Source organism: Blautia sp. HCP3S3_H10_2 (assembly GCF_052122375.1).
Taxonomy (GTDB): Bacteria; Bacillota; Clostridia; order Lachnospirales; family Lachnospiraceae; genus Blautia_A.
In genome coordinates this window covers 57672-115342 of sequence record NZ_JBQKCL010000004.1, presented here as the reverse complement: position 1 = coordinate 115342, position 57671 = coordinate 57672, and the positions used below count along the sequence as shown (strand labels likewise).

Sequence of the window (57671 nt, the reverse complement as noted above, 5' to 3'; positions counted from 1 at the left end):
GGAAATGATGCAGCAGCTGCAATTGCAGAGCATATCGGTGGCTCGACAGAAGGCTTCGTAGAGATGATGAACAGCTTTGCCAGGGAGCTTGGCTGTACAGGAACACATTTTACCAATCCACATGGTTTGCAGGATGAGAATCATTATACTACGCCTTACGACATATATCTGATGTTAAAGGAAGCTTTAAATTATCCGGAGTTTACCCAGATTACCCAGTTAGGTTCCTATATTGTGGAATATACACATGCAGATGGAAGCAGCGCAAGTATTACTTTAACTGCAACAGACCATTATCTGACTGGCGAAGCCACACCGCCAAAGAATGTAACGATTCTGGGAGGTAAGACAGGTACCACCGATAATGCGGGAAACTGTCTGGCACTGTTAAGTCAGAATGCATACGGAAAGCCTTATATTTCTATTGTAATGGGTGCTTCTACAAAGGATGAACTATACGAACAGATGTCTTCCCTTTTACAGAATATTAATTAAGAAGAACATTGCATCCAAGTTTATAGAAAATACAAAACAACTTGTAAAAAATGGTCAGTAACTTCGTGAATCGTATTAAAATTGAGAAAAATAGACAGAAATATTAAAAAAACTATTGTATTTTTAGAAGAATTATACTATAATATGAAACATATTAAACAAGCTTTTTGGTAAAAATTTAATATCATATTGTCTAAGGAGGAAAACATCATGGTTGAACTGATCGTAGGAAAGAAAGGCAAAGGCAAAACAAAAGTGCTCTTAGACAGAGTAAACAATGCAGTGAAAGAAGCTAACGGAAGCATTGTTTATCTTGACAAGAGTACCAAGCACATGTATGAGCTTAACAATAAGGTACGTCTTATTGACGTTTCCTCTTATCCATTGAAAAATGCTGACGAGTTTGTTGGTTTTATCTGCGGTATTATTTCCCAGGATCACGATCTTGAGCAGATTTATCTGGACAGCTTCCTTAAGGTTTCCAAGCTGGAAGATGCAGACGTTACAGATACTCTGGAGCAGCTTGACAAGATCAGCGAAAAATATGGCATTTCTGTAGTTGTAAGTATTTCTCTTGATAAAGAAGAGTTGCCAGAAGTATTACAGGATAAGATTGCAGTAGCATTATAATCTAAGATGATATGATATTGCAGCTATAAAATTCAGTAAAACCAAAACAAAAGTACATCAAAAAGATACATAAGGACATGACTTGATAGCAGGTCATGTCCTTTTTAAACCAGAGCCTTTTTCAAACACGCTTTAGTCTTCACGAAGCTTTACGGCAGTGGCTGCCTGACGCCGTCTGGAGTCATCTAAGGCAGCGTAATGCTTCTTGGTAGTATTGACGTCTTTATGTCCTAAAACGTCCGCTACAAGGTAAATATCGCCTGTTTCCTGGTAAAGGGCAGTTCCATATGTACTACGCAGCTTATGTGGAGTGATCTTTTTGGTGGTGGTAACTTGTCTGGCATACTTTTTGACCAGATTTTCCACTGCCTGTACCCCGATTCGTTTGCGCTGGGTAGAATAGAAGAGAGCGTGTTCATGACCTTCCACAGGAGTAATATTTTTGCGAACTTCCAGATAGTTTTTTAAAGCTTTTTCCACTTCAGGGCCAAAATAGACGACCATTTCATTTCCGCCTTTTCGGGTTACCTTGATCCCATTGTTTTTAAAATCCACATCTTCAATGTCAAGGCCTACACATTCAGAAACACGAACGCCCGTTCCGAGCAGGAGAGTAACGAGAGCGAGATCGCGGTCTTTAGTCTTTTCATAATATACTTTTTTCTGACCGGTAAGATCGTCGCCGCCATGCTCGATATAATCCAGAAGCATAGCAACTTCATCGGCCTCCAGACGAATAATGCTTTTCTGGTGGATTTTTGGAACATCTACAAGAACGGTTGGATTTGTATGGATCATTTCCCGCTTGAAATAATAAGCATAAAAGCTTCGAAGGGATGACATTTTCCGTTTCAGGCCACGTTCGCCGTTTGTTTCCGTTTTATCCCCAGCCTGATATACCTTCAGATATTCTTCGTATTCTTCAAGATCAAGAGCGGTGATCTGATCCAGGATGTCAACGGTAAATGCATCCATAGACCAGTCCTTGAAAGCAGGATTTTGCTCAAGGAGAAATTGAAAGAAAATCCGGATGTCATAAGCATAAGAAATTCTTGTCTTTGTTGTTGTACGTGGTTCAATGGCACGAAAGAAATCCTTACAAAATGGAGGTAAGGTTTTCAGCACATCACGGAGACGCAAAGTATTTTCAATGTCTGTCTGTTCATGATAGGTAACTTTTTTATCCATAAAAATCTCCTTATAAATTGCGGTATCATAATAATATTTTAGATAAAATCTGGTATAGCTGAAAAACATAAAAAACAAGGATGATCCTGGAAAATAGCTCTAAATAAAGATAATCCAGGGAAGTGGCTTCGTCTCGGATCTATCTATATGAAAAACTCGGGTTTGTCGTATAGATTTAGATGAGGGATATAACGCCGGATCAGCCACTTCTTCTGGCTTTTTCCGGCGATTTTCCTAATGAAACTTTCCAACTGTTCGTTCACTTATATTTGCTTTGTTCATTTACAGCTCACTTACATTAGAAGTTTATTACATAATGGATTCATCCAGCATCACGGTAAATGGGCCATCGTTTTCCAGGGAAACCTTCATATCAGCACCAAACACGCCGTGCTGGACAACCGGAACAACCTTTGCGGCTTCCTTAAGCATATATTCATAAAGCTCATTTGCCTGATCTGGTGCGCCTGCCTCTATAAAGCTTGGCCGGTTACCTTTCTTGCAATTTGCATACAAGGTAAATTGTGAAACCATCAAAAGCTCACCTTGTACATCGGCCAGGGAAAGGTTTGTTTTGCCATTTTCATCTTCAAAAATACGAAGTCCAAGCATCTTTTTCAGATATTTGTCGGCAATTTCACGGGTATCATTCTGGCCGACACCAACCAGCACAAGAAATCCTTTTCCAATGCTTCCGATGGTTTCGCCATCTACCTTTACGCTGGCATGGTTTACGCGCTGTATTAAAAGTCTCATGTTAATTTCCGTCCTTTTTGCTATTTCGTTTTTGCTGATACTCTTCCACTAATTGTCTGACTTTTTGATAAATTATCATTGAATATTTCTTTATGAATGTCCAGATCGTAATCAGGATTTTCTGGATGGTCTTTAACAAAGTAAGGGTAAATTCCAGCATTGCAGTCCGTCGTGGTATTTCTCTTTTCTTTGGTTCCTCTTCTGGGAAAAGAAGAGGTTCGTGTGTCTCTGGGTCGAGACAGTCAATGTTGGTATACTTCTGCTCTTCGTCCGGCACCTTTTTGTAAATCAGACTGATATGCACCAGTTTATCCAAAGCTGCATAAAGAACTGCAAATACAGGTACGCCGATGATCATACCAGGAATTCCGAAAATGCCGCCACCGATGAGGATAGCTACAATGACCAGAAAACTGGAAAGTCCTGTAGATTCTCCCAGAATCTTCGGGCCAAGGATATTGCCGTCAAACTGCTGGAGGATCAGGATAAATATCGCAAAATAGATTGCCTGTAAAGGATCTACTAATAAAATCAGGAAAATACTTGGAATGGCTCCAAGGTAAGGTCCAAAAAAAGGAATTACATTTGTCACGCCGATGATGACACTGATCAAAAGTGTATACGGCATATTCAAAATACTCATGCCAATATAGCACAAAACCCCAATAATGGCGGAATCCAGGATCTTTCCAGTGAAAAAGCCAATAAATGTTTTATTGGTAAAGCGCATGGAATGAATAATAAAATTAGCATGCTGAGTATTAAAAACAGCATATGTGAGCATTTTCGCCTTGGCGGTAAAGCCCTCTTTATCTGCCATCAGATAAAGGGACACAATGGCTCCGATCAGGAAGTTCTTAAGGAAATTGATCAGCTCAAAAACTCCGGCGGAAATATTTTTTAGCATTTCCTGCATCTGTGGAAGAATATTTTTGGTTAAGTAATCCTGGGCTGTGACAATGGACTGATTTAAGGTATCCAGGGCATCACTGTTCAGATTCCATCTTTCAATAAAAGATTCCAGCCATTTCTGTATGACCTTCACATAAGATGGGAAACTGTAGATCAGGTTCATAACACTTCGGATCAGTTCTGGCAGTACCATCATGATGAGGGCATAAATAAGTGCCAGAAAAAGAAACATGCACAGGATCACGCAGGCCCAGCGGATTGCTTTACGCCCTTTGGAGCCTACTGATATCTGCTTCTTTGCAAGAAGTGGATAAATAATCTTTTTTTCAAAAAAATTTAATATAGGTGTTAGCAAAAACGCAATCACTACACCATAAATGATCGGTGTCAGAATCCCCAGAAATGTTTTAATACCTGTGATCAGGGTCCGCATATGGAAAACACCATAGTAAAAAAGCATACTGGCTGCGATCACAAGAAAGGCTGTGATTCCCCATCGAACATGTTGATTGTCCCAGCGTAATTTCATATTGTAATATTGACCTCCTGAAACATTAGAAGTTATTTGTGATTACCATTTCTTCAATGATTGTATAATAGGATATCGTAACAGGATTTTTGCTCCTGATGTCATATTATTATAACACAGTTTTCCAATACTGTCTTATTAAAAAAATATAAATTGTTATCTTTTATATAAAAAGAGTCCTCTTTATGCTCTACCGAAAATTATATTTCCGAAGTAAAAAGAGGACTCTGTTCATGTTATATACGATTTCTCCTGTCAGACAGAGGGAAATCTGTCTGGTTTCTATGGTTTATTTCTTCAGTTCATCAAAAATATGTACGGTATTGATGATCGCCTGTGCAGCACCTTCGATTCCAAGCACACCACTGTCTACACTGAGACTGTAGCCTGCTGCTGCGCCCCATTTCTTATTGGTGTAGTAATTATAATAGCTTGCACGGCTCTTATCTGTCTTAGTGATCATATCCTTGGCTTCCTTAGGAGTCTTATTGTATTTGCCTGCGATACGTCTGATTCTCCAGTCAAGATCTGCATGGATAAAAACGCTAAAGCAATCTTTATTATCTGCAAGGGCATAATCCGCACAACGGCCCACCATAACGCAAGGTCCCTCTCCTGCCAGCTTCTTGATTGCTTCAAACTGGGCAAGGAAAACCTTATGGTTCATAGGCATGTCTGTAAATCCCGCAGAAGAATAGCCAAAAGAATACGTATCCATTACAAGAGAATACAGGAAGCTGTTTGTGGGCTTCTCATCGTGATTCTCAAATAACTCTTTGCAAATACCGCTGTCATTTGCTGCATGCTCCAGAAGCTCCTTGTCGTAGCATTTGATTCCGAAATATTTCGCTACTTCCTGACCGATCTGTCTGCCGGCACTTCCGTATTCACGTCCGATGGTAATAATTGAACTTGTTGTATTGTTCATATCTGCCACTCCCTTCTGTAATTCCTTAACTGTGAATGGCATTTCACAGAATATTTTGTAACACTATTATACACTACATCAAGGTAAAATGACAACTATTTTCTTAATTTTTCTAACAAATCAAGAAAATATTCTGGCAAAGGAGCGGAAAATTCCATATACTCTCCTGTTCGGGGATGGACAAAGCCAAGTACCATGGCATGGAGAGTCTGTCCTTGCAGATGATAAGGATTCCTGCCAGAACCATAGATTTCATCTCCCAGAAGGGGATGACCAAGGCTTGTCATATGAACACGGATCTGGTGGGTACGGCCAGTCTCCAGACGGCATTCAATATAAGTGGCATTGCCGAAGCGCTCAAGTACTTTATAATGGGTGATAGCATCTTTTCCGTTTTTGTAATTGATCGCCATTTTTTTTCGGTCGATGGGATGGCGTCCAATAGGTCCTTCAACTGTACCCTCATCTTCCTTAAGATTACCGGCTACAATAGCCCGGTAGCGGCGTTTGATTGTATGCTCCTTCAGCTGCTGCGCCAGATCACGGTGGGCTGTGTCATTTTTACACACCAGAAGGGCGCCTGTAGTATCTTTATCGATCCGGTGGACAATTCCAGGACGCATGACACCATTAATTCCAGACAGATTTCCCTGGCAGTGGTACATAATAGCATTTACCAGGGTTCCACTGGTGTGTCCATTGGCAGGATGAACTACCATACCCTTGGGCTTGTTGACGACCAGTACATCCTCATCTTCGTATAAGATATCCAGGGGAATATTTTCTGGCAGAATGTCCGGCTCAGACAGATCCGGAAGGGAAATCTGTACCAGATCCTTTTCCTGTATTTTATAATTTGCTTTTATTGTTTTTCCATTGACAGTAATGCCCTGTTCCTTTAATAATTTCTGAAGGTAGGAACGGGAAAGATTCTCATATTTATCAGAAAGGCAGCGGTCTATACGAACCCCTGCCTCATCAGCGGCTGCTGTAAATTCCAACAGTTCCATATTATGGTATAGCTCCTCTCTATTAGGACACTTTCTTCCCTGGCTTAAGGAAATCAAAATCCTCATCTTTGTAATAGAAAAACAAAAGAAAAACCAGAGCGACAATGCCACATGTTACATAAACATCTGCTACGTTAAAAGTAGGGAAATCAATCAGGGAAAAATAAATAAAATCTACTACATATCCCCGGAAAACACGGTCAATAAAATTGCCCATGGCACCGGAAAATACTACCGCCGCTGTAAAAAGCAGCGGCCGGTAATAAACCGTGGCAGGCGTTTTAAAAAAAAGATACAGGATTGCAGCGAAAAATAGCAGGCAGATCAGTACCAGAAAAAAAACTTTATTCTGGAGAAGCCCGAATGCCATGCCGCGGTTTTCCAGATAGCGGAACACCAGAACCTGGTCGATAAGGGAAACGCCAGAATTACCTTTCAGATATCGGATCGCAAGCCATTTCGTACACTGGTCAAGAAGCACCAGGAAAAATATAAGTGAAATACCCTTTATAGCAGGTGCTTTCAACTGTTTATAAGGGCGATTGGCTGATGTAGTGTTTGGCATAAAAGGTTACCTGCAGATCGCATGAATTCCGGTAAGAAGCTCCTGATCTGTGACGGTTTTGTCAATGAAGCTCTTTCCGAGACCATCCATAAGAATAAATTTAATCTGTCCCTGTTCCATTTTTTTGTCTTTTTTTGTAGCTGCCAGAATATCCTCTGGGGAAAGGCCCTCAACAGATAAAGGCAGATGATAAGCCTCCAGTCCCTGACAGATCTGCTGATATTCGGTATCTGTGAGCAGGCCTCTTTCTCTGGAAATCGCGGCAGCTGCTACAAGACCGATTCCTACACATTGTCCATGAAGAAGTTTAAAATCCATTAATTTCTCTACCGCATGTCCTATGGTGTGTCCAAGGTTAAGAAGGGCACGCTCGCCTTGTTCTTTGGGATCCCGTTCCACAACGCCTGCCTTGATGGCACAGCATCTGCGGATCATAACTGCAAGCATGCCAGGATCCATAGTGCGTATAACCTCGTGATTGGCGCATACAAAGTCGAAAAACTCTTTATCGCAGATCAGACCAGTCTTTAGGATTTCGCCCATTCCACAGCCAAATTCACGCTCTGGAAGGGTCTGCAGCGTACTCATGTTCATATAAACCAGACGGGGCTGATGAAAAGCACCTACCATATTTTTGTACTGTCGGAAATCAACCCCTGTTTTACCGCCTACACTGCTGTCAACCTGAGCCAGAAGTGTAGTGGGGATCTGGATAAAATCAATTCCACGAAGATAAGCAGCGGCACCAAATCCAGACAGATCACCGGTTACTCCGCCGCCAAGGGCAACAACCAGGCTCTTTCTATCCAGGGCATTTTCAATAAGACACTGGAAGAGATCCTGTACCGTGTCCAGATTTTTGTGTGCTTCCCCTGCGGGAAACGTGAACTGACATACACGATCTGTTACTTTTAAAAGCTCTGCCTCGACCTGTTTCGCATAAAGAGGTGCTACTGTGGAATCTGAAACAATACACATGCTTTTTCCTGCAAGTCCTTCGTCTTTAAGAGCCTGTGCAAGGAATGAAAAGTCATTTTCAAAATAAATAGGATAACAGAAATCCCCATCCCGTTTTACAAGTAATTTTTCTTCTGCCATAGTTAAAATTTCTCCCGATATATGATTGATTATACATATTTCCTAAGGTGAACACCCAGGCGTCCTTTCTTCGTCTGCCTGGAAACACCATCATAGATAAAACGTCCTTTTCCCCGGACAGATATAATATCTCCTTCTTTAGGCTCGTATCCATTGGAAGTGATCAGTTTACCATTTACAAATACAAGGCCGTTTTCAATAAAAGATACCATACTGCTCCGTGAAGTCTGGAAAGCAAGTCCGATCAGTGCATCCAGCCGGACAGATGCGCAGGTGCCATTTATGGTTTCAAATTCTGGTTCTGGAATCTCTTCAGCCTGCTCTACCCTGGAAACCAGTACGGTAGTATGCTTCACCCGTACAAGATTTTCTATAAAGAAATCGGACATTTTGTGGAGACAGAAAAACCAGGCTTCTTTATCTTTGATCAGGATATCCCCAACCACACTGCGGTCAACTCCAAGGTTTAAGATTGCCCCAAGATAATCTCTGTGTCCAAGCTCTTCAGAAAAGCGAAGCGCTTTAGGCTCTATTTTGAGACAGTCAATCGGATATTCCCAGGAAAAGCCAAGATCATCTGGATAAAAAGCTGCCATCTGCCGTTCAGCGTGCTCATACCCTCCATACAATTTCACAATAACGCCCAGCTGACGAAGCTTCAGGGTACTAAGCATATTTTGTTCGTTTAAGTTAAGAAAATCCGTAAAGGTGACAATCTCTCTCTGGTAAGAGAGATTTGCCAGCTCCCGGATTCTCTTAAGTAAAAATTCATCCTTATCCATAAAAATTAATATCCAGCCCTTACAGATGGTGTGGCTCCACCAAGAATATTCTGGAGATCACCTGTAATATCAACAGAAGACGGACCAAGTACGAAGATATAACTGGAAATCTTCTGAAGGGAACCATTCAGGGAATAACATGCGCCAGAGGCAAAATCAATAATACGCTGGGCAAGTTCTACATCAATTCCCTCCAGATTCAGGATTACAGTGGCATTATCAAGAAGTGTATCTGCAATTTCACGGGTATCTTCCATGGATGCTGGTTTGATCACACAAACTTCCATTGAAGAAGCCTGATTGGCACGACGACTGCTTCGCATAGGAGTAATCTTGGAAGATGCTGCAGGACGCTGCTTCTCTGCCGGCTGTTTCACTGGTGCCTTGGCAGTGGCCTTCGGTGCTGCTGTATGTACAGGCTCCTCTTCAAAGTCATCATCTTCTGCGGCAGTCTCTTCTTTCTTACGGCCAAATTTCTCGAAGAATTTCTTCTTAGGCTTATCGTCCATCAGGTCATCATCAAGAAAATCACCATCTTCGTCATCATCCATCAGATCTTCATCTAAATAGCTATCTTCGTCATAATCATCATCATTCAGTTTAATAGAGTCCAATAATTTATCAAAAACGCTCATTTTTAATCTCCAATCTTCGTCTTCTTAACATGTGGCGTAATTTCGTTCACCAAAAATTCCGGTGCCCACACGTACCATGGTCGAGCCTTCCTGGACAGCAACCTGATAATCTCCAGTCATGCCCATACTCAAAACACTCATATTAACATTATTAATGTTTTTGGCGCCAATGTCAACACTTAATTTCTTTAATGTGCGAAAAACTTCACGATTTTCTTCTGGATTCTCCACAAATGGGGCAATTGTCATAAGTCCCATTACTTTTATATGGGAAAATGTGCTGATTTCCTGCAAAAGAGGAAGAACTTCATTTATTTTTAATCCGAATTTACTTTCCTCTTCCGCTACATTTACCTCCAGGAGAACCGGCATAATCAGATCCTTTTTTGCGGCTTCCTGTTCAATGGTCTGGGCGAGCCGCAGGGAATCTACAGAGTGGATCATAGCAACTTTATCAATGATGTATTTCACTTTATTTCGCTGCAGATGACCGATCATATGCCACTGGATGTCGGATGGCAGCTGGTCATATTTATCCATGATCTCCTGCACCTTGTTTTCTCCAAAAACACGTGCGCCGGCATCATATGCTTCCTGAAGCATGGATACAGGCTTGGTCTTGCTTACAGCGACCAGGGTAACTTCCCCTGGATCACGTGAAACTGCGGCACAGGCTTTTTCAATATTTGTGTTTACCTGCTGTAAATTTTCAGCTAACATTTATAAGCCTCCTTAAAATTATAAATCTATATTTTTAATAGAGAATATCCTGTTCTTTAACCTGGGAAGAATCTCTTGCAATGCGGTCATACCTGGAAAGTCCGTAGGAGGTACTGCTGGAGATGATCGCATATTCTTCATTCTGATCCAGTATATCAACCTGGCGGAATACGGCATATCCCTGATTGATACAGTAAACACCCTCAAGGGAGTCTGTCTCGCCTACAATAAAACGCTGATTGGAATCATCTTTTATGATAGCGTCTCCCTCTTTAAAAGCACTTTTATCTACATAATAATTGTAGGCTTCATTTTCAGAATCATCAGACTCTGCTTTTACCTGGCCGTAAATCCTGGCATTGATAAAAGTCCTCACATTATTGCCGTCAGAATCCCTGGAAACTTTATTGAAACCTACATTTCCACTCTCTGGATCTGTGGTAGCGTATTCTGCCGGAATCACATAAAAATCTTTGAACTCGATTGCAGACAGTGGAATCTTCAGACCGGTTACAGTGTTTGTAACCAGCTCAATGTCAAGAAAACGGTCAGAGGCATAACGGATCAGGCCGCGGCTGAAATCAATTTTGCCATATTTGGCCCCGTCGATTTTTATAATGGAAAAATCACCACTCTGCGTCATATCATCCTTAAGAAATTTCACACGGATAGTAGATCGTCCCTCCAGCTTGGCTGCCTGTTTATCACTTAAGGGAATGACCAGGCTCCAAAGCTCACTGGTGATATTGGTGTAAATATTATCTCCAGTCTGCACTTTTTCGGCTGTTTTCAGATCTGTTTCGTGATAAGATGTCTGGTCAAAATCCTCTGCTGTAAGATTGTCAATAGTTTTATTTTCATATCCATCCATAGAATACAGAATAATGCCATCATCCTGTGCCTTGCAGATATTCTGGCCGCTGATGGTGACTACCTGGGAATCGGCATTGCCATCAGTGGAAATCCCCTCATACTGGAGAATACTTCCTTCCAGCTGGTTCTTAAAGCTATAAGTATTATTAAACTTACTGGCAGAAAAGCTTTTGGAAAAACTCTGCATGGAATTACGGATCCTGGAAAGCTCTTCCGGGGTCAGAGCGGTAACTGTCTCGGCAATCTTGCCGGAGCTTAATCCATAAACAGCACCACCGGCATTGATCTTGCTTCCCTCTCTTGCATAATAATTCACATAACCGGAGGATTCTGCCTTAAAAACACTTTCCTCCCGCAAGGAGATACCAGTGTATGTCTCGTTTCTGGACAAAGGCCCGGTGGTTACCTGGTAAGATTCAATATGTGTGGATGTAACAAGCAGGACTGCAGTAAAAATCATATATAATAACAATACACCAAAAGCAACGGTGGCAATATTCAGTCCGAATATCTTTTTCAGCTGGACAAAAAGCCCTGCCATTTTGCCAGGTCTGTTTGGTTTCTTCTCGGACAAGCAGCTTCCCCCTTTGTTTTTGAGTCAGGCTCTAAATTTTTCATACCAAACAATTGTACCATTTTTTGGCCTTGAGCACAAGGAAAACAAGAAGAAAAGTCTGTGAACTGTAATTACAGGATACGAACATATTTTCAGAATATTTGTTTGCTTAATTAAGAAAAATATGGTATGATAGAAAAAAGTTGAACGAATTTCGGAGGAGAACTCTTATGACATATGGCAAGATCAGTAAAAAACAGCAGGAAATCTTAGAATACATAAAAAGTGAAATTCTGAACCGTGGTTTTCCACCTGCAGTGAGGGAAATCTGTGAAGCTGTAAATTTAAAGTCCACATCATCTGTACATGCCCATCTGGAAGCTCTGGAGAAGAACGGCTATATCCGTCGTGATGCTACCAAGCCAAGAGCCATTGAGATCATTGACGATAATTTTAATCTGGTGCGCCGGGAGGTGGTTAATGTTCCTCTTGTAGGTACAGTTGCTGCTGGTCAGCCTATCCTGGCGGTAGAGAATGTGGAGGGATATTTTCCTATTCCTTCAGAATTTATGCCGAACGAGCAGAGCTTTATGCTGAAGGTGAAAGGAGACAGCATGATCAATGCCGGAATCTTTGACGGGGATCAGGTTCTTGTGAAGCAGCAGCCTACTGCTTCCAATGGCGACATTGTAGTTGCCCTGGTAGAGGATTCCGCCACGGTTAAGACCTTTTACAAAGAGAAAGGCTATTACCGCCTTCAGCCGGAGAATGACACTATGGATCCAATCATCATTACAGGTGAGATCCAGATCCTTGGCAAGGTATTTGGCGTAATGCGTTTTTATCAGTAATTTTGAATACGAAAAAGCCGTGCAAGCATTGTCTGACCTCTTTGGGGAATTTTGCTTACACGGCTTTTAATCTGCAACAGAGCAAATGCTTCTGTTTGGCAGGTGGAACGCTATCTTTTTTGAACTTTTATTTCTCTAAAAACTCATCCATTTCCAACACTTTTCCATCTCTCCAGATTCTTTCCAGATCATAGAAAAGTCTGTTTTCTTCATCAAATACATGTACGATCACATCGCCGTAGTCCATAAGAATCCAGCTGGAATTACGGTTTCCCTCAATCTGCTTCGCTTCAAAACCTGCGCGTCCAAGCTGTTCTTCGACATTGTCTACGATTGCCTGAACCTGATTGGAATTTGTGCCGCTTGCGATTACGAAATAATCTGCGATCACGGAAACATTATGGATATCGATTACCTTGATATCCTGTCCTTTTTTATCATCAATTGCTTTGCAGGCAATCTGTGCCATCTTTTTTTCTGTGGTTACTGTACTCATTTTCATTTGCTCCTTTCTTTATGGATCAGCACCGGTAAATTATAATTCACCGGTGGACTTCGGAGTATTATTCTGTCAACAGGAACATGAACAGCTGCTAGTTATCCGCAGATACAGGACTACGTTTATTATGCAGCTCTTTATAATAAATATAAGCCTCTTTGGATGTAGGTTCAATATCTTCTGCTGAATCCTCTTCCAGATATTCAAGGGTATCTTTCAGAATTTCATACATACATTCATCCAGGTCTTCAAAAGCAATTTTGCGGATCTGGGGCAGACGGCTTGCTTTGTAGCGCATGGGCTCAATATAATCCGCAATATATATGATCTTTTCAAGAAGGCTCATTTCTTTTCTGCCAGTTGTATGGTAATTGATAGCAGAAAGGATTTCCTGATCCTCAATCCCATATTTTTCATGGGCAATATAGGCTCCTAATCTTGCATGAAGCAGGAATGGATGCTCTCTTTCAAAGTCAGAAACCGGAATATCATGCTCACTGCACATTTTTAATTTCTTTTTATTGGGAATGCACTTTGCACAGTCATGAAGAAGACCCGCTGCCTGTGCATCCTTTACATCATAACCATGAACCATAGCAAGACATGCACTGGTATACATAACTCCCATGGTATGCTGGAAACGATCTTCATCCAGATATTTGGAAAGTTTTTTCTCTATTTTAGCAAAATCATATTCTGCCATGGTCAGATTTCCTTCTTTCTGTAAATTCCATTCTCTTTCATATAAGAGATAACATTATCCGGAATATAGTATTTCAGACTTTTCTCTTCTGTTACCCATTGGCGGATCTGATGACTGGATACGTCAATATTCATTGTGTCCAAAAGAATAAAATGGCCGTGATACTTTACAGAGAGACGCTGTATTTCCCTGTTTAGTTCATCAAAGGAAGCGTGATCGCGCACTGCAACAACAAGCGTACATGCAGCGCAGATACGGGCAGGTTCCCGCCATTCTTCAAAGGTAAACAGCGAATCGGCCCCAATGATAAAATAATAGTCTGTATCCGGATTTTGTTTTCTAAGCTCTTCCAGAGTGCGATAGGTATAGGTATACCCGGTTTCATGCATTTCTGCAAGAGATAGCTCAAAATGGGGATTATCTTCGATCGCCAGCCGTACCATATCTACCCGCTGGTCATCAGAAGCTCTTCCGGTCCGGTTACGCTTATGAGGCGGATTACCGGAAGGCATAAATAATACCTTGTCAAGGTGAAGCTGCTCATAGCTTTGTTCACCCAGGATCAGATGCCCCATATGGATGGGATCAAAGGTTCCCCCCATGATCCCGATTTTTTTATGATTATTTTGGAAGCTCAATTTTTTTCTTCTCTTTTTTGCCTTCACGGTATAATACGATCTTTTTACCGATTACCTGTACTACCTGTGAATGGGTACGCTCTGCAAGAACCTGTGCCATCTCTTTCGGATCTTCCAGACAGTTCTGAAGTACACTGATCTTGATCAGCTCTCTTGCTGCAAGTGCCTCGTCAACAGCTTTGGTGTTCTCTGGTGTAAGACCACCTTTACCAAGCTGGATGATTGCATCCATTTTCATTGCAAGGCTTTTTAAATATGCTCTTTGCTTACTTGTCATAATTTATCTCCTGATTTGCATATAGTGATGTTAAGGGCAAAAGATCTTTTGTCCCTGACTCGATGCCACGGATTGCTTTGCAGCTACGCTGTTTTCACAATCCCTCAAACATGTTATTTGTAATAGTCAAATTCAAATCCATACATGCGGACGGTATCACCTTCCTGGATGCCAGCTGCTTCCAGTTCTTCCAGGATACCACCTTCCTTTAAGAAACGTTGGAAGAAGGCAAATCCCTTCTCAGAATCAAGATTCGTATAGCCCAGCATTTTCTCAATACGTGGTCCTTCTACAACAAATACGGATGGGTCTTCTTCGTCAATTTCCACGGTGAATGGAAGGCTTTCATTTATCAGCATATCCTCTGGGAAAAATTCCTGTTCAAATACGATTGCCTTCTTCGGACAGCTGTCAAGAAGCTCTTTAATATGGAAAAGAAGCTCCCGCACGCCCTGTCCGGTAACGGCTGAAATGGGATATACTTTAATTCCTTTTGGCTCAAATTCTTTCCGAAGTTTATCTACAGGATTCTCCTCACCATCATCAAAAATACAGTCTACTTTATTGGCTGCAATTACCTGTGGACGGCTGGCAATCTCAGGATTGTATTCTTCCAGCTCTTTATTGATCTTGTATATATCATCAATGGGATCTCGACCCTCGGTAGAAGCCGCATCTACAATATGAACCAGAACTCTGGTACGCTCAATATGGCGCAGGAATTCATGACCAAGTCCCACACCCTCAGAAGCTCCCTCAATCAGTCCAGGGATATCTGCAATGATAAAACCGCCATTTTCAGTATCCACAACACCAAGATTGGGGCTTAAGGTTGTGAAATGGTAGTTGGCAATCTTAGGTTTTGCATTTGTGACACGGGAAAGAAAGGTGGATTTACCTACATTAGGAAAACCTACCAGACCTACGTCTGCGATCACCTTCAGCTCCAGGAGAACTTCCAGCTCCTGAAATGGCTGTCCTGGCTGTGCGTACTTTGGAACCTGCATGGTAGGTGTAGCGTAATGCTGATTTCCCTTACCACCGCGTCCTCCGCGCAAAACCACCTGACGGCGGTTATCACCAGACATATCTGCGATTACCTTACGGGACTGTGCGTCCATGATTACGGTACCTTCCGGTACTTTTAATATGATATCGTCGCCGTCGGCTCCGTGGCAGCGTTTTTTGCCGCCCTCCTGGCCATCCTGCGCTTTATATTTTCTTTTGTGGCGGTAGTCTCCGAGGGTATTCTGTCCCTCATCTACCTCAAAAATAACGTCTCCGCCCTTGCCGCCGTCGCCGCCATCCGGACCACCGTCAGGTACATATTTTTCCCTGCGGAAGCTTACATGGCCGTCGCCGCCCTTGCCAGAACGGATTATAATGGTAGCTCTGTCTGCGAACATAAATCTCCTTTACTTTATAAGAAAAGGCTCCAAACCTTTATAGATTTGAAGCCTCTTGCTCAACTAATTACTCTGCCTCTACTGGTACGATAGAAACCTGTTTCTTATCGCGGCCTTTTCTGGTGAATCTTACAACACCATCGGTCAGTGCAAATAATGTATAGTCTTTTCCGCATCCTACGTTCTCGCCTGCATGGATCTTAGTTCCGCGCTGTCTGTAAAGGATGTTGCCGGCTTTAACAAACTGTCCGTCTGCTCTCTTCGCACCTAATCTCTTGGACTCGGAATCACGACCGTTCTTTGTGGAACCAACTCCTTTTTTATGTGCGAATAATTGAAGGTTCATCTTCATCATTGTTGTTACACCTCCTTGACTCTTACTGTCAAATATCGATTGTTATAACTATGCTCAATTTCTGTTAATCCGAGAATCAGGGAATCCATAAGGAGCTTCCCGCGCTCAGTGTTAGGATTTGTTTTAAAGTGGATGGATACATATCCGTCATCTTCGCCGACTTCGATCTGCTCATCTGTAAATTCATCAAGTGAATTCACTGTGGTGATGATCAAAGCGGATACAGCGGCACATACGATATCCTGCCCTTCTTCGGCATAGCCTGCATGTCCTTTGGACAGAAAATCCAGATAAGAGCCATTTCTCTTCTTAACTGTAATATTGATCATAACAGCACCTGATTAAGCGTTGATCTTTTCGATTTTAACTTTGGTGTACTGCTGTCTGTGACCGTTTTTCTTGTGATATCCAGTTTTTCTCTTGTACTTGTAAACGATGACTTTTTTAGCCTTTCCGTTCTCAACTACAGAAGCGGTAACACTGGCATCCTTAACATCTTCTCCAACTTTTAATCCGTCATTGCTAACTGCAATTACGTTATCAAAAGTAACGGTTTCACCAGCTTCAACTCCGAGCTTCTCAACTCTGATTACGTCGCCTTCAGCAACTTTGTACTGTTTACCACCTGTTGCAATAATTGCGTACATTCGTGGCACCTCCTATAGACTTTACTCGCCAAATATGGTGGCCTTCCGGCTCTTAAACCTCTTTGTGCGGCATACTTGATTATAATAACAGGGAGATCTGGTTTCGTCAAGAGGTTTTGGAAAATATTTTGTAAAAAAATCACCAAAAATAAACTGTTTTAACGAACCTTTTTAGGACTTCATTGTTCGGAAAGTGCATTTCCTGATTTTATTTGCTTGATCTCTTCAATGACTGGTCTTCTGACTTTCTTTCGTGTCATCTCCAGAATATGCAGAGGGGTAATATCTATCGCTTTACATTTCACAGGATCTTTTCGCAGGTACTTCTGTAATACATGAAAAAGTTCGTCGTTGTGGTCTGGATTTGACATGTTGATAAAATCAATAAGAATGATTCCAGACAGGTTTCGGAGCCGAAGCTGTCTGGTAATTTCCTTTGTTGCTTCCAGATTGATTTTTCGGTAAGTTTCTTCGGCCTTCTTTTTACCGGTAAACTTGCCGCTGTTTACATCAATAGAAACAAAGGCTTCCGTCTGTTGGATGACGATAAATCCACCACTGTTCAGCCAGATTTTTTCTTTCTGGACTTCTTCCAGTGCACTTTCCAGACGGGTAAGCTTATATAATGGAAGTAATTTATCCTGGTAAAAACGTATTTTTGATTCTTCCCCAGGACTTGTCTCCTTCAGATAATCTGTGATCTGCTGATAAACAGTGGCATCATCTGTGACAATATCTGTAAGGGTCTCGCTGTAAATATCCCTGAGGGCAGTGAGGTAAACTGGTTCTGTTTCATAGAGAAGGCTGAAACAAGTGCGGCTTCTTCCATTAACTGCTACTTTTTCGTATAGGGATTTCAGATAGGAAAGCTCCTGGAGAATTTCTGCTTTTTCTGCCTGTGCGGCATTGGTGCGTACGATAAGTCCATACTCTTTATCTGGGCGGGAAGTCTCTTCTTCAAGCCAGGAAGATAAGGTATGGCGTTCTGTACCGGAAAGCTTGCCGGAAAGTCCGAACTTCTTCTCTCCTGTGGTAAGGACAAGGTATTTGCCGGTAAAATTTAAGTTGGCAGTAAGCGCAGGCAGTTTTCCCTTCATAGCATCACGGTTTACCTGAACCAGGATCTGGTCTCCAGGACGAAGGGGACTGCCTGGTGCTTTGCCGGAAACATATATTACATGTGCTGCTTCCTGGAGGGGAAAATAGCCACGTACGCCAGGCGCAATGAGAACGAAAGCAGCCTGGATGTTGGAGGCAATATTCTCCACCTGTCCAACATAAATATTTCCAAGGATGGATTGCCGGGAAGCTGTTTCCAGACGAAGTTCCATGATCTGCCCTTCCTCTTCTGTTGCACAGACATAGCACTTGTTTCCCGCAAGTTCCATGGTAGTTATGACTAATTTGCTCAAATTAATTCACCTGTTTGTTGAATTTTATTTTTTGCAGCTGTAGGCGCATTTATGCGCAGGACAGCTGTTTTGTTTTATGATACTGGTGCCTGCTATAACAAACATACTAGCGCCTGTTTGAAAAATTATCTTCGCGCTCTGCACGTCCTATTTTGCGGTATATTTTGCGGAAAGCCTTTTTCAAACACGCTCCAGTACAGTCACTGATCAGATGGAGTTAGAAGTAAAGATCATATTGTGCAAGCACGAACCGCTTTGGGATTATTAGAAAACTTCTTCGCCAAGTGATTCCAGAGGTACAAATTTATGTCTTTTCTCATCGCCCAGGTCAGCATACACTTCCAGACGGTGGATCATGCAGGCAAATTCCGGAAGCTCCTGCCCAAGCCATTTGGCAAAGGCATCCATAACAGCATCTGGTTTGGTGTAATTGGCACTGGCAGAGGCAAGGCTTAAAAAAATCTGGTCATCTTCACGTAATTCCATTTTATAAATAAATGGACGGATGTCTACCTGTTTTTCTCCTTTTTTCGTCTCTTTTGTAACAAGAATCTCTGGTTGTTGTAGAAATTCCGGAATCCTGGACTGCCAGCCATCTAAAGGAGCTTTTCCCTGGCGGAACGCTACCAGATAATCGGCAGCTGCAACTAAAGACATTGCTTTGCTTGCTTTCCCATCTTCTACCTGGCGGGCGCTAAGAACACGTACACCTTCTACCATCTGGGAATTAAGGCGCTGGCAGATTTCGTCAGTAGGAAGGGTAACCGTGAGCTCCATATCAAAATATTCTCCAGTGCTGGTGACACCAACACCTAATGGCGCTGCAAAAGACATGATCATATGGGGACTGTAGCCACCGGAAAAAGCGATGGGGAGTTCTGCTCTGCGGATGGCTTTCTGGAAGTAGCGCATGGTATCCAGATGTCCTACGAATTTCATAGGACCTTCTTTTGTAAATTTAATTCTTACCTTCATAACATACGCCTCCTTCATAACGTCTTGCTCCACAGCCTGCGCATTTCTGGCGGCAGTTTGGTGTAACTACTTCACCCTTCGCCTGCTTCCATTCACGGATCAGGAATTCTTTGGTCACGCCTGCATCAATGAAATCCCATGGAAGAATTTCATCGGTGCTTCTTTCACGAAGTGTATAAAATTCAATGTCAATACCAGTTTCTGCAAAAGCTTCTTTCCAGATATCATACTGGAAGCTTTCAGACCAGGCGTCATAAAGAGCGCCCTTTTCATAAGCTTTCAGGATAACCTCGGAAGCACGACGGTCGCCTCTTGCAAGGAAGCCTTCCAGGGTGGTTACATCCGGCTCATGCCAGTTATACTTGATACTCTTCTGGTTCAGCTGAGCGCGGATTTCTTCTTTTACCACTTTTGCCTTGTCAATGAAATCCTGTTCGGTGTACATTGGTGCCCACTGAAATGGGGTAAATGGTTTCGGCACAAAGAAAGATGTGCTGACTACGATCTGGACTTTTCCATGACGCTTTTCCTTCGGAACAGTGTCGTAATATTCCTCAGCGATACGTTCTGCCAGGTGGGCAATTCCTTTCATATCTTCTGTGGTTTCAGTCGGGAGACCAAGCATAAAGTAAAGCTTTACACGGTTCCAGCCACCGATGAAGGCTTCTTTTGCGCCATGGAGAATTACCTCTTCTGTCAGTCCTTTATTAATTACATCACGAAGTCTCTGGGAACCGGCTTCCGGGGCAAAGGTAAGGCTGCTTTTCTTAATATCCTGTACTTTGCTCATAACGTCCAGAGCAAAGGCATCAATACGAAGAGATGGCAGGGAGATATTTACTCCTGCGGATTTAAACTCATCGATCAGGAAATTTACCAGTTCCTCCAGGTGGGTATAATCGCTGGAGCTTAGGGAACTGAGGGAAATTTCCTCATGACCGGAGTTCTTCAGCATAGCTCTTGCAGATTCCTTCAGTTCTTCTATATTACGCTCACGAAGAGGTCTGTAGATCATGCCTGCCTGACAGAAACGACAGCCACGGATACAGCCGCGCTGGATTTCCAGTGTGACACGGTCCTGGGTAGCTTTGATAAATGGAACGACAGGTTTCTCAATCGGGCAATAGCCTTTATCCATGTCTACGATCAGCTGCTTCTGGACTTTCGCCGGGACACCTGGACGATTCGGGGCAAAGGATGCGATTGTGCCATCTTCTTTATAGGTGACATCATAAAATGCAGGAACATAAATTCCCGGAATCTGTGCCGCCTTCAAAAGGAAGTCCTCTCTGCTGCCGCCTGCTGCCTTATTAGCCTTATAAGCGTCGAAAAGGGCATCATAGACAGTTTCACCCTCACCGATATAAAACAGGTCAAAAAAGGCGGCCAGAGGCTCCGGATTGTATGCACAGGCGCCGCCGCCGATCACGATTGGACAGTCGCCGTTGCGGTCTGCTGCCTTTAATGGAATCTGGGAAAGCTCCAGAGTCTGCAGTACATTGGTGTAACACATTTCATAACCAAGGGTAATGCAGAGAAAATCAAAATCTTTCACAGGATCCTGGGACTCCAGGGCAAACAGGGGGATGTGCTGCTCGCGCATAATCTTGTCCAGGTCAAGCCATGGGGAATAGACACGCTCACACCAGACATCGGGACGTTTGTTGAACATATTATATAGAAGCATCATGCCAAGGTTGGACATGCCGATCTCGTAGACATCCGGAAAACAAAACGCCACACGGACATCTATCCCCTCTAAATTTTTCATCACAGAGTTGACCTCCCCGCCGATATAGCGGGCTGCTTTGTCAACACTGAGTAATATTTCGTCACTAAGTGCTAATTTTCTCATTATATTCCTTTCGCAAATTGTCAATATTTGCCAAAACAACTTCTTGCTGTTGGCATCAGACAAATTTCTTTTTTTCTGAATAAACGTAAAAAATGATGCGCATTTTTCGCGTTGTTTTGACTCAAAAAGTGAAGCATGTTCACTTTTGTTTCTATAGTGGTGTATGCCGTTAATTATCCTATTATAATACAGGTTATTTCATAAATTCAAGAGAAATCGTAGTTTTCTGGAAGCTTTTCTAAAAGCGTTTCAAAAGAATCAATTGCAAAATTGCATTCTATTTTCTAATACAGATTTTTCTTTCAAGAATTGGATGCGTAAGATCTTGTATTTTTGAAAAATTAATAAAAAATAGAATCCTGGTAAAAAATCAGACATATGAGATATGTAAGAGTTATGAAGGAGAGATTTCTCGATAGTTCTAATAGCTTTTGTTAGTTCCCAAGGAATCCAGACTACTCATAACAGATAAAAAACAGCTTGTGATACTGTTTTTAGTTGCAAATGGTGATAGAGCATATTGTGTTTCGTATATTAGAAGCTGAAACAGTGATTTATTGGTATAAAAACTGGACTCTAAAGAAAATATGAGAGCTATCGGGAATATCGCGATAGCTCTCATATTGGATTCATAGATTTTAAACAACTACACTCTTAACCTTTTACACTTCCAGCCGTCAAGCCCTCAATGAAAAACCTTTGACAAGAAATAAAAACGATAAGTATTGGAATTAAACTTAATACGGAAAGTGCAAAAACATATCCCCATTGGGTGAACTGATGCTGGCCAAAAAATCCAGAAATTGCAATCGGTAATGTTCTTTTCAAATCATCATTAATAACTGTATTGGCCCATGGAAACTCTTCCCATGCAGTAAGGAAGTTAAAAATAGAAACAGATGCAATTCCTGGTTTTGCCAGAGGTAAAATAATGCGGAAGAAAACAGTAAATACGCTTCCGCCGTCAATATATGTTGCTTCATCCAATTCTTTTGGAATATTTTCTACAAATCCCTTTATCATAAAGGTGGAATAGGGAATGACCCACGCAACATAGAAGGGAATTAATCCGCTTAATTTATTAATAACTTTTAATTTAACAGCTAACTCATACTGTGGTACGATCAAAGTAGTTCCAGGTATAATCATTGTCAACATAATAAATGTGAATAAAAACCTTCGCCCTGGAAACTTAAATCTGGCAATACAAAATGCCATTGCAGCAGCTACAATCGCAGCTATAGCAACTGTTACAGTAGATACGAAAATACTGTTAATGAAATTATTTATAAATTTTTTTTGATGTAGGATATACTGAAAATTCTCCAGAGTAATTTCTTTAATTTTTGGAAAAAACTTAGGTGGATATTCGTATAAAGCACCATTGGGTTTTAGTGCAGTGCTTAACATGTAAATCATTGGAAGAATTACCACAATAAGACCCAGAGTGAGGATTATGTATATAATTCCTTTGTGAATTATTTTTTTTGATACTTTCAATTCCCAAACCTCCTCTAATCAAGTTTACTATGATCCATCATCCTAAACTGCACTACTGCCAATATACCCAATACTACTGCAATAATAAAGGAAAGAGCTGCAGAATAACCAAATTCACCAGTACTAAATGCTTTATAATACATCCAAGTCAGTACACTTTCTGTTTTATGACCGGGATTTCCATCGGTAATCATCTTTATTGATGTAAATACATTGAATCCGCCAATTGTAAGCATTACCAATGCAAACAAAATCGTTCCCCTTATCGATGGAATTGTTACATAGAAAAATTTCGCAATCGTTCCAGCTCCATCTAATGATGCAGATTCATATAAATCTTTTGGAACCGTTTGTAATGCAGCTAAAAAAACGACCATATTCCATCCGATTCCCTTCCAGGTTCCCAACATCATTGCAACACTCATGCCGCCCCAACGACTGTCTAACCAATGAACATTTGTACTTGTTAAATGTATTACATTAGTAAGAAAATAGTTTAAAAGCCCTTCTGTATTAAAAACATATTTGAATACTAATGAAGCAATTACCCACGAGGTAATAACGGGAAGATAATATGCCACTCTATAACCAATAGAAAATTTATTAATATTGTTTATAAGCATAGCAATCAGTAATCCAAGTATCATCTGAGCAGGTACTGTTATTAATGTATACACAATGGAGTTGGTAAATGCCAAGTGAAAATATGGGTCAGCTAATACTTCTTTATAATTGCCAAATCCTATAAATTTCTGATCGAACATAGAACCAAAATCCCATTGAAAAAAGCTTGTAATAAACAATTTTACGATTGGGTAAATGGTAAAAAAACCAAAAATTAAGATACCTGGAAGGAGAAGAAGTCCAATTTGGATATTTTGGCTTTTCTTTGTTTTCATAATATTCCTCCCGTAAATTTTTTTTTAACTTCTTGTTTTTTATTATCCAGCCAGGGTCAAAGAGTTCTTTGGCCCTGACTAAAGGTAACAACTATACAGAAGCCTGTTTTTGATATTATTCTGCTAACAAAGCATCTACTTTTTCTGCAAGTTCATCCATTGCGTCCTTTGCAGTTTTTTCATCATTCATAACAGCACTTACAGCAGTTGCAAGTTCACTGTCTATCTCAGACCAACAAGCCACTGTAGGTCTGGATTCTGCTGATTTAATAGCTTCGATAAATGGTGCAAAATCTGCATTCTTTACAGTATCGCTTTCCAGAGTTGCTTTATTAACTGGAATCTGGCTGCATTTTGCCATTTCTTCCTGAGCAAATTCACCTGTCATAAACTTCATAAATTTCCATGCAGCATCTTTATTGGCTGTATTAAACATAGAAATATCTTCACCGCCAAGAACAGAGTGAGAACCGCCTTCACCTTCTGGCATTGGAGCAGTTGCATATTCAAAGTCTGGATATGAGCCTTCCATTTCAGAAATTTTCCAAGGACCATCCATAATCATCGCATATCTTCCGGTTCCAAAACCATCTGTCATTGGAATATCTCCGCTGTTCCAGCCAGTGATTGCCCCTTCTTTATACAAATCAGCAAGAGTCTGTATTGCATTCACCGTTGCTTCACTATTTAAGTATCCGGTTGCCTGCGTCTGATCTTCATTCGTTATGGAACCACCCATGCTCCAGATAAACGGGCACAAATTCCAACCGGCTAACGCGGGTTCGTCATATCCCCAGATCTGCTGTCCATTTTCATTTTCACCAGACATTTTTTTGCAATCTTCTATAAATTCATCCATTGTAGTTGGTGCAGAAATTCCCGCATCTTCAAATGCCTTTACATTATAGAAAAGAATTTTCGTGTTTGTATTTAATGCAAGACCATAAGTATCCTGACCAATCTGTGCAGTGCTCATTGCACTTTCCAATAAACTGTCTGCGACTTCCTGATAATCATCCATTTCCTGATTTAAAGGTACTAAAATTCCCATTTTTTCAAATTCAGGAACCCAGGCACTATCTAAACGTGCTACATCAGGAAGAGTCTCAGATTTTGCGCTGATCAAAATTTTATCATGAAGATCTGCCCATTCGTGAGAAACTGCATTTACTTTAATATCTGGATTTTCCTTTTCAAACTCGGGTATTAATACGTTATTTAATGTTTCATTTTCGGCAGATTGTTCGCTATAGTGGTGCCAGAAATTAATAGTAACTTCTTCTGCATAGCAAGGGATTGCACACAATGCGGTTGCGCATGCTGCTGTTGATAAAATTGCTAATAACTTATTGCTTTTTCTCATTTTCTGTTCCTCCTATTTTTAAAACTATAGCATCAAAAGTTGTCAAGGATATTCTCATTTTGCCCTGGCAAAAAATCATATCTTGGTTTAGATAGGCTTCGTTTGCCAGAGGTTCTGCCTGATAAATTTTTCCAGTCAAAAGATCCTCATATTTAGCAATCTTTAAAACTGGTAACATGACTTCCCGCTCTTCTTCTGCTCCATTAAGCAGAACATAAATCTGTTGATTTTTAAACTGACAAACATATCCATATACCATTTTTTCGCAAATCAGTGGAATAACGTTTCCTTTTCTCAGACAGGAATTCATTTTCCTGATACAAATTACCTTTTTATAAAAATTTAGTAATTCGGTATCTTGTTTTATAGGATCCCACTCCATACATTTTCTGCAATCTGGATCATTGTCCCCATTTAACCCAATCTCGTCTCCATAGTAAATACTCGGTGAACCAGGAAAACACAACTGGAATAATACGGCCAATTTTAATTTTTTAATATCACCTTTGCAATTCCATAAAAATCTTTCCGTATCGTGGGTATCTAGTGGCTGAAAGAGTACTTCCCTTATTTCTTCTGGATAATGAGAACGCATTTGGCAAATTCTATGGTTAAACATTTTTGCATCAATGCATCCCTTGGCAAGAAAATCTCTTACACTATCCCTAAAAGTATAGTTCATAATACTGTCTACAGATTTTTCATCCAATAATGAAAAACCGTCTCCCCATGTTTCTCCTAGAAGAAGGCAATTTGGATACATAGATTTAATCTTGTATCTAGTTGCTGCCCATAAGGAAGGATCAATTTCATCCGCTACATCTAAACGCCATCCATCTATATGATATTCTTTTAACCAAAACATCATTACGTTAAGAATATAAGACTGTACATCTGGGTTTGCGGTGTTTAACTTGGGCATAAACCCGTAGTTTCCTACACATTCGTATACAGCATTTGTTTCGGAAATCACTACAGGAAATTTTTTTATATAAAACCAATTGCAATATTGCGATAATTCCTGCTTTTCAAGCACATCTTGAAATGCTGAAAAATGGACACCACAGTGATTAAACACTCCATCCAGAATGATTTTTATTCCATATTTATGGCATTTTATAACCAATTCGTTAAATTTTTCTTTGGTTCCAAAAGAAGGATCAATCTCAAAATAATTGGTTGTTGCGTACTTATGATTGAAATCTCCTTTGAATATAGGGTTCAGGTAAAGACACTCAACTCCAAGCTCTTTTAAGTATTCAAGATTTTTAATAATTCCTTCTAAATCACCGCCCATGTAATTTTCCCGGTTAGGAACAGTTCCCCATTTCTGACATTCTGTTGGATTGATAGTGGAATCTCCATTTGCAAAACGCTCTGGAAAGATTTGGTAATAAATAATTCCCTTTGCCCATTCCGGAACACTTAGAATATTTGTATCGTTTGCGTAGAGAAACTCGAAAAAACCATCGCCAGGTTCTGATTTACTGATTTCCCATGCGTTCAGAAAACACACTTTTCCGTTTTTGTCAGTCAGTTTAAAATAGTATTTTAAATATTTTAAAGTATCTTTTGTAACAACTCTGGTTGTAAAATGATCTCTTACACCATCTCTTATGACACGTTCCATAAGGTAATGATTGATTTTCTCAGGCGTTGTTCTTGAAAAAATCAATAATTCGCAAGTTTTGATATCGCCTGCAGCGGTGTGTATCGTTACTACCAATTCTTTTCTGCTGGCAAGATACACATCTGGATAGCCTGCATGATGTTGTACTGCCGGTATGTTCATATTCGCTCCAATCTTACATTGGTTTTGATATCTGCAAGACTTTTATTCTTTCTGCGTTGAAATCCTTGCAATTAACTCAATAGGAATCAGATTTTCTTTCTGCAAAAAATTCTGATCTCTTATTTTGTTTATCAAAACCTCCGCAGCCATTTCCCCTAGCTTATAGGTATCAATATCCACTACCGTAAGTGGCGGATCCATATACTCAGCAAAAGGATAATTATCAAAAGTTACAATTCCAATTTCTGTCGGTACGCACTTTCCGATTCTTTTTAATGCTCGCAGAACATGAAAAGCAATTACATTATTAGAGCATAAGAATGCATCTATGTTGTCATGCTCTACAGATTGTATAATTTTCTTTTCCAGTTCTTTGTCATTTTCTTTCTTAAGGATAATGTGGGTATCTTTTTGTCCCAGAGCATTTTCATAGCCCTGGATTCTTCTTTTGGTAAACATTGCTTCGAGATTATCTGCTACATAAGCTATTTTTTTGTATCCAGATTTTTTTAAATGTTCTACCGCCTTTATGCTTCCCATTAAATTGTCCATATCTACCCAATTCATTGATTCCTTTTTCTCTGATGTTTCTCCCATCACCACCCATGGGATTTTTTCATTTTTTAGTGCGGTCAAAATGTTTTGATTTAAGTTTGAAGCAGTAAGAATTAATCCATCAACCTTATGACCAAAAATAAGATCGCAGGCAGGAGAACTTTTTTCTTCTACATCATTTGTAATCAAAAGGCTATATCCATTTCTCTGTGCTACTTTTTCCATTGCGTAGACACTTCGTGTAAAAAAGGTATTGGCAAATGCATTTTCATTATCGGCATCTACGATCAATCCTATTGTAAGCGATTTTCCCTTAGCAAGGTTTCTTGCAAGGCTGTTTGGATGATAATTCAGCTCTTTCATTGCCTGATAGACTTTATTCTTCATTTCGTCTGAAATCGGTGCTGTTCCGTTAATTACTCTTGATACTGTAGATTGAGAAACTCCCACTTTTTTGGCTATATCGTTTAATGTTGCTCCCATCTGCTTCCTCCTGTAAGACTATTTTAATGATTTTTAATGGTTATACGGCATTACCAAGTATCATTATTATACCCTTATAAGCGGTTTTATGCAAGCGGTTGCATTATGTGGCAAAAAAATTTTTCTATATTTTCCTCCTTTCATTTTCATTAATGCAAGCGCTTGCATTAACTATGCTTTATTAATACCACCTATTGTGACAAATGTCAATTCAATTTTTAAAATTATTGATAATTTGTGCATTATCAATAAAATAGAGCCAGTTACTTTGTTACTTCTTTTTATTGAACTGCTCATAGATCCGTATTAATCTTCTGTTTAAAAGTATTATTACTTTAATATTTTCCGAATCTGTCTTTCTGTTGCAATAGGATAAATCTCGCGCATATGCTGTACGATCTGTTTCCAGGAATCCTGTGGATCATCCTGATAGCGGGACGCAATGTGATCGTATCCGTAAATGTGCTCTGGGGAAGAATATACGGCCACATCCCAGCCATATTCTTTCCCATTTTTATTTACACGTTTTCGAAAATCACAGTTGCAGAGGTAAGTCTGCATCATAAGACTGGTAACTGCTCCGTCAAATCCCTTTTCACCATCTTTGCCAAAACCGGCTTGTACTTTTAACAGATTGGAGAAAATCTCTGAATCCTGATTTTCTTCCATGAAAAAATCCATGATCTTTTTATGTTTGTACGGGGCTTTTTCATCCTCGAACAAAGCATCAAAATCATATCCGTCCCTGCGATAGTTTGCAAATACAGGAAACCATTTTCTGGAGATAAATCCAGCCTTTTTCGCAAAAAATTTACCATAAATGATGTCATGTTTTCTTGCAATAATTGCCCGCCACATCCATGGATCTTTTTCTGGATCATCACTCCACCAAAATTCCGGAACAGTTCTTTCTTCCAAAGAAAAGCCCGGAATATCATTTTTGAAAAGTGGCAGAAATCCAACTTCATTGATATATGCAATTGCTTCGTCTACTGTATGAATACATTCTGGATCATCCCATTCGACACCATAGATGATCCATTCACCTGATACGTTTCCCATAAATTTCTCCTATATAGAATATCTGTTCGAACTTTAATTGCTGCATAATTATGTCTTTGGTAATAAAAGGTCACGTTGCATTCCGAACGTTCATTATAATCCGACCAAGATCATATTAAGAACTTATTTTTTTAAATGATAAAAAGGTGCATAAAACAGTTACGTCTTATACACCTTTACTATAAAATCTTATGTTACACAAGTGTCTGTCCCATTGCCGATGCAATTTCCTTTAACTTATCGATGGCATAGCCTGTATATTTTGAAATCTTATCGGCAGGTTCCTTTTCCTCGATCATCATTTGGGCCAGGGACATTTTTTCTTTTTCAACTCCCTGTTTCATTCCTTGCTCAATTCCCTGGTCTACAAGAGCTCTACTTAGATTACACATGTCTCTCACCTCACTTTCAAATTCTTCTGTCATGGCAATATCAAAATCTTCATGTAACCGCTTCTTTTTCTCTTCTGGTGTGGCTGACGTTGAAAACAGGACATTTAGCAGATCAAGAATCTCCAGCTCGCTCTCTTTATCTGCATCTCCAAGATTTACGATAACCACTTCCATCAGATCATAGCTTTGAGGATCTGTATAGGACTTTCCAAGTATTGTATCCTGAATTGTGTGATATTTGAAAATACCATTTTTACGTTTTTTAGCTGGGTCTGGACAGATCCAGATGGAATAAGCTTTCTGAATCTTTTCGTAATGTTCATCTGTAAATACGGTTCCATACTGTTCTGATATCATCCTTGCACAATAATAAAAACCTCTGGTTACAAGTGGATATCCTGGAGTATCATTCAACTGGATTTCCAGATTGATAATAAGCTGTATAGGTTCAATGTTTCCAGGAAGATAGGCTTTAAAACGGATGTCATAATATACAGTTTGATCTTTGACGGCGTTCGCTTCTGAATTCAAACCTTCGATTCTTTCGTCTCCGTTTAGCTTCTCATCACGGTCCAGCTGATCCTGGTGGACAGCACGTTTAGAAATTTCCACATCATCTTTCAGGCAGTTATCACAAATAAATTTCACGCTATATTGAGAAAATTCTTTTGTACAGGATTTCAAGATCCATGCTATGATTGCCTTGTAAGTCAATATTTTTTTCGCACATTCATCATATTTCGCACGGTCTGATATAAGGTCAATGGTCTGTGCCAGATTTGTCTGACGTACTATAATACCCACCTCCTGTATAATTGGTTAACTGATAACATTCTTTAATTTTATATTACCATAAAGAAAAAATGGGAGCAATATATTTTTATATAAGTTTATGCCACATACAGTTAAATAAACCATGTAACACAATATGTCATTCCATAACACTATAAGGAAAATACCAGCAATAGCCGTCTGGAAAGCGAACTGTAACTACAATAAGTATTATTAGATAACTGACAGATTGCATAAAAACCTGTCTTTTACAGAAATATCAAATTTTGTCATATTTTTGATTGGAATTAAAAGCATGGATTTCTGAAGTGTAATTAGAAAACAGACGGCAAAAATGCCCTGAAATTGAAAAGAAATATGCTTTGTATCTATCTTAGCATTCTTCCTTTTCATTTTCAAGGCATTCTAAAAATTTAATTTTATTTTTATAAGTATTTGATTTTATGGACATTCCTGAAACGTATTCAAAAAAATCGTTTCAACAATCAGACACTGGTACAGCCTGTCCTTACTCCCCTATTTCATATATTGTAAAAAACATACTCTCATAATTATCCCCCTCTTCAACAGCCATATATTTAAAATCATCAGATGCCTCTACTATATAACCAAGAAAACACCTTTCTCTCTCCAGTAGAGTATTTCCATGCCAGTCTATTACACAAAAATTTCCATCTTCGTCTGTTGTCTCCCAAACCCTACCATCTGAATCTCGCTGGGATGAACGGACTAAAGATGCATAATCTGTCATCCCTGTGGTTTTTGTCCCATCTGCTGCCACTAAAGTGTAGGTTCCATCCTTTTCCCGATAGGAAAATCCGAGACTTGAATACACTTTGACGCCTTCATTTTCCCCGTCAGCCTCTGGATAATTTGCAGAATAGATGGTGGGTTCTACCGTCACTGTACCGTCTTTTCTTACATAGCCACATTTTCCATCTTTTTCAACATAAAAGTAACCCAGATTGTCTCCACCATGGCTAAAGTCATACTCGTAACCCAGATTGTCTCCACCATAGATAAAGTCATACTCCATTGGTATAATCAGATTGTTTTCTTTATCCACCACTCCGCATACATACGGTTCTTCTGCGGATTTAGTAACACAGACATAATCAGATTTGTCATATCCACTTGCTACCTTATACCCTTGTTCTCGCAATGTTCGGATTCTTTCAAAGGTTCCATCTACTTTTAATAGCACTTCTATCTCTTCGGATACCTCCTCCGGATTTCCTATACACAGACTCTCCAGGGCCGCCTTCAATTCATACATGGTTGTATTCCCTGTAGCTACAATATTAAAATCCAGGTCATATGCAGAAAGTTCTTTTTTCCCTTCATTTTCTATATAAAAATACGCACCATTACTATTTCCAAGTTTCTGCTCGCTTGTCAAGGCTGCTGAAATACACTGATCTCCATTTATGCTATAAAGCGTAGCCGTATCATAATCATAATTATAATTGTACCTATTTTGGGCTTCATCCTCAAAGCTTCCTCCCTTAAAACCAATCATCCAATATTCATTACTTACATTTACATAGTCATATTCAAATGGAACGATTACCTCTCCATTTGTTGACAGGATTCCCCATAATGACGTATCCGTTTTCTTGGCAATTACTTTGTCACCGTACATATGCATTTCAGAATATTTCAGGCCTGTAATTGTGGTTCCATCCATATTTACCAGTTCATAATTATCATAAGAACCTAATAACAAGGGGTTCGGATTGCCTATACCAAGTACATACCCTGCTGAAGTTTCGAATTCTGACAGTTTCGTAAGCGTCAAATCTCCTGTAAAAATCTCATCTCCAGATTCTGCATCCGAGTTACCTTCACTTGCATCCAGCCCTTTTATGGTAGTAACTTCTGTCTTCAATTTATACTGTGCTTTCAGTGACACGTTTTCTTTTGGCATGGAAAAGGTGAGTTCTGCGGATTTCTGGTCTTCTTCGGATAGTTCTATTCCATCTGTAAGCCATCTGGAAAACTCCACATTTTCCTCGTTTGGCGCGTCTGCCACTACTGTTACGTGGTTTCCTTTGTGGTAAATACCGCCATTGTCTCCTTTTTCTGTGCCATTTTCTACGGTCACTTCGTAGGTTTTGGAATACTCCATTCCATAGTGTACTGCGAACCCACCAATTCCAAGGGCAAGAACCAGACCTGCTACCAGAACCATTTTCTTTTTCTTGCCGGTACCGGCTGGGGATGAGTTTTCTGATTTTGAAACTGTGTCTTTGCAGGCGCCTTTCGAAATTGTTTCATTAGCCTTGCCACGTCCTGTCTCCTGCGAACCATTTTCCTGCATTTTGGGACTCACCGGCATATCCGGAATTTCCCGCGTGGTCCGTCCCAGCTTCTGCAGCACATTATACAGCTCATGCATAGACTCATACCGGTTCTCCGGCAGATACTCGCAGGCTTTTAAAATAACAGCCTGAAATTCCCGGCTTCCATTTGCAGGAGCTGGCAATGGAGTTCCTTGTATACGCTTCATCAGGGCTGTTTCCCGGTCACTGAAGCTGATTTTCTGGTCTACAGGCGGGTAAAAAGGCAGACGATTGTTGTTCATCAGGCGGTAAAGTACGATTCCCAGGGAATAAATGTCAATCTGGTCATTGTACGTTTTTCCAAGGTATACCTCCGGTGCCATGTAGCTCTCGGTTCCCTTTTTGGAAAGGCCGCCTGTAGTCTTTTCGATAGTTCGGGCTATGCCGAAATCTCCCAGCTTGAAGCGCCCCATCTGGTCTACGAAAATGTTTTCCGGTTTTACATCACGATGCACCAGGCCACTGTCTGTGGCATAGGCCAGGGCACTGCTGATCTCACAGCCCAGGCGCAGGGCAGTTGGCTCATCCATGGGGTGATTCAGCAGCCATTTGGAAAGGGGCGTGAGCAGCTCCATTTTGATCAGAATGTCCCAGCCCACTTCCACCTCATGTTCCATCACACAGTGATCCTCATAACCCACAATATTGGGATGGTCCTTCAAAGAGATCATAATTTTGATCTCCCTTAAAATTTCATCTACAAACTCCCGAAAATACTGTGTCACAGACACTTCATCCATTCCCTCACTCATCACTTCATGTACATCGGACATGGATTTGGGAATGCGGATCACCTTCAGCGCTGCTTTGGCAGAAATCGTGTGATCGTTCTTTTCGATTTCATAAACCCTTCCTGTGGCGCCTTCGCCCAGTTCTCTGGTGATGATCCAATCGTTAAAGACAGAATCTCCTATTGTATAATTCATATGTTTCCCCTCCACTATCATTTCCGGAAATTATATTGGTCTGTTTAACACAAATGGATCATATGGCTCTTCTGGGTTCCCCCAAAACAAAATTTTTCTATTTTTTGATAACATTAAATATTGTGTATCTATTCCATCTGTATCCTTATAAACCACATTTCCATGCCAGTCAATCAGGCTCTCACTGCCGTCATCATTAGTTATCTTCCATAAGGAAATATCTGTATAAGTCCAACCGTGAGTTATCTCTAACATCTGTGGTTCTTTTGTAAATCCAGATGTAATTGTTCCATCTGCCGCTACCAACGTATACGTACCATCTGCTTCTGTATAGACAAATCCCAGTTCCGCAACTGACACTACCTGCTCGCCAACATAATCAGGTTCAAAAAAAGGGAAAATATATGTATCTGGCTCTACTGTTACTTGGCCATCTTTTCTTATAAAGCCAGCTTTTCGATCCTTTACTACCATAATATAATCTGAATAAAAACCATTTGTATCGTTTAGCCCTAAACCAGAAAATCTATTGTCATACTCTATAGGAACAATTAATTCACCGTTTTTATCTGCTACCCCCCATTGTGACGAGCCATTTCCTGTTAAAGATCTGACCTCAACATAATCTGTAAATCCATCATTAAATTCTCCAGGAGCATATCCATTCTCTATCATCGTTTTCCATCGTGTTAACACAGAACTTTTTGACATCACCCTTGCGGCATTTTCTGTGATTTTATAGTTCCCTTCGCTGTTTTCTCTGTCATTTTCATCATAGCCGGATAGCAATCCTGTCATCTCTTCTTCGTCAACGGCATCCACAATATTAAAATCTTTATCATATAGAATAAATTTTTTTGTTTTTAGATTCAGCATGAACAGTTCATCTTCATCAAATCCACCCTTTTTTCCCAGCTCGTCTTCTGAAAATACTGCTGACGTACAAGTATCTCCATCAATATTATAAACTGTAAAGTTACCTGATCCTCTGGCCACGATCCACGATCCATCTACATTGATTCCTTCATGTTCAAATGGAATTACTACCTCCCCATTCATTGACAATACACCCCATAATTCTGTATCCATGTCTTGTGCCACTATCCAGCCGTCATCAACCTCCATCCACCTATACGCCTCTTCTGTAAGTGGTCCCCTGTTCACATCCACCAGTTGGTAGCCTTCACTTCCACATCCGATATATGTGGTAGCTATACACGGCTCTATTATTTGATATCCCTGCCAGACATCAGAAGGATTTTCAGCCGGAGTAAGCGCAATATCCCCACTAATAACCTTATCCTCATCTTCTCCCATATAATTAATACCGCTTACATCTGCCCCTTTTATGGTGGTGACTTCTGTTTTTAATTTATACTGTGCTTTCAGGGACACATTTTCTTTTGGCATGGTAAAAGTAAGTTCTGCGGTTTTCTGATCTTCTTCGGATAAATCAATTCCTTCTGCAATCCATCTGGAAAACTCTACATTTTCTTCTTCTGGTGCGTCTGCCACTACGGTAACGTGGCTCCATCTATGGTGGGTACCGTCACTATCGCCTTTTTCGGAGCCGCTTTCTATGGTCACTTCATAAGTTTTGGAGTATTCCATTCCGTAAAAAACGGCTGCACCGCCAATTCCAGCCGCAAGAAGTAAACCTGCTGCTGTCAGGGCGATTCTCTTTCCCTTTCCAGCGCCGGATGTAGTGTGCTTATTTGAGGTGGCAATCGCAGCCGGTTGGTTTTCTGCAACGTAAGACTTGTTTCCCGTACCCTGCATTCCGGAGTTCTTCTGCCAGGTAGCTTCGCTTCCATTTGCTGCCCCAGCCCCAGTCTTTGATCCGGTCAGATTCGCCCCATCCCCAGACTCTGAACCCGTCAGATTCCTGGTCAGGCTCATACCGCTTCGCTCCCCGGCCTGCGGGCTCCATTCTGGCATCTTGGGAATCTCTCTCGGCGTCTTTCCCAGCTTCTGCAGCACATTGTACACCTCATGCATGGACTCATACCGGTTCTCCGGCAGGTATTCACAAGCCTTCAAAATAATTTCCTGGAACTCCCTGCTTCCATTTGCCGGAGCTGGGATAGGTATTCCCTGCATCCGCTTTGACAGCGCATTTTCCCTGTCTGTGAAGCTGATTTTTTCCGGAAACGGAGGATAAAAAGGCAGACGATTGTTATTCATCAGGCGATAAAGCACGATGCCAAGAGAATAAATATCAATCTGCTCATTGTAGTTTTTTCCAAGATACACCTCTGGCGCCATGTAGCTTTCTGTTCCCTTTTTGGAAAGGCCGCCTGTGGTCTTTTCGATGGTCCGGGCAATGCCGAAATCCCCCAGCTTAAACCGTCCCATGTGATCCACAAAAATATTTTCCAGCTTTACATCCCGGTGAACCAGACCACTGTCCATTGCATACGCCAGCGCACTGCTGATCTCGCAGCCAAGGCGGAGCACCGTCTCCTCATCCAAAGGATGGTTATACTGCCAGTCTGCCAGCGGGGTAAGCAGCTCCATCTTTATCAGAATGTCCCAGCCTACACCATCCCCATGGGAAAGGACACAGTGGTCCTCATATGCCACAATATTGGGATGATCCTTCAAAGAGACCATGATCCGGATCTCCCGGAGGATTTCGTCTACAAACTCACGAAAATACTGGGTTACGGACACTTCATCCATTCCCTCATTCATCACTGTCCGCACGTCTGAAGCAGACTTTGGGATGCGGATGATCTTCAGGGCAGCTTTTGCCGAAACCATCGCATCGTTTTTCTTTATCTCAAATACCTTGCCTGTAGCGCCCTCCCCGATTTCTCTGGTGATCACCCAGTCATTAAATACTGAATTGCCAATTCTATACTCCATACGCTCTCTGCCCCCTACACGTTTCTTATAAATTCCAGGGTCTCTTCCATATCGTCATCTTCCATCTGGTAAAGCTGCATCCACTTTTCGCAGTACTCCACGCCCTGTTTCATCCACCAGGCAGTTTCCTCCAGAACCTGTCCTTTTACTTCAAAATAGGCAGCAAACAGACTGTAATAAACTGCATAAAAATAGCGGACATCCTCGGTATTCTCTGCCAGCTTGTCCATCACCGCTATACAGATATTCTTCGCTGCCTTGTAATTTCCCTCACTGATTGCCAGAAGCACTGCGGCGATCATGGCGTCCAGATCCTGATAGCTCCCTGCCAGAATGCCAATGCTCTTCCGGGATTCCTCATATCTTTTCAGTTTCCCCAGAAGCTCAACTCTGGTGCGAAGAGTCAGCACCGGAAGTACTTCCATAAAACGTCCATCCTCTTTTAGCAAAGCCAGAACTTCCTCCGGTTCCTTTGTCAGCCGCCACAATTCCAGAACATCTCCCAGATAAACGGCCTTTCCATCGAATTTCTCCCGAGTCTTTTTCAGGACTGCCCCACATATCTCATACTGTTTCTGGGCTTTTCCGATCTCATACTGCAGATGATATCCCTCATAATCCTCCGGAAACTCCTGGAGCAGCTGAGCGGCATTCTTTTTTACCCGCAGATACTGCCCTTTTTTCAGATAAAAAATTGCCTGGGCTGTAAGACAAGCCCAGCGCTCCACCTTTTCCCCGGCCTTTTGCACTGCCTTTTTATAACTGGCTTCTGCCTCCTGCATTTCTCCAAGGTTTTCCTGAACACCGGCCAGGTTCATCCACAGCCCGCAGTGATCTATCCCCAGCTCCTTTGCTCTCTGGAAAAAGATCTCTGCCAGCTCATAATTTAACTCATACAGGCACAAAACACCCATATAATAATTGGCATTGTTATTTTTCGGATCCTCTTCCAGAACCTCTTTCAGAACCTGAGCCGCCTGAGTATATTCTCTTTGCCCTATCAGCAGCACTGCTTCCACTGTTTTTCCCGCTGTATCCATTGTGTCCCCTTTTCTATCGTCAACTTCCTGATACGCCAAAGCCACTTTTGATATCCAGCATATCTTTAACTTCCTGCAAAAATCATATGATCCACCTTACAGCTATCCCAGAAGTCATCCCAGGAAACTCCCGCATTGGAAAGAAAATCATCCACATTTTTATTTCCGGTGCTAACATTAGGATCACTGTTCAACTGATTTTGATAAATGGTTTTGCCAAGGTCGCTTCCCTTGTCTGCCAGCTTTTTCAGCTTCTCCACATTAGATTTGGCTTTCCACCCTGTCAGTTCACTTACATTGGTTTCCAGGCCAGTGTACAGTGTTCCCATCAACTGCTCGCTCAAATCTGTAGGATTGTCTGCATCCATAAGCCCTGTGGCAAATTCATAAACCGTTTTCGCATTTCCTGCCATCTGTGACCACTGCGCTGTTTTTTTGTAGGTTTGCCTGTATTTTCGCAAAAGACCTGCCGAAGTTTTCACAGTGCCATCTTTTCCCATGATGTCTTTATAAAATCCATAGGTCTTATTGGCATTTGCCTTGCTGGTGTCAAGATCCTTGATATCGGAAACATCTATTCCAAAGATCGTAAAGGATTTTCCATTTTTCGCTGCTGCACTGGCTGCCTTTCCTGCGCCTTCTGCAGCTTTTTTTCCACCTTCCTGGAACAGATTTCCGATTTTTCCGGCTGCATCTTTCACATCCGTTATCATACCTTCCACCGCTGAAACGGTCTTATATCCGGTATTTAAGGTATCCAGACTATGAGCTGCCGTGCTTAAAGTCTTGTACAGTTTGCTGTCCGGACTGTCTGGGTACGCCTGTACCATTTTGTCAAAATAATCGGTGAGGCTGTCCTGTCCGCTGTAAAAACTGGCCTCTTCATAAGCAGAATCTGCTGCCTTTTCCAGGCCAAGCAAGGAACAGCCCATTCCCAGACCGCTAAGGGCCAGGGTGGATACTGCCTCCCCTGCGGAAAAAGTATCGTTGATCAGATCCCAGCCGGAGGATGTCAGTTCTGTAACAAAACCAGCGGGGCCTTTGGTCACCAGCCCTTTGATTCCCTTTGCCGGCATGGCGATAATGTTTGCCGCACCGGATACAATGGCAGAACCCAGCTGCTTTGCCGAATTTTTCGCCATCAGAGCCATGGCATCTTTTTGCTCTTTTTCTTTATATTCTGTCAGAACTTCATGGTTGCCCTTCAGTTCTGTCTCCAATTCCTTACTCAGCGCCTTTACCTGTGCTGCCGGCATAGAGGAAAAGCCGGTGCCGATTCCCTCTGCCAGGGTTCTCATATGCTTCGCAGAAGTCTCCAGACTGCTGGCAATGGTTTGTATGGGCTGACACATCTCTGCTTCCACCCCATAAACTGCGTTAAAAATCGTCTCAATATCGCTTTTTTTATAATTCGCCATATCCAGCACATAGCTCTGGTAGGTCTCTATATTACTCATATCGTCTTTGATACTGATGATGCCCAGAAGCTTTCCGCCGTTTAACACCAGATCCCCGATAAAGTCTGTGACTACGCACCATTCCTTATCCTTGATCTCATCAATCTGACTGCAAAGCCTTTCTTTTACCTCATCTGAGAAATCTCTTTCCATCTTTCATCCCTCACTTCTGGCTACTGCCCATTGCCTGCGCCTGTTCGGTATCCGATTCGTCGTAAACACCAGCTGCTTTTCTGGAAAAATTCAGTGTATTGGTCATCAAAAGCTCCAATGCGCTCCAGCATTCCTGTATTTTATCACAGGTTTCCTCCAAGGCATCCTTCATGTCCCCGCATCCATTGGCAGTATCGGGACGCCTGGACAGACTGTGACCCTTCACTGTGCCGATAAGCTTTTGAAGGGCATCACACTGCCGCTTTACTTCCTCTGTATCTACCTCAAATTTTGTTCCCATTTGCTCCCTCTGTATTCTCTAATACAAATCCCGGTCTGCGTCATCTATCTTATCTTTATACGTGCTGCAATACATTTTGGTCTGTCTTGCAAGCTCCGTCAGTTCACTTCCACTTCGTAAAACACTGATGCTTTCCGCAAAGGCTTCAAGGGCTTTTGCGGTACTTCCCTGTTTGATCCCGCTAAGGTTCATGGCAAGTACGATTTTCTGAAATTCCCGGAGATCCTTCTCCATATTATTAAGGGACTGGGAAATAAAGCTGCTCATTTTATCAATATAATCATCGTCTACTATCAGTTTCACTGCTCTTCTCTCCCCTTCCTCTATTCTTCTGTTCCAGTTTCTGTATTCTGTGCTGCTGCTGCAGCCTCCTCTTCCATCTGTCTTCTTTTCTCACTTTCCAGCCTGTCAATCTCATTGTAACAGGTCTGTATCCGGTTGTTCAGTTCCCAGATCCCATTTTCATTTTCGTCTGTTTTGTTGCTGCATTTTTCTGTTGCAGAGGCCAAGGCCGACATTGCAAGGCTGAATTTCTCCCCGTTTACGGCATTTTCCAGCTCACTGAAGCATCCGCCTCTGCCATGAAGGACTTCCTGTCTGGTTATGGCAAGTTTGCCCACTATGGAAGTTACCTGCATGCGGATCTGGTTCTGGCACTCATTGATCTGACTTGTATATTCCCGAAGACTGGACTGCTGTTCCTGAATGCTGTTTATCTGGCTTTCATATTCCCGGATCAGCTCTCTTTGTCTGTTGATTGCAGAATCATATGCTTCTGTTCCCATTTTTCCTGTCCCTTCTTTCGATTCACTGGTAAATGCCCCGGCCATGGCTGCCATGGCCGGAACCCTCCAGCCGGTGCTGTTTTTCAGCCTCCTGTTACACTGCCTGCTGTGGCATTGTCCTCTTCCATACGGTTGTTCATGTAGGTTGTAAGGAATTCAGAAATACTTAACAGCGCTTCCTGTGCTTTTTCAAGAGCTACCTTGTACTCGCTGTCATATCTTTCGATAAAAGCAGTTGCAGTCTGGTTTTTGAAACCTCCCTGCAATGCATCATTGGTTCCTGCCAGAGCCTGAAGTACTGCTCCCAGTGCCTCTGCCTGCTGGCTGTAGGACTGTGCGGAAGCCTCCACTACTTCATAATCAATATAGTTCTCTGCCATCTGTTTCACCTCCCTGAGATTTTATTTTCTGCGGCCAGAAGCATATTTTCCCAGTGCCCTCCCACCGCATATTTATATCTTAAGTCCGAAGACTTTTGATACCTATTGCTCCAGCACTCTCAGCCTTATCACCTCGCTGCCGCGAAGCCAGAATGCATCCCCTGTTTCCAGAGGCTTTTTATTGCTCTTTTGCTGCAGAAGCGGAATATCCACAACCTTGATCTGGTTCAGTTCTTCAAACAGTAGCAGCTGTCTGCGATCTTTCAGCTGTTTCAACGGCTCCGGTGCGTTAAACGGCACGGACGCATTTTCCAGATTCGTATACAGGATCAGAAGCCTGGCATCTTTTCCCTTTGCCTGGATTTCTTTATAAAGTGCCAGAAGCACCTTGTCTGCTCCCATAGCAGGGATGGCTCCCCGGTTCTGGATCACCAGGACGTAAGGCGGCTCTTTTTCCATCCAGCCCATTCCCTCAGATGCGATTCTCTCCAGCCGCTCTTCCAGCTGGATCTTCAGATCATCCAGCAGCTCGGAAAGTTCTTCTGTCTTTTTGCTGTAAAGCTCCGTCTGCTCCTGTTCCTTCCACTCTTCCAGAGTTCCCGGCGTATCGTCCACAATGTAAAGTCTGGCACCGATGCGGCAAAGCTCTTTCAGCAACGTTTTTACAAAGCGTGTCCTGCCAAGCTCGTCCTTTCCTGCAATTCCCAGAAGCTCCTGTGATGCAAAGGACAGACTCACAGGCTGTACATTTGCATATTCTACGCCAAGGTACAGCTGATCTCCATCGGATGTGCTGTGGAATCTCTTTTCCAGCACTTCCCTGGTGACTTTCTTTGGTACCACCTGAATGGTCTTTGCATGCTGGTCCGGATAACGTGCATTCATTTCCTCTACAAAGCCCAGGATATGTTTCACACGCTGGATCTCCTTTTCCCCCTCAAATGCCAGATAGGTCTGTGCCTCATAAACCTTCTTATCCAGCTCCATCAGACATCGTCCCGGCAGATTCTCCGGCTGCATACGGAAGCAGTTCAGCATAGAGCTGTATTCCCCACTGTCATTGCAGTACAAAGCGATACGGCAGCCAAAATTAGCCAGATATTTGTAACCGATTCCGGTTGTCTGGGCATTTGCGATCACAAAGGAGATACCAAGTGCAAGTCCCTCTCTGCACAGCGGCAGAAGGAAATCGTTTTCTATCAGATACAGCTCCTTCATAGCCGTAAGATTGTCAATAAATACCACGATCTGCGGTATATCCGAAAGTCCAGTTTCCAAATATGAGCTGTAAGAGCTTACCCCTGCCTTTGCCAGCTTTTCCTTTCGGAGCTGTACTTCCTGATTCAGCAGCTTAAACAAGTTCCGCAGCTTCTCATCCTCAGTGGAGCAGACTACGCCGCCCACATGGTGCAGCTCTTCAAAGTTCCGAAATACCATGGTTCCAAAATCAAGAAGATACAGCTGCAGCTCTGTCGGTGAATATTTCTCTGTAAGCCCCTTTAACAAAGCCTGCAAAAGATTGGTCTTTCCATACTGTGCAGAACCGATGATCATGGTATTAGCTGCTGTCACATTGATGTGGAATTTGCCCTGATACTGGGTAGACGGATCGTCGTAAATTCCCACAGGTGCAGTAAGGCCGCCGGTAAGGTCGGTCTCTCTTTCCAGGGTTTCTCCCACAATGCGCTCCAAAAGAGGCGGCAGGCAGATAAATGGCAGCCGCTTCAGGCCGGTCCTTTCACAGAAGCCGGAAATATAGGATACCACGCTGGCAAGCTGTGTCTCGCCCTGCCCATCCTGTGTCTTACCTTTTTCTTTATATATGGTAGTTCTCTTTCCGGACAGGCTGACTTTTGAAATGGAAAAGCCCTTATGAGCACTGCCTGGATCTGCATTTGCAGATGCGCCGCTGTATGCAGACTGGAAAAGCTCAAAGATCTCATTATTCCCCACCTGCAGATAGGCCCGTCCCGGCTCCCTGATCTCTGCTGCCAGAGGAGTCTTGATCACTTCGTTACTATCTGCCTGGGTCTGCACCTTCAGGCACAGCTTAAATCTGGAGTTGGACCAGATCTGAGGATCTACCACACCGCTTGGCTTCTGGGTTGCCAGGATCAGATGTACACCAAGGCTTCGTCCGATACGGGCTGCACTGACCAGCTCTTTCATAAAGTCCGGTTGCTCTTTTTTCAGTTCTGCAAACTCGTCTACGATAATGATCAGATGTGGAAGTGGCGTCTTGGCACTTCCCTGACGGTATAATTTAATATATGCATCAATATGATTGACTTCGTACTCTGCAAAAAGCTCCTGTCTTTTCTTCAATTCTGCGCGGATAGAGCTTAAAGAACGGTCAATCTCTTTTCCATCAATGTTGGTAATAGCACCCATGAGATGGGGCAGGCTCCGGAACTGGTTTACCATACCGCCGCCCTTAAAGTCGATGATCACAAAGGCCACCTCGTAGGGATGATACAAAAGAGCCATGGAAAGGATATAGCTCTGAAGGATCTCACTTTTTCCGGAGCCTGTGGTTCCGGCTACCAGGCCATGAGGGCCATGTGCTTTCTCATGAAGATCCAGGTAAACCGTTTCCTGCTTGGCATTGACCCCAAGGGGCGCTGCCAGAGTCTTGTAAACCTGCGCAGAACTCCAGTTTACCGCCAGGTTCACATCCTTTGGAGCGTAAATATGAAGAAGCTCAAAGAAGGTGATATTTTTCACCAGGCTGCTTTCCAGATTGATTTCCTCCTCATACACAGGTGCCAGCTTGTATACCGCTTTTTCCATTTCCCGGTCTGCCAGGGAATAAATGGAAAACTGCTCCTGGCGTGTACCGTCCTCCACATCGATTTTGCAGCCGGTATAATCGTCCTGGAGCATCACCACTTTTTCACAGCCATTTGGCAGCATTTCCTCAAATTCCCGGAAAAACAGGAAGGTAATCCCTTTTTCTTTTGCCCTATCCACCATCTGGAACAGCGGATGCTTCTGGATTTCCCCGTCGTCATATACAAATACCAATAACCTGGGATTCCGGTGGTTTTTATCTCTTAAGGAAAGCTCTTTGTAAAGATATTCGTACAGGGTATTGCGGCTTTCCGTATCACAGAGGATATTTCTTCTGTGCATACCGTGATTCTGGATATGGGGCAGGAAACGAAGCCAGCCAAATTTCTCCTTCTCTTCCTCTGCAATGCAGCACATCATCTGTACTTCCTCGCTGGAATGCCGCACTGCCAGATCCAGGATCATGATCTTCAGCATGTTGTAAAGCTGAAAACGTTTTCCCACGATTCCGGCCATCCCCACATCCTTCAGGGAAAGAGGGATGGGGATCTCTTCAATCTTTTCAAATTCCCTGGAGATCTGCTCCGGCATCTGCATCAGGCTGTCAGGCATTTCCACTCGCTCCTGCTGCCGGTAATCTACAGGCCTTGCAGAGTCCTTGATTCCATTTCCCAGATAGATTTCCAGGAAATCCGCATCCTGTGGAGTACGCTCAAAAAGCTCTTTTCCAAAGTCCGCTACCAGCTGCAGGTCTTTTTCCACAGAGTAATAGCGGTTTTTCAGAAATTCTGCCTCTTCCGCTCTCTTTTCCTGGATTTCCGTGCGTTTCTTTTCTATATACTGGTTATAAACGTCGATTCTGTTCTGAACTTTTTTCTTGTATTCTTTTTTGTCATTGATAATGTTTGCAACAGAAGTGGCAATTCCCACACCCATACTTCCAATGCTGAGGATCATCATAGATGCCCCGCCGGTGGAGATCACACTTCGCAGCACAACGGTCACGCCAAGCATGGCAACTGCCGGAAATAGCTGCATTACAATATTTCCCCGAGGCTCCTGTATCTCTGCCGGAGGATCTAAAACTGTGATCTTGTCTGTATTTTCCACCATACGGATCCTGGTTCCCCGGTTAAATTTCGGATATTCATTGTGTCCGGTGCTGTCCGGAAAGTCCTGGAAATTCAGCCCTGAAATATGAATATGGTCTGCACTGTCCAGATATACCTTGCCCTCTTTTACGCAAAACTCATATGGGCCTACCGAGATAAAGTCCATATTTTCCAGCTTCTGTTTTCCATTTACCAGCCTTCCGTTCAAGAATACGTTATCACTGGAATTTTCCACAAAAAGCCACATCCCATTCATGGACTGCTGTATAGCGATCTGAGTCCTGCCGGTCTTCTGATCCAGCAGCTGCAGATGACATTCCGCAGTTCCTCCAATCTGAATGGCATTGTTTCCCTGAAGGGGCAGCACCCTGTCAAATGCCTTTCCCTTATTTTCATAATTTTCTGTAAGACAGATATTCACAGCAGTCTTTCCGGAGGTGCGAAAAAGGATCTTCCGCTTTCCTCCAGGCTTCAGGTCCAGCTCTGACCATCTTTGATTTTCGCTGTCCAGAATGCAGATATTATTCCCACAGGATACTTTCCAGCCATCCTTATTGTAGGATATGGTAAACAGAAATGGCTCCGGGAAATCCTCTTCCCGAAAACGCACATCTGCGGAAAGTCCTGTTCCCACTGTCACGGTCTTCTGTTTTTTGGATATCAGCACTTCTTTATATATTCTTCTGGAACTGATCTCCAGTTTAAATTCTGCTGTTGTATTCTCTTCTTTTCCCATCCGGTTTCTCCGATTCTCTTAATGATTCCAAACCCACATTTCCGTACCATCCCGAAGTCCGAATTCTTCAAGGGTCCGGGCTCCCCGCACCAGTCTTTTGGGGCGGTCGGTCTTCAGATAATAGTCTGTTACTTCCCCGTCCAGTGTCAGCGAATATATCTGGGAAAGTGCTTCAATCAGTTCACTTGCCGTGATGTGAAGCGGAATTTCCAGATCTTCCGTAAGGCGGCTGTCCGGTATGTGCATAATGATCACTGCTGTATCTTTCATTTCCCCTCCTGTAGCGATGTGTTGTTCAAAAGTACTTTCTTTTTCTGCAAAAATCCTAATCCTTTATCTATATTGTCTAATATTTCTTTTATATTACCATAAAGAAAAAATGGGAACAATATAAATTTACATAAGTTTATGTATCAAATGTTCTGGTATACTCTCTGGGTTTGCATTAAAAAACATTTGCCTGTCATAATCTTATCTTCTTTTATCCAAAAATATTTTCGCCAATATAAAAATAGTCAAATTTTGACATACTCAAAAACATTTCAATGTCATAATGAAGGGGACAAAACATAACAAAAAACAGCATATAATTGCTTGAAAAAATGCTTTAAAATATGGTCAAAAAAGGGCTTTGGTCACCGTATCGTTTAATGTTATCTGGTACCAAATAACACGAGGCAACATGAAAATTTCGTACTAAAAAGCAATGAATTTTGTGTTATTGAGTCCCTTTTAAGCTTAAATAACACAAAATAATACAAAATGATACAGATAAAAAGGTAGGAAATAACATCAAATAGTACTAAGTGATTTTAAAAGGTAGTAGGTAAAAAATCGTGTCCTAGACATCCGGGAAGCAGAATGTTTTCGCCCTTTTTTATTCCATTTTCTTCCGCATAGGAAATCATACTTAACATATCATACGCCTCTTTCTGGCGAATTTGATTCTCAGAATCCTTCATTTCAAACATCCTCTCACCTGGAAGATACATCTGTTTTCCAATTATGAAATGATTTTAACATTATTATTTGTGAATAACAAGTGACAAAAGGTGTATGAAAGCCTTCGCCTCATACACCTTTTTTTATACAGTTGTTGTAATATGTTGTGAACTTTTTTGTATCATGTGCAGTACCGAAATGCCTTATCCGTGAGAATCCTGGCAAAAATCAGCCCAAGAGGCAGGGCGATAATGATCAGAAGCGCCGCTGCAAACCAGGATGCGGATACGGACAGGGACATGATTCCCAGGTTATAAAATCCCCTGTACAGGTAAAGCCCTGGCACCATTATGACAATGGACGGGACGGTTACGGAAATTCTTGGATATCCCACTTTGTTTTTCAAGAGGGATGCCAGAAGCCCGGATGCCAGCGCACCGATAAAAGCTGCTGCAGCCGGTGGTAAAGATGCAAGATCTACCAGTTCCAGACGAAGGGTATTACAGATCGCACCAAGCACTGCAGCAGAACATGCCAGTTTCACAGGGCTGTTAAACATGATGGAGAAACCAAACACTCCGAAAAAGCTGGCAATCAGCCGCAGCAGGATCCACATTGCTACGGGCATATGAAGCGGGATAAAATCCACTGGCTGCAAATGCAGAACCATTGCCATGATCCAGGCGGACATGGCTGCTACCAGAACGATGATCAGTGCATAAGTAAGACGTTCCATACCGGAACGCATATCCAGCTTGGCCAGGTCGATACCGCTTGTGATGAAAGGAAATCCGGGGATGATGAAAAGCATGGCGCAGATATATCCTGCTTCATGCTGAATGGAGATACCAAACAGGATTTCCCCAAGCTTTAGTAGTCCGGCATAGACAAAACAAGCCAGGGAAACAGAGGAAACAATTCCCAGAAACAGCGTATAATGATGGCTGGTCAGCTTGCACCTGAGATAATTTCCAAGTCCTGCTCCGATAAAAGCACAGAGCATCTCCACTGGCCCGCCTCCAAGAAGAAAGGTAAAGCCGCTGCATGCAACGGCTGCGGCAAGTCCAAGGGCTGCGGGGGAATACAACCCATGTATCCGCTCAATATTATCCAGGTAGTTGTGCAATTCCTCACCGGACATATTTTTCCCTTCAGCCTCAAAGTTACGGATGAAGTGCTCCAGACGGTTCAGCTTGGAAGTGTTAACTCCCGTATTGGTAAGACACAGAGACTGGGTAAAACCATTTTCCCCATCGTAACAGGTATATTCAATAGACATTAGTCCGATATCTGCGGTACAGGTAATTCCCATGGCCTCCGCCAGCGTATTCATGGAGCTTCGTACTCTCCAGGCGCCTGTTCCACAGGATAAAAACATGATCCCTACGCGGCCGATGATAGAAGCTTTTTCAGTAATGCTGGCATTAATAACTGGTGTATTTTCTCCGTTCGTATCGGTATATTCATGCCATTCCACATCCATATGATTTTTCTTAACGACTTCTGGCTGCATTCTGTCCACTTCCTTCCAAAATGCTTTTTAAAGCTTCAGACTGTCATTTCCAGCCTGTTCCATCATCCGTTCCCGGCAGGCAAGCACGATTCCGTCAATTTTTTCCAGATGCTGGAGCATTTTTTTCTCAAATGCATGGATGGGAAGAAGCACGCCAAGCTCATCAAAAGGTTTGGATGGATCCGCTTTTTTCACTCCGGTCTCCTGCCCATAGAATACAATTGCAGTCGGGGCGGCCTGCTGGATTTCCTGAAAAGTGTTCCATACCACGGCATAAGCCTGTGCTTCCGTAAGGTTCAGGCGGCAGGTATCAGGAAGGGCATACAGAACCAGGATTCCCCGCTGTCGTTCTTCTTTTCGCTCCGCAATGGCAAGCCCTTCGGTATAGGAGCGGACAAGATTGTACCCATCTGCAAGGTACAACGCAGAACGGGGAACACAGGAATGCCTTTCACAGGTCATATGGAAATCGTATTTTTCAGTTCCCTGGCAGCGGCGCCCATTGGATGCTGGCTGTCATAGACCAGACAGATATATCGCTCTGGAATTTCTTCTACAAGTGGAATCTGGACAATTTCCCTTTTCAACAGCGCTTCTTTTGCCATGGGCTGTGGTAAAAAGGCAAGGCCAAGTTCACTTTTGACAAGAGGCAGAATCTGATCCGCCGTTCTTCTCGATGGGACAAAAATCCTTACAGCCATCTTCTTTTAATGGTTCAGATAAAAGAAAAATAAAATACAGCCAATCATTATCATCGTATAAAAAAATTCCGGAAAAAGCTTTTGCCTTTTGAGGATTTTTCCCTACAGACCGTAGCCGGACAGAAGTGAGAATGTCTGCACAGACCTCTCCTAAAATGGAAATATATTTCAGGGTAATATCCAACGTAAAAATGAACAAAGAGGGAATGTGAAAGACTTGCAGGCTTCCGGTAAGTTTATTCCAGGAGGTTCCAGCCGATAAAATACCAATCAGTGTGACAGATACATAGACCCTGGATGTAATATTTACAAGGGTCTGTGGATTTCCCATAAATACGGAAGGCAGAAGAAGGAATATCGAAAGCAGAAGTGCTGTCCCTACAACTGCCGAGAGAATATAGGCAGTTGTAGGGACATAAAAATTCTATTCATTTCTGTTTTCTTTTATGAAAAATTTATGTAATACTTTTCACCAGCTCCACCCATTTGTCAGGGTAACATACAAGAAGTTCTTCATGCTGTAAATCCTGTTCATGCAGGATTGGATGTGCAAAGTGTTGTTTATAGCGAGAGCGATATTGCTCACCCATTTTTAAAGCATAGAAAATGTGAATTTCAGTTTCTTCTACATCAATATGATCTGGCATAGGTGTTATAAGATCAGAATAAAACTGGTTTTTACAGCCTTGCTTCGTGATATATGGCCGTGCACCGCCAAACATTTCCATAAAGGCCTTGCCATACTCGCCTCTTTTTTCTACGCGTTTCTGCAAAAAACGAAATGGCATTTTGCCATCACGGATCACAGGGTAGATCAATGGAAGTAACAAAGTGGTCTGAAGTTTCGCGGTAAAAGGTGATGCCTGGTCCAGATCCGAACTTCCCAGAATGCCATAATCAATATGTATTTTCTTTCGTGCCACCAGCAATCCTACAAAAGAGCCTCCCAGGGAACATCCATAAGCAGCATGGATATGTCCGCTGAAATGTTCTATGATATAGTTCTCGATTTTTTCTGTTTCTTCAAGCATTGTTGTAAACTCTGTTTTTTCCGTTTCATCGAAACCATCATAGCTTACACAAATCACGTGATAGGTATCAGAAAGTGATGGGATTACTTTTTCAAAATTGCTCTTCCAGTGACAACAGGTACCAGGTAATAACATGAACACTGGTGCATTTATATTTCCAAATGAATAGAACTTCATTTTGTATTTACCTCTTTCATCTTTTCCTGCGATCATTTTTCTTGTAATATGCAAGCTTATCCTGATACATCTGATGATCGATACGGTTCATAAAATCTGCGATGGTTTCGACTCTCAAATCGGATGTAGCATATCCCATAGAGGCGGATAACTGATAAGGCTTACGATTGGTTTTGTTTTCAGCTTCAAAATTTTGTTTCGCACGCTGGATTAAGCTTTGGACAAGCTGCTCATCTGTGGTGTTCAGCATTACCACAAACTCATCACCTGCGTATCTTGTTACCACTCCATATTCTCCAAATGATTTTCGAAGCAGATCAGCGGCAATCTTTAATGCAACGTCACCTTCAGAATGTCCATAATTATCGTTGATCTGTTTGAAGCCATTCAGGTCGATCATGAAACCGGACACCCAGACATTCTTTTTCTTATAAGCCTGTTTTTGCAGAAATTCCAGATATCCACGGTTATAAAGTCCTGTAAGGCAATCCAGAAAAATAATTTCGTTTTTCAGTGCTGTCATGATCCCTGCAATTGCGATTGCAATGGATGTCCATGTAATTGCAATCTCAATAAAAAATGCCTGTACAGTTACCCCGATTATGATAGGAACAAAAAATACCTGTACCGGAAACAGCTTCAGTGTGCCAACTTTTTTACGGCATCTGGCGTACAGATAAAGACTGTCCAGGATATACAGAACTGCAAAGAACAGGAACACGCTGTAGGCAGGTCCTCTCTGATATACGCCATCGTTAATGCTAAATACCAACGGATAGAAAATATTGATGATCAGCAAAAGGCAGGCAACAAGTCCTCCTATTCTGTAAATCTTTCTGCGTGTATCTGTAAAGGGGATATTCAGGTGCGTCATAATAAATCTGGCCCATGTATAACCAATGAGTACATTTCCCAGAAAGAGCCACGATCCACTTAGGAATACCAGAACTTTTAAAAATATTCCGGAGCTTCCATCCAGATAAAAAACACAGCAGTCAGTAACATTGGAGATGGCAGTAATTCCCATCATCTGCAGAACGATCCTCATATCTTTGTCCTGGCTCATTCGCTGTCGGTTGCTGAGATATAACGTGCCAATCAGCAATAAGCTTATGACGTTTGCAGTAAGTACAGAAAATGATAGATCTGTATTCATGCCTAGTCCCTCCCAAAAACAATTACCATGATTTCTTTTTCGCTATCATTGCCTGCAGCTGTCGTTTTCTGCCATATGGCTTATGCCTGGATTTCCGTCCAGATGCTGCATATTCAGAGTTTTTCTTTTCAATCTTTCAGTTTCTGACTGTTTCAGGATATAATCCTTGATCTCTTTCGCGTGTTTGATATGAACCAGTTTCAGATCCGGATCGGTCACATCTCCAGTGAAACAGTGTATGGTGCCCAGCCCAAGAATTCTCTCCAGCAGGGTATTCTCCAGCCGGACATCGATTACTTTATACAGGTAGCAGTCATTTTCTTCTTTCCGTAGCAGACCTGAATCTACAGTGATGATTTCATCTGTTACCGTGTAAGAGGTAAAAGTCCATGGTAATCCCAGAAACATAGAGCGCTTCTTTTCTTTGTATGTCATAAGTATTCCTTCTTTCTTATTTCGTAAATTAATAATTATATATGTATCATAAAGCTGGCTTCAAAGCAATCGCTTTCGGCTTCAAACCGGCTGGTTCCCCCATATTTTTCACAGATCTGTTTCATGGAGCGGATACCGATTCCTTCTTCATTTTCCCGTTTTCTGGATAAAATCTTCTCTCCGTTTTTCAGAAGGTTTCCATCAAAGGAATTATCCACCGTAAGCATCAGCATATCCTGATTTTTTTCGGAGGCTACGGTAATGTATCGCTTACCGCTAACGTTTTCACATGCTGTTACTGCGTTATCCAGGGCATTTCCAAGCAGGCAGCACAGATCTGTGTCAGATATGGATAATTTATTCAGCCTGCAGCAGACTTTAAAAGCTATCTGCTTCTCTTTGGCTATACTGGCATAATGATATAAGACACCATCCGCAGCCGCATTCCCAGTGTATGGAATTTCTGCAATATTCAACAGGGTGCTTTCCAGACTGTCGCAATACTGCCGCAGTTCTTCTTCGTTGCCGTTATCTAGAAATCCTTTAAGTGCCGCAAGCTAGTGTTTGAAATTATGCCGCACCTCACGTTCGTTTTGTACAGCTTCTGTCAGCACCTCATAATATTTTTTCTGCATTTCCAGCTGTTGGTTTATCTGGACTTTTTCCAGCATTTTCCTGTAATCCTGCGCAATTCTGTGACAGAGAACAATAGTTGCCAGACCGATCAGAATCCTGCTGACCAGCTGCATTGCTGTAGCGGTGTATTCTTCCATACCATGGGAAAAGAGACCGCTAAAAAACATGGCAATAGGAATAAACCATATATTATTCCAGTAATCTTCACTGTCAATATCAAGAAACGGTGTTATGGTTCGGCACATCAGGCTGCGGTACCACCGATACGAAAGCAGATAAATGACAAAACCAATAACAGTTTCCATAAGCAAGCCCTGGTTTAGCGTAGTATATCCGATTTTGTCTGTAATATAGACTGCAAGTGCAAAGGTAAGCCAGACGAGTAAGGCGGTAAGTCCGAAGGAAAATAGATGTTCTTTTGTATATCCTTTTATGATCAGGACATTTACGATTCCTACTATAATACAATATAACAGTGTATTTAATTTATAAAATGTGACCGTCATATTCCTGGTTTCCAGAATCCACAGACACAGGAAAAAATCAAAGATCATTGTCAGCGAATACCAGAATATCAGCCTTTTTTTATCTTTGGATGAAATTTTTTCCTTGAAAGGAACATATCGCAGCATCAGGCTGGGAATATGGATCAGCATGCAGAGCAGACTTACAAGTATTTCCATTCGCTTATCGTCCTCTCATTCTTCGTCTCATGTCAGACCATCTGAAATCTGCAAAGGCATTTTTGATCTCTTCCCGCTTTCCGCGGCTGATGGGAATCTCGGTCTGATCAGATAATTTTAGTTTATCGGAAGGCATGGAAGTGATCTCCCGCATGGAGACCAATGCCCACCGGATCGGCATGCAAAAGTCACCTGGGGGAAGAAGCTGCACCATCTCATAAAGGGATTGTGACGATTCCAGAATACCTGTTTTCATATGGATCAGGGTCTTTTTCCCTTTTGCTTCTATGTACAGGATATCTGAAAGATAAACATATTCTTCCAATCTTCCAACCTTTACGGAAACAGTTCTCATAGAATAAAAGCTTTCGAAAAATTTATCCAGGACACTGTATACCTGTGCCTCCTCAATAGGTTTTACGATGTAATGAAGCGCTTCGATATTGAATGCCTCTGCTGCAAAATCAATGCTCGTGCTGGCAAAGACAATCTGTATCTTCTGATTCTTCTGGATAATTTTCCGGGCGGTTTCCATTCCATTTAGTTTCCCCATAAAAATATCCATAAACACAAGGCTGTAACGTGTGGTATCTGCTTCCAGAAACGCTTCACCAGATTCAAATTCATCAATTCTGGCGCATAGATTATTCTGGTCCAGATAAGAAGAAAGTAAGGTGAGAAGTATTTCCCTGTCTGATTTCTGATCATCACAAATTGCAATTCGAATGGAATCTTCCATTTTATCTCCTTTTATAGGTGTTTATGTGTTATAGGTATAAGTTAAAAATGTCAGGAATAAGAATTTCTTATTCCTGACATTATTATAACAGAATTTTCCTGTTTGGCAATCTGCGGAATCAATTATCTCTATTGTCTGGAAATCGTCTTACGCTGGAGGTTCACCTGTTTAATCCGCATTTTCTAAGTGCTGTATTTATTTTATCCTCGTTGACCGGCAGAAGGGCAAAGTAATTTACCTGTAGGCGGTAGGCTTGTGGTGCAAACCCACTGTCATTTGAAAACCATACAATTGGAAGCCCGGGATATATCCTTCTTACGGCAATTACTCCCTCCATTCCAGCTGCCTTTTCCATTAATACCAGGACTGCTGCCGGACATTCCTCCAGAAGTGCAGGAATCAGCTCCTCCTGTTCGGAAAAGCATCTTATCGTATAGTGGTTCAGATACTCTCCGGATGCCTTACAGTCTTCTGGATATCCATATAATATAATCGTTTTCATCTGTCAGTCCTCCTGATCGTTATAAAAGGAACTGTTATGGCTCAATAATGTTAAAGTACAGGCTGAGAGGCGTCATACTCTCACGGAATGCATTATAGAGCTCCTGGTCACCCTCTACGGATTCAACCAGCTTGCTGACTCCATCCTCATTGCATGCGGCAATTGCCAGGATACCGGTCTTTCTGGTGCGAATCGTTAAGTCGGCTGCTTCATCCTGATCACCTGGATAATACAGAAGTACTCCATGGTGTACTTTCAGAAGATAATCCTGGTCATCTGTAACCTGAAGATTGATGGTAAAGGATCTGTCTGCAAGCTTTGTGCTGTCAAGCATGATTCCCATATAGTCCAGTGTGGTCTGGGTATCCATCTGCTGGGCAGTGCTTCCTGCTCCGGTTACTTCACCTGGTGGATACAGACCTGTTCCGTTGCGGAGTTCAAATGCCGCTACCATATATGCATTTCTCCAGGCACCGGATTCGGCCTGGTATCCAAGCTGCTCCAGGGCATCTGCGCAAAGGTATTTTGCTTCCTGGTTATCGGGATCTGCATATACCAGTGTGTTTGTGATCTGTGCTACCCACTGGTAATCTCCTTTTTCGTAGTCAGCTTTTGCCATTTCCAGGACTTTATCTGTGTCGCCAAGGTATTCTACCAGCTTCGTTGCATATTCGGTTGGCTCCAGTTCATCCAGATGTACCGGATTTGCATCATACCAGCCCATATATTTCTGGTAAACAGCTTTTACGTTGTGTTTCAATGTACCATAATACTGACGGGTATACCATACTTTATTCAATGCTTCCGGCAGCTCGATCATATTGGCAATTTCTGTGGATGTATATCCCTGGTTGATATAAAGCAGGGTCTGGTCATGCATAAATTTGTACACAGCTGCTGTATTTGTCATATATTCCTGGATTACATCATTGCCCCAGTGCGGCCAGTTATGGGACTGGAAAACAACCTCAGCATCTTTCCCGAAAAGGCTCTGTGCTTCTGTGATATAACGTGCCCAGCTGTTTGCATCACGTACCTGTGCACCGCGCAGTGTGTAGAGATTGTGCATGGTTCCGGTACAGTTCTCTGCCAGCCAGAGTGCTTTTTTATCCGGGAAATAGGTGTTCATTTCTGCCGGTGATTCTGTATCCGGGGTAAGCTGGAAAATGGCTTTCACACCATCAATGGTTGTCTCGAAGACATCTTCTGTAACATTAAAGGTAGGAGAAAGATAACCTAATCCGTTCTGCGATACGGCAAGACCGATACCTACGGAAAGACGTCCCTGCTCTCCCGCCGGTATTGGAGTGCCATACTGGTATAAGGAGCGGCGCTTCATTGCTGTTCCTACAAATACGTTCTCTGACATAACTGCATCTTCGAAGCCGTCAGGGACAATGATCGCTGTTTTTCCGGAAGCAATCTGCTCGTCCAGGGAAAGAGTGGGATCCGCAACCTCTTCCTTCGTAAGGATACCTTCAATACCGCCATAATGGTCTATATGGGCATGGCTGATGATCACTGCTACAATATGGATATCTCCCATTTCAGATTTAAATAAATCCAGAGCAGCCTTCGCCGTATGGCTGCTTGCCAGACAATCCATAATGATCCATCCGTTATCCGAGCGGACAAATGTCATATTGGAAAGGTCATATCCACGCACCTGGTAAATATCGTCCGTTACCTGGAAAAGTCCGTAATTTGCATTTAACTGGGTATTCCGCCAGAGACTTGGATTGGCGGAATCCGGAGAATCAGCATCTCTCACGAATTCATAGCTGTCCATATTCCAGACAATGTTACCGTCATTATCTGTGATCTGCAGGGAATCAGGTGCAGTTATGAAGCCTTTTTCTGCAAATTCTTTCTCCTGCGTGTCGTCAAAATCCAGCACCTGGTAAACATTTTCGTTGATCTGTCTGGTAATCTCGGTAGCAGGCTTCTTGTCTGGTGTTAATGCATCAGACGAATTATCAGACGTTTCTGTTGCTTCCGCTGTTTCGGTGCTTTCGGCCTCCTGTGCATATATAGAAGCCGGAGCAATTGTGGTGACCAGCAACGCTCCAAGCAACGCAAGCGCGATTCTCTTTTTCATAAGCATTTTCCTCCTTATCATTTGGTGTTTTCTTTATACAAACCATACCATAAGGAAGGGCATTATCCAGATACAGGGAATGAATCGCAAGTATCTGGAATGAAATGTATCGATAAAAGATTACCAATGAACAATAGGGTAAAAACACTCATAAGGTGTAGCAGTCATAACGGATTGCTTTCCCATTCAAAGTGTAAGACGGCTTCCTGCCTGCAAGAAATTTACTTTTCAGTGGTCGTTTCACGATGATCTTCTCCGGCCGGGCACTGATCGCTGCATCGAAAAGATCGGTCTCTTCTGAACATGGTGGCTCCAGCTTCTGGATCAGCTGCAGTTTCTTATTGATCAGGCTGGACTTCTGTCTTGCGGGAAACATGGGATCCAGGTAAATTACATCTACAGGGTCAAGAAGCAATGGCATCAGTTCTACGCTATTTCCTTCTACCAGCTTCATGCGTGCTGCAATCTCCTTCAATACAGGATGCTTCTTTGCACGTCGGAGTGCGTCCTTCAGAAGTACTGCAATTACCGGATTCTGTTCATAAAGTGTCACCTCATAGCCCTGGGCCGCCAGAAGAAATCCGTCTTCTCCCATGCCGGCTGTGGCATCAATGGCTTTACGTCCTGGCTTTTCTGATTTCGCAGCACGAACCAGTATTTCATGCTGCAGGCGGCCATTGGTAACCCTGTGGAGCATATTTTCGAAATCTCCCTGATAGCTAAGGCCATAACCTGTCAGTGAAACACCTTTGGAATTAAAAAGGACAGTCAGATTGTCTCCCGTTTTTTCGAAAATGGGGATTCCTGTCCGTCTGGAAAAGGATTCTGCCATATCTTTTTGTCCGCCTTTTTCAAGGCAGATGGTAATTTTATCACTCATAAATAAGTTCTCTTTCTAAAAGGTCATTGTCTTCATTTTCTGGATCAGCTTCGCATAAACATTTTGCACAAACCATGGTTCTGTGGATTTCTTTAACGCTTCTTCCATGGAAAACCAGGCAACGCCGCTGTTCTCATCTGCTTTTATGGAAACTGCTTCTCTGGAATCTGCTTCCAGTAAATAGGTAATATTAAGATGCAGATGGCTGGATACATATCTGTCCTTTTTCACATGTCCATCTACAGTAAGAGATTCCAGAGAAAAGATTTCTTCTGAAACAGGATGAACATTTGAAATGCCTGCTTCTTCTTTTACTTCACGGATAGCCACAGATAGCAGATCCGTTTCACCGTCTGCGTGTCCTCCCAGCCAGGACCAGGAATTGTAAATATTGTGATAAACCATTAGGACTTTACTTCTGTCCTGGTTTACCACCCATGCGGAGGCGGTGAGATGGGCAATGGGGTTCTCTCTGGAAAAAGCATTCTCATTATTCCGGATCCATTCTGCAATCAATACTTTATCTTTTTCCTCCTGCTCATTAAAAGGAATATAGTTTCCTATCTGGTTTATTAATTCTTGGCGGTCCATACGAACGTTCTCCTTCTACGTTTTTCTAACAGTATTAATAGTTATTATTATACTACTGTTGTACGGCTTCTGAAAAGAGCAAGGAGGTTAATATATTTTATTGATAACAGACGTTTATTGTATTTCAATCAAAACATATTCTGATTTACATCCCGTCTTGAATTTGATCGCCCAGTCTGAAATGCCAGAGGTTACAATAAAATTAGTGTTCTCTCTTTTTTCATAACCATAGACACGGTCATCCGCGGCCAGATTACTGTGGTTTTCGATTGTCATAAGTGGAAAAAGCTGTCCGCCGTGGGTATGTCCGGACAGGACAAGATCCACGCCAGATGCAGCCTGGTTCTCATAGTCCTGGGGCTGATGATCCAGAACAATGGAAAATTTCTCCGGATCCAGATTTCTGGTCAGTTCTTCCATTGTTTTACGGCCAGAGGAGTACTCTTCTGATTTATCCTTTCGTCCGATTATGTAGAAACGGTCGTCTATCAGCTCCACATCATCCTGCATAACATGGACATACACTGATCTGTTCAGTGCCATGAGGAAGTTTTCTATATAACA

Annotated in this window: 58 protein-coding genes (1 of these 58 only partly in view); 3 read left to right on the top strand and 55 right to left on the bottom strand. The window is 42.1% G+C overall.

Annotation, left to right across the window (positions count from 1 at the left end; all coding sequences use genetic code 11):
* On the top strand, positions 1-495 hold the 3' portion of the coding sequence (locus ACTQWB_RS05405) for a D-alanyl-D-alanine carboxypeptidase family protein (protein ID WP_441500795.1). Its footprint begins 561 nt before the window's first position; only the last 495 of its 1056 coding nucleotides appear in the window; the start codon falls outside the window, past its left edge; it ends in the stop codon at positions 493-495.
* Positions 496-705: 210 nt separating this feature from the next.
* A complete protein-coding gene (locus tag ACTQWB_RS05400; RefSeq protein ID WP_441500796.1) occupies positions 706-1125 on the top strand; it encodes a twitching motility protein PilT in 420 nt (139 codons plus the stop codon).
* Positions 1126-1257: 132 nt separating this feature from the next.
* Here the strand turns inward: ACTQWB_RS05400 and ACTQWB_RS05395 are convergent, their stop codons facing one another.
* The 11 genes from ACTQWB_RS05395 to ACTQWB_RS05345 form a co-directional block, all read right to left on the bottom strand.
* A complete protein-coding gene (locus ACTQWB_RS05395; protein WP_441500797.1) occupies positions 1258-2313 on the bottom strand; it encodes a tyrosine-type recombinase/integrase in 1056 nt (351 codons plus the stop codon).
* A 309-nt stretch (positions 2314-2622) separates the two neighbouring features.
* Positions 2623-3069: a D-aminoacyl-tRNA deacylase gene (gene dtd, locus ACTQWB_RS05390; protein WP_441500798.1), complete on the bottom strand. Its 447-nt coding sequence runs from the start codon at positions 3067-3069 to the stop codon at positions 2623-2625.
* 1 nt (position 3070) lies between these two features.
* The gene (locus ACTQWB_RS05385; RefSeq protein WP_441500799.1) at positions 3071-4510 is read right to left on the bottom strand and encodes an AI-2E family transporter; all 1440 of its coding nucleotides are present in this window, start codon (positions 4508-4510) and stop codon (positions 3071-3073) included.
* Between the two features lie 289 nt (positions 4511-4799).
* A complete protein-coding gene (locus tag ACTQWB_RS05380) occupies positions 4800-5438 on the bottom strand; it encodes an AAA family ATPase (protein ID WP_441500800.1) in 639 nt (212 codons plus the stop codon).
* Positions 5439-5533: 95 nt separating this feature from the next.
* Positions 5534-6448, bottom strand: a complete 915-nt coding sequence (locus ACTQWB_RS05375; protein ID WP_441500801.1) for an RluA family pseudouridine synthase — start codon at positions 6446-6448, stop codon at positions 5534-5536.
* Between the two features lie 22 nt (positions 6449-6470).
* On the bottom strand, positions 6471-7013 hold the full coding sequence (gene lspA / locus ACTQWB_RS05370; RefSeq protein WP_441500802.1) for a signal peptidase II: 543 nt from the start codon (positions 7011-7013) through the stop codon (positions 6471-6473).
* A gap of 6 nt (positions 7014-7019) precedes the next feature.
* Positions 7020-8111: a 3-dehydroquinate synthase gene (gene aroB, locus ACTQWB_RS05365; RefSeq protein ID WP_441500803.1), complete on the bottom strand. Its 1092-nt coding sequence runs from the start codon at positions 8109-8111 to the stop codon at positions 7020-7022.
* Between the two features lie 29 nt (positions 8112-8140).
* Positions 8141-8893 carry an RNA-binding protein gene (locus tag ACTQWB_RS05360; protein ID WP_441500804.1) on the bottom strand — a complete coding sequence of 251 codons (753 nt, stop codon included), beginning with the start codon at positions 8891-8893 and terminating at the stop codon, positions 8141-8143.
* Between the two features lie 5 nt (positions 8894-8898).
* Positions 8899-9528: a cell division protein SepF gene (locus tag ACTQWB_RS05355; RefSeq protein ID WP_441500805.1), complete on the bottom strand. Its 630-nt coding sequence runs from the start codon at positions 9526-9528 to the stop codon at positions 8899-8901.
* A 24-nt stretch (positions 9529-9552) separates the two neighbouring features.
* Positions 9553-10248, bottom strand: a complete 696-nt coding sequence (locus ACTQWB_RS05350) for a YggS family pyridoxal phosphate-dependent enzyme (protein WP_441500806.1) — start codon at positions 10246-10248, stop codon at positions 9553-9555.
* Between the two features lie 34 nt (positions 10249-10282).
* Complete coding sequence (locus ACTQWB_RS05345) at positions 10283-11695, bottom strand: HlyD family efflux transporter periplasmic adaptor subunit (RefSeq protein ID WP_441500807.1); 1413 nt, start codon at positions 11693-11695, stop codon at positions 10283-10285.
* A 212-nt stretch (positions 11696-11907) separates the two neighbouring features.
* Between ACTQWB_RS05345 and lexA the strand changes: the two genes are divergently transcribed.
* Positions 11908-12528, top strand: a complete 621-nt coding sequence (lexA, locus tag ACTQWB_RS05340; protein WP_441500808.1) for a transcriptional repressor LexA — start codon at positions 11908-11910, stop codon at positions 12526-12528.
* Between the two features lie 127 nt (positions 12529-12655).
* On the opposite strand, the gene rsfS is transcribed toward lexA, so the two are convergent.
* The 44 genes from rsfS to ACTQWB_RS05120 form a co-directional block, all read right to left on the bottom strand.
* Positions 12656-13024, bottom strand: coding sequence for a ribosome silencing factor (gene rsfS, locus ACTQWB_RS05335; protein WP_441500809.1), 369 nt, complete (start codon positions 13022-13024; stop codon positions 12656-12658).
* 97 nt (positions 13025-13121) lie between these two features.
* Positions 13122-13730 carry a bis(5'-nucleosyl)-tetraphosphatase (symmetrical) YqeK gene (yqeK, locus tag ACTQWB_RS05330; protein WP_441500810.1) on the bottom strand — a complete coding sequence of 203 codons (609 nt, stop codon included), beginning with the start codon at positions 13728-13730 and terminating at the stop codon, positions 13122-13124.
* Positions 13731-13732: 2 nt separating this feature from the next.
* On the bottom strand, positions 13733-14332 hold the full coding sequence (nadD, locus tag ACTQWB_RS05325) for a nicotinate-nucleotide adenylyltransferase (protein ID WP_441500902.1): 600 nt from the start codon (positions 14330-14332) through the stop codon (positions 13733-13735).
* Positions 14333-14351: 19 nt separating this feature from the next.
* Entirely contained in the window at positions 14352-14645 is a 294-nt protein-coding gene (yhbY, locus tag ACTQWB_RS05320; RefSeq protein WP_118580179.1) for a ribosome assembly RNA-binding protein YhbY, read from the bottom strand.
* A 113-nt stretch (positions 14646-14758) separates the two neighbouring features.
* Positions 14759-16051, bottom strand: a complete 1293-nt coding sequence (obgE, locus tag ACTQWB_RS05315; RefSeq protein ID WP_441500811.1) for a GTPase ObgE — start codon at positions 16049-16051, stop codon at positions 14759-14761.
* A gap of 67 nt (positions 16052-16118) precedes the next feature.
* On the bottom strand, positions 16119-16406 hold the full coding sequence (rpmA, locus tag ACTQWB_RS05310) for a 50S ribosomal protein L27 (RefSeq protein WP_015542711.1): 288 nt from the start codon (positions 16404-16406) through the stop codon (positions 16119-16121).
* 5 nt (positions 16407-16411) lie between these two features.
* Positions 16412-16735 (bottom strand): ribosomal-processing cysteine protease Prp, encoded by a 324-nt coding sequence (locus tag ACTQWB_RS05305; RefSeq protein ID WP_441500812.1) that lies wholly within the window; start codon positions 16733-16735, stop codon positions 16412-16414.
* A 12-nt stretch (positions 16736-16747) separates the two neighbouring features.
* Positions 16748-17053 (bottom strand): 50S ribosomal protein L21, encoded by a 306-nt coding sequence (rplU, locus tag ACTQWB_RS05300; protein ID WP_441500813.1) that lies wholly within the window; start codon positions 17051-17053, stop codon positions 16748-16750.
* Between the two features lie 179 nt (positions 17054-17232).
* Complete coding sequence (locus ACTQWB_RS05295) at positions 17233-18465, bottom strand: ribonuclease E/G (protein WP_441500814.1); 1233 nt, start codon at positions 18463-18465, stop codon at positions 17233-17235.
* Positions 18466-18729: 264 nt separating this feature from the next.
* The gene (locus ACTQWB_RS05290; protein ID WP_441500815.1) at positions 18730-19440 is read right to left on the bottom strand and encodes a TIGR03936 family radical SAM-associated protein; all 711 of its coding nucleotides are present in this window, start codon (positions 19438-19440) and stop codon (positions 18730-18732) included.
* Positions 19424-21295 carry a TIGR03960 family B12-binding radical SAM protein gene (locus tag ACTQWB_RS05285; protein ID WP_441500816.1) on the bottom strand — a complete coding sequence of 624 codons (1872 nt, stop codon included), beginning with the start codon at positions 21293-21295 and terminating at the stop codon, positions 19424-19426. The genes ACTQWB_RS05290 and ACTQWB_RS05285 overlap by 17 nt, the downstream gene beginning before the upstream one ends.
* 654 nt (positions 21296-21949) lie before the next feature.
* A complete protein-coding gene (locus tag ACTQWB_RS05280) occupies positions 21950-22795 on the bottom strand; it encodes a carbohydrate ABC transporter permease (protein ID WP_441500817.1) in 846 nt (281 codons plus the stop codon).
* 14 nt (positions 22796-22809) lie between these two features.
* On the bottom strand, positions 22810-23694 hold the full coding sequence (locus ACTQWB_RS05275) for a carbohydrate ABC transporter permease (RefSeq protein WP_441500818.1): 885 nt from the start codon (positions 23692-23694) through the stop codon (positions 22810-22812).
* Positions 23695-23809: 115 nt separating this feature from the next.
* A complete protein-coding gene (locus ACTQWB_RS05270; protein ID WP_441500819.1) occupies positions 23810-25057 on the bottom strand; it encodes an extracellular solute-binding protein in 1248 nt (415 codons plus the stop codon).
* Positions 25041-26849 carry a glycoside hydrolase family 13 protein gene (locus tag ACTQWB_RS05265; protein ID WP_441500820.1) on the bottom strand — a complete coding sequence of 603 codons (1809 nt, stop codon included), beginning with the start codon at positions 26847-26849 and terminating at the stop codon, positions 25041-25043. Before ACTQWB_RS05265 ends, ACTQWB_RS05270 begins: the two co-directional genes overlap by 17 nt.
* 42 nt (positions 26850-26891) lie before the next feature.
* Positions 26892-27887, bottom strand: coding sequence for a LacI family DNA-binding transcriptional regulator (locus ACTQWB_RS05260; RefSeq protein WP_441500821.1), 996 nt, complete (start codon positions 27885-27887; stop codon positions 26892-26894).
* 330 nt (positions 27888-28217) lie between these two features.
* The gene (locus ACTQWB_RS05255; RefSeq protein WP_441500822.1) at positions 28218-28949 is read right to left on the bottom strand and encodes an AlkZ-related protein; all 732 of its coding nucleotides are present in this window, start codon (positions 28947-28949) and stop codon (positions 28218-28220) included.
* Between the two features lie 194 nt (positions 28950-29143).
* The gene (locus tag ACTQWB_RS05250) at positions 29144-30145 is read right to left on the bottom strand and encodes a PD-(D/E)XK nuclease family transposase (RefSeq protein ID WP_441514602.1); all 1002 of its coding nucleotides are present in this window, start codon (positions 30143-30145) and stop codon (positions 29144-29146) included.
* 496 nt (positions 30146-30641) lie between these two features.
* Complete coding sequence (locus ACTQWB_RS05245) at positions 30642-33401, bottom strand: protein kinase domain-containing protein (RefSeq protein ID WP_441500824.1); 2760 nt, start codon at positions 33399-33401, stop codon at positions 30642-30644.
* A 30-nt stretch (positions 33402-33431) separates the two neighbouring features.
* Positions 33432-36269 (bottom strand): protein kinase domain-containing protein, encoded by a 2838-nt coding sequence (locus ACTQWB_RS05240; RefSeq protein WP_441500825.1) that lies wholly within the window; start codon positions 36267-36269, stop codon positions 33432-33434.
* Positions 36270-36283: 14 nt separating this feature from the next.
* Positions 36284-37309: a tetratricopeptide repeat protein gene (locus tag ACTQWB_RS05235; RefSeq protein ID WP_441500826.1), complete on the bottom strand. Its 1026-nt coding sequence runs from the start codon at positions 37307-37309 to the stop codon at positions 36284-36286.
* Positions 37310-37374: 65 nt separating this feature from the next.
* Entirely contained in the window at positions 37375-38919 is a 1545-nt protein-coding gene (locus ACTQWB_RS05230) for a hypothetical protein (protein ID WP_441500827.1), read from the bottom strand.
* Between the two features lie 10 nt (positions 38920-38929).
* Positions 38930-39220: a hypothetical protein gene (locus tag ACTQWB_RS05225; RefSeq protein ID WP_441500828.1), complete on the bottom strand. Its 291-nt coding sequence runs from the start codon at positions 39218-39220 to the stop codon at positions 38930-38932.
* A gap of 18 nt (positions 39221-39238) precedes the next feature.
* Positions 39239-39523: a hypothetical protein gene (locus ACTQWB_RS05220; protein ID WP_441500829.1), complete on the bottom strand. Its 285-nt coding sequence runs from the start codon at positions 39521-39523 to the stop codon at positions 39239-39241.
* Between the two features lie 20 nt (positions 39524-39543).
* On the bottom strand, positions 39544-40059 hold the full coding sequence (locus ACTQWB_RS05215) for a hypothetical protein (protein ID WP_441500830.1): 516 nt from the start codon (positions 40057-40059) through the stop codon (positions 39544-39546).
* Positions 40060-40088: 29 nt separating this feature from the next.
* Entirely contained in the window at positions 40089-40385 is a 297-nt protein-coding gene (locus ACTQWB_RS05210) for a WXG100 family type VII secretion target (protein ID WP_441500831.1), read from the bottom strand.
* Positions 40386-40487: 102 nt separating this feature from the next.
* Complete coding sequence (gene essC, locus ACTQWB_RS05205; protein ID WP_441500832.1) at positions 40488-45023, bottom strand: type VII secretion protein EssC; 4536 nt, start codon at positions 45021-45023, stop codon at positions 40488-40490.
* Between the two features lie 18 nt (positions 45024-45041).
* Positions 45042-45293 carry an EsaB/YukD family protein gene (locus ACTQWB_RS05200; protein ID WP_441500833.1) on the bottom strand — a complete coding sequence of 84 codons (252 nt, stop codon included), beginning with the start codon at positions 45291-45293 and terminating at the stop codon, positions 45042-45044.
* Between the two features lie 542 nt (positions 45294-45835).
* The gene (locus ACTQWB_RS05195; protein ID WP_441500834.1) at positions 45836-45985 is read right to left on the bottom strand and encodes a hypothetical protein; all 150 of its coding nucleotides are present in this window, start codon (positions 45983-45985) and stop codon (positions 45836-45838) included.
* A gap of 161 nt (positions 45986-46146) precedes the next feature.
* On the bottom strand, positions 46147-47478 hold the full coding sequence (locus tag ACTQWB_RS05190; protein WP_441500835.1) for a threonine/serine ThrE exporter family protein: 1332 nt from the start codon (positions 47476-47478) through the stop codon (positions 46147-46149).
* A gap of 27 nt (positions 47479-47505) precedes the next feature.
* Positions 47506-47940: a DUF4866 family protein gene (locus ACTQWB_RS05185; RefSeq protein WP_441500836.1), complete on the bottom strand. Its 435-nt coding sequence runs from the start codon at positions 47938-47940 to the stop codon at positions 47506-47508.
* Positions 47937-48179 carry a LysR substrate-binding domain-containing protein gene (locus ACTQWB_RS05180; RefSeq protein ID WP_441500837.1) on the bottom strand — a complete coding sequence of 81 codons (243 nt, stop codon included), beginning with the start codon at positions 48177-48179 and terminating at the stop codon, positions 47937-47939. Before ACTQWB_RS05180 ends, ACTQWB_RS05185 begins: the two co-directional genes overlap by 4 nt.
* Positions 48112-48510, bottom strand: coding sequence for a CbiQ family ECF transporter T component (locus ACTQWB_RS05175; RefSeq protein WP_441500838.1), 399 nt, complete (start codon positions 48508-48510; stop codon positions 48112-48114). Before ACTQWB_RS05175 ends, ACTQWB_RS05180 begins: the two co-directional genes overlap by 68 nt.
* A 124-nt stretch (positions 48511-48634) precedes the next feature.
* Positions 48635-49387 (bottom strand): alpha/beta fold hydrolase, encoded by a 753-nt coding sequence (locus tag ACTQWB_RS05170; protein WP_441500839.1) that lies wholly within the window; start codon positions 49385-49387, stop codon positions 48635-48637.
* A gap of 16 nt (positions 49388-49403) precedes the next feature.
* Positions 49404-50543: a GGDEF domain-containing protein gene (locus tag ACTQWB_RS05165; protein WP_441500840.1), complete on the bottom strand. Its 1140-nt coding sequence runs from the start codon at positions 50541-50543 to the stop codon at positions 49404-49406.
* A 45-nt stretch (positions 50544-50588) separates the two neighbouring features.
* Complete coding sequence (locus ACTQWB_RS05160; protein WP_441500841.1) at positions 50589-50978, bottom strand: PH domain-containing protein; 390 nt, start codon at positions 50976-50978, stop codon at positions 50589-50591.
* Between the two features lie 35 nt (positions 50979-51013).
* Complete coding sequence (locus ACTQWB_RS05155; RefSeq protein ID WP_441500842.1) at positions 51014-51454, bottom strand: ATP-binding protein; 441 nt, start codon at positions 51452-51454, stop codon at positions 51014-51016.
* A gap of 81 nt (positions 51455-51535) precedes the next feature.
* On the bottom strand, positions 51536-52297 hold the full coding sequence (locus ACTQWB_RS05150) for a hypothetical protein (protein ID WP_441500843.1): 762 nt from the start codon (positions 52295-52297) through the stop codon (positions 51536-51538).
* Between the two features lie 4 nt (positions 52298-52301).
* A complete protein-coding gene (locus tag ACTQWB_RS05145) occupies positions 52302-53036 on the bottom strand; it encodes a LytR/AlgR family response regulator transcription factor (RefSeq protein ID WP_441500844.1) in 735 nt (244 codons plus the stop codon).
* Positions 53037-53196: 160 nt separating this feature from the next.
* A complete protein-coding gene (locus ACTQWB_RS05140) occupies positions 53197-53538 on the bottom strand; it encodes a hypothetical protein (RefSeq protein ID WP_441500845.1) in 342 nt (113 codons plus the stop codon).
* 34 nt (positions 53539-53572) lie between these two features.
* A complete protein-coding gene (locus ACTQWB_RS05135) occupies positions 53573-55636 on the bottom strand; it encodes an alkyl/aryl-sulfatase (protein ID WP_441500846.1) in 2064 nt (687 codons plus the stop codon).
* 148 nt (positions 55637-55784) lie between these two features.
* Positions 55785-56516 carry a class I SAM-dependent methyltransferase gene (locus ACTQWB_RS05130; protein ID WP_441500847.1) on the bottom strand — a complete coding sequence of 244 codons (732 nt, stop codon included), beginning with the start codon at positions 56514-56516 and terminating at the stop codon, positions 55785-55787.
* Between the two features lie 15 nt (positions 56517-56531).
* Entirely contained in the window at positions 56532-57107 is a 576-nt protein-coding gene (locus ACTQWB_RS05125) for an NUDIX hydrolase (RefSeq protein WP_441500848.1), read from the bottom strand.
* Between the two features lie 114 nt (positions 57108-57221).
* Entirely contained in the window at positions 57222-57650 is a 429-nt protein-coding gene (locus ACTQWB_RS05120; protein WP_441500849.1) for a hypothetical protein, read from the bottom strand.
* Between the last annotated feature and the right edge of the window lie 21 nt (positions 57651-57671).

Bases quoted from the DNA above. Each gene is read 5' to 3' on its own strand.
- ACTQWB_RS05400 (WP_441500796.1), top strand. From the start codon at position 706: ATGGTTGAACTGATCGTAGGAAAGAAAGGCAAAGGCAAAACAAAAGTG.
- ACTQWB_RS05305 (WP_441500812.1), bottom strand. From the start codon at position 16,735: ATGATCAATATTACAGTTAAGAAGAGAAATGGCTCTTATCTGGATTTT.
- rplU (WP_441500813.1), bottom strand. From the start codon at position 17,053: ATGTACGCAATTATTGCAACAGGTGGTAAACAGTACAAAGTTGCTGAA.
- ACTQWB_RS05165 (WP_441500840.1), bottom strand. From the start codon at position 50,543: ATGAATACAGATCTATCATTTTCTGTACTTACTGCAAACGTCATAAGC.
- ACTQWB_RS05125 (WP_441500848.1), bottom strand. From the start codon at position 57,107: ATGGACCGCCAAGAATTAATAAACCAGATAGGAAACTATATTCCTTTT.
- ACTQWB_RS05180 (WP_441500837.1), bottom strand. From the start codon at position 48,179: ATGGCTGTAAGGATTTTTGTCCCATCGAGAAGAACGGCGGATCAGATT.
- ACTQWB_RS05230 (WP_441500827.1), bottom strand. From the start codon at position 38,919: ATGGAAAGAGATTTCTCAGATGAGGTAAAAGAAAGGCTTTGCAGTCAG.
- ACTQWB_RS05260 (WP_441500821.1), bottom strand. From the start codon at position 27,887: ATGGGAGCAACATTAAACGATATAGCCAAAAAAGTGGGAGTTTCTCAA.
- ACTQWB_RS05395 (WP_441500797.1), bottom strand. From the start codon at position 2,313: ATGGATAAAAAAGTTACCTATCATGAACAGACAGACATTGAAAATACT.
- ACTQWB_RS05290 (WP_441500815.1), bottom strand. From the start codon at position 19,440: ATGAAGGTAAGAATTAAATTTACAAAAGAAGGTCCTATGAAATTCGTA.
- ACTQWB_RS05215 (WP_441500830.1), bottom strand. From the start codon at position 40,059: ATGGCAGCCATGGCCGGGGCATTTACCAGTGAATCGAAAGAAGGGACA.
- ACTQWB_RS05385 (WP_441500799.1), bottom strand. From the start codon at position 4,510: ATGAAATTACGCTGGGACAATCAACATGTTCGATGGGGAATCACAGCC.
- ACTQWB_RS05265 (WP_441500820.1), bottom strand. From the start codon at position 26,849: ATGAACATACCGGCAGTACAACATCATGCAGGCTATCCAGATGTGTAT.
- ACTQWB_RS05270 (WP_441500819.1), bottom strand. From the start codon at position 25,057: ATGAGAAAAAGCAATAAGTTATTAGCAATTTTATCAACAGCAGCATGC.
- lspA (WP_441500802.1), bottom strand. From the start codon at position 7,013: ATGCCAAACACTACATCAGCCAATCGCCCTTATAAACAGTTGAAAGCA.
- ACTQWB_RS05150 (WP_441500843.1), bottom strand. From the start codon at position 52,297: ATGGAAATACTTGTAAGTCTGCTCTGCATGCTGATCCATATTCCCAGC.
- ACTQWB_RS05275 (WP_441500818.1), bottom strand. From the start codon at position 23,694: ATGAAAACAAAGAAAAGCCAAAATATCCAAATTGGACTTCTTCTCCTT.
- ACTQWB_RS05380 (WP_441500800.1), bottom strand. From the start codon at position 5,438: ATGAACAATACAACAAGTTCAATTATTACCATCGGACGTGAATACGGA.
- ACTQWB_RS05190 (WP_441500835.1), bottom strand. From the start codon at position 47,478: ATGCAGCCAGAAGTCGTTAAGAAAAATCATATGGATGTGGAATGGCAT.
- ACTQWB_RS05360 (WP_441500804.1), bottom strand. From the start codon at position 8,893: ATGGATAAGGATGAATTTTTACTTAAGAGAATCCGGGAGCTGGCAAAT.
- dtd (WP_441500798.1), bottom strand. From the start codon at position 3,069: ATGAGACTTTTAATACAGCGCGTAAACCATGCCAGCGTAAAGGTAGAT.
- ACTQWB_RS05135 (WP_441500846.1), bottom strand. From the start codon at position 55,636: ATGAAAAAGAGAATCGCGCTTGCGTTGCTTGGAGCGTTGCTGGTCACC.
- ACTQWB_RS05170 (WP_441500839.1), bottom strand. From the start codon at position 49,387: ATGAAGTTCTATTCATTTGGAAATATAAATGCACCAGTGTTCATGTTA.
- ACTQWB_RS05235 (WP_441500826.1), bottom strand. From the start codon at position 37,309: ATGGATACAGCGGGAAAAACAGTGGAAGCAGTGCTGCTGATAGGGCAA.
- ACTQWB_RS05240 (WP_441500825.1), bottom strand. From the start codon at position 36,269: ATGGAGTATAGAATTGGCAATTCAGTATTTAATGACTGGGTGATCACC.
- ACTQWB_RS05200 (WP_441500833.1), bottom strand. From the start codon at position 45,293: ATGAAAGATACAGCAGTGATCATTATGCACATACCGGACAGCCGCCTT.
- yhbY (WP_118580179.1), bottom strand. From the start codon at position 14,645: ATGACAAGTAAGCAAAGAGCATATTTAAAAAGCCTTGCAATGAAAATG.
- nadD (WP_441500902.1), bottom strand. From the start codon at position 14,332: ATGGGGGGAACCTTTGATCCCATCCATATGGGGCATCTGATCCTGGGT.
- ACTQWB_RS05175 (WP_441500838.1), bottom strand. From the start codon at position 48,510: ATGGGAAATCCACAGACCCTTGTAAATATTACATCCAGGGTCTATGTA.
- ACTQWB_RS05245 (WP_441500824.1), bottom strand. From the start codon at position 33,401: ATGAATTATACAATAGGAGATTCTGTCTTTAACGATTGGATCATCACC.
- ACTQWB_RS05350 (WP_441500806.1), bottom strand. From the start codon at position 10,248: ATGTTAGCTGAAAATTTACAGCAGGTAAACACAAATATTGAAAAAGCC.
- ACTQWB_RS05140 (WP_441500845.1), bottom strand. From the start codon at position 53,538: ATGAAAACGATTATATTATATGGATATCCAGAAGACTGTAAGGCATCC.
- ACTQWB_RS05195 (WP_441500834.1), bottom strand. From the start codon at position 45,985: ATGAAGGATTCTGAGAATCAAATTCGCCAGAAAGAGGCGTATGATATG.
- ACTQWB_RS05210 (WP_441500831.1), bottom strand. From the start codon at position 40,385: ATGGCAGAGAACTATATTGATTATGAAGTAGTGGAGGCTTCCGCACAG.
- rsfS (WP_441500809.1), bottom strand. From the start codon at position 13,024: ATGAGTACAGTAACCACAGAAAAAAAGATGGCACAGATTGCCTGCAAA.
- ACTQWB_RS05355 (WP_441500805.1), bottom strand. From the start codon at position 9,528: ATGAGCGTTTTTGATAAATTATTGGACTCTATTAAACTGAATGATGAT.
- essC (WP_441500832.1), bottom strand. From the start codon at position 45,023: ATGGGAAAAGAAGAGAATACAACAGCAGAATTTAAACTGGAGATCAGT.
- ACTQWB_RS05285 (WP_441500816.1), bottom strand. From the start codon at position 21,295: ATGAGAAAATTAGCACTTAGTGACGAAATATTACTCAGTGTTGACAAA.
- aroB (WP_441500803.1), bottom strand. From the start codon at position 8,111: ATGGCAGAAGAAAAATTACTTGTAAAACGGGATGGGGATTTCTGTTAT.
- lexA (WP_441500808.1), top strand. From the start codon at position 11,908: ATGACATATGGCAAGATCAGTAAAAAACAGCAGGAAATCTTAGAATAC.
- ACTQWB_RS05255 (WP_441500822.1), bottom strand. From the start codon at position 28,949: ATGGGAAACGTATCAGGTGAATGGATCATCTATGGTGTCGAATGGGAT.
- ACTQWB_RS05120 (WP_441500849.1), bottom strand. From the start codon at position 57,650: ATGGCACTGAACAGATCAGTGTATGTCCATGTTATGCAGGATGATGTG.
- ACTQWB_RS05375 (WP_441500801.1), bottom strand. From the start codon at position 6,448: ATGGAACTGTTGGAATTTACAGCAGCCGCTGATGAGGCAGGGGTTCGT.
- obgE (WP_441500811.1), bottom strand. From the start codon at position 16,051: ATGTTCGCAGACAGAGCTACCATTATAATCCGTTCTGGCAAGGGCGGC.
- ACTQWB_RS05185 (WP_441500836.1), bottom strand. From the start codon at position 47,940: ATGACCTGTGAAAGGCATTCCTGTGTTCCCCGTTCTGCGTTGTACCTT.
- ACTQWB_RS05160 (WP_441500841.1), bottom strand. From the start codon at position 50,978: ATGACATACAAAGAAAAGAAGCGCTCTATGTTTCTGGGATTACCATGG.
- ACTQWB_RS05145 (WP_441500844.1), bottom strand. From the start codon at position 53,036: ATGGAAGATTCCATTCGAATTGCAATTTGTGATGATCAGAAATCAGAC.
- yqeK (WP_441500810.1), bottom strand. From the start codon at position 13,730: ATGGCAGAATATGATTTTGCTAAAATAGAGAAAAAACTTTCCAAATAT.
- ACTQWB_RS05225 (WP_441500828.1), bottom strand. From the start codon at position 39,220: ATGGGAACAAAATTTGAGGTAGATACAGAGGAAGTAAAGCGGCAGTGT.
- rpmA (WP_015542711.1), bottom strand. From the start codon at position 16,406: ATGATGAAGATGAACCTTCAATTATTCGCACATAAAAAAGGAGTTGGT.
- ACTQWB_RS05130 (WP_441500847.1), bottom strand. From the start codon at position 56,516: ATGAGTGATAAAATTACCATCTGCCTTGAAAAAGGCGGACAAAAAGAT.